The sequence below is a fragment of the Micromonospora sp. NPDC048040 genome (assembly GCF_055587185.1).
The window spans coordinates 1-54,561 of the sequence record NZ_JBVJGT010000014.1 but is presented as its reverse complement, the minus strand read 5'-3'; the positions used below and the strand labels follow the sequence as shown (position 1 = coordinate 54,561).

At 72.7% G+C, this 54,561-nt stretch carries 57 protein-coding genes and 6 pseudogenes; 28 read left to right on the top strand and 35 right to left on the bottom strand.

Annotation, left to right across the window (positions count from 1 at the left end):
• Positions 1-36 precede the first annotated feature (36 nt).
• Together ACZ6O2_RS16480 and ACZ6O2_RS16475 are read right to left on the bottom strand one after the other, a co-directional pair.
• The gene (locus tag ACZ6O2_RS16480) at positions 37-420 is read right to left on the bottom strand and encodes a hypothetical protein (protein ID WP_466023402.1); all 384 of its coding nucleotides are present in this window, start codon (positions 418-420) and stop codon (positions 37-39) included.
• Positions 417-920, bottom strand: a complete 504-nt coding sequence (locus tag ACZ6O2_RS16475; RefSeq protein WP_466023401.1) for a hypothetical protein — start codon at positions 918-920, stop codon at positions 417-419. Before ACZ6O2_RS16475 ends, ACZ6O2_RS16480 begins: the two co-directional genes overlap by 4 nt.
• Positions 921-1,028: 108 nt before the next feature.
• Between ACZ6O2_RS16475 and ACZ6O2_RS16470 the strand changes: the two genes are divergently transcribed.
• A complete protein-coding gene (locus tag ACZ6O2_RS16470) occupies positions 1,029-1,514 on the top strand; it encodes a hypothetical protein (protein WP_466023400.1) in 486 nt (161 codons plus the stop codon).
• Positions 1,515-1,524: 10 nt separating this feature from the next.
• Here the strand turns inward: ACZ6O2_RS16470 and ACZ6O2_RS16465 are convergent.
• The 7 genes and pseudogenes from ACZ6O2_RS16465 to ACZ6O2_RS16435 form a co-directional block, all read right to left on the bottom strand.
• Positions 1,525-1,859, bottom strand: a pseudogene (locus ACZ6O2_RS16465) (helix-turn-helix domain-containing protein).
• Positions 1,856-2,590, bottom strand: coding sequence for a tyrosine-type recombinase/integrase (locus ACZ6O2_RS16460; protein ID WP_466023399.1), 735 nt, complete (start codon positions 2,588-2,590; stop codon positions 1,856-1,858). Before ACZ6O2_RS16460 ends, ACZ6O2_RS16465 begins: the two are co-directional and overlap by 4 nt.
• A gap of 48 nt (positions 2,591-2,638) precedes the next feature.
• Positions 2,639-2,998, bottom strand: a complete 360-nt coding sequence (locus tag ACZ6O2_RS16455; protein ID WP_466023398.1) for a hypothetical protein — start codon at positions 2,996-2,998, stop codon at positions 2,639-2,641.
• A gap of 156 nt (positions 2,999-3,154) precedes the next feature.
• Entirely contained in the window at positions 3,155-3,934 is a 780-nt protein-coding gene (locus ACZ6O2_RS16450) for a transposase family protein (RefSeq protein WP_466023397.1), read from the bottom strand.
• A gap of 146 nt (positions 3,935-4,080) precedes the next feature.
• Positions 4,081-4,539, bottom strand: a complete 459-nt coding sequence (locus tag ACZ6O2_RS16445; RefSeq protein WP_466023396.1) for a hypothetical protein — start codon at positions 4,537-4,539, stop codon at positions 4,081-4,083.
• 1,030 nt (positions 4,540-5,569) lie between these two features.
• Entirely contained in the window at positions 5,570-6,241 is a 672-nt protein-coding gene (locus ACZ6O2_RS16440) for a hypothetical protein (RefSeq protein ID WP_466023395.1), read from the bottom strand.
• Positions 6,242-6,301: 60 nt separating this feature from the next.
• Positions 6,302-6,397, bottom strand: a pseudogene (locus ACZ6O2_RS16435) (hypothetical protein); the annotation flags it as partial.
• Between the two features lie 209 nt (positions 6,398-6,606).
• Here ACZ6O2_RS16435 and ACZ6O2_RS16430 point away from each other — a divergent pair.
• The 4 genes from ACZ6O2_RS16430 (at position 6,607) to ACZ6O2_RS16415 (ending at position 8,839) form a co-directional block, all read left to right on the top strand.
• Positions 6,607-6,753 (top strand): hypothetical protein, encoded by a 147-nt coding sequence (locus ACZ6O2_RS16430; RefSeq protein WP_466023394.1) that lies wholly within the window; start codon positions 6,607-6,609, stop codon positions 6,751-6,753.
• Positions 6,754-6,920: 167 nt separating this feature from the next.
• On the top strand, positions 6,921-7,235 hold the full coding sequence (locus ACZ6O2_RS16425) for a hypothetical protein (RefSeq protein ID WP_466023393.1): 315 nt from the start codon (positions 6,921-6,923) through the stop codon (positions 7,233-7,235).
• 48 nt (positions 7,236-7,283) lie between these two features.
• The gene (locus tag ACZ6O2_RS16420; protein ID WP_466023392.1) at positions 7,284-7,607 is read left to right on the top strand and encodes a YciI family protein; all 324 of its coding nucleotides are present in this window, start codon (positions 7,284-7,286) and stop codon (positions 7,605-7,607) included.
• The gene (locus tag ACZ6O2_RS16415; protein ID WP_466023391.1) at positions 7,604-8,839 is read left to right on the top strand and encodes an RNA polymerase sigma factor; all 1,236 of its coding nucleotides are present in this window, start codon (positions 7,604-7,606) and stop codon (positions 8,837-8,839) included. The genes ACZ6O2_RS16420 and ACZ6O2_RS16415 overlap by 4 nt, the downstream gene beginning before the upstream one ends.
• Before the next feature lie 101 nt (positions 8,840-8,940).
• Here the strand turns inward: ACZ6O2_RS16415 and ACZ6O2_RS16410 are convergent, their stop codons facing one another.
• Positions 8,941-9,696: a TioE family transcriptional regulator gene (locus ACZ6O2_RS16410; RefSeq protein WP_466023390.1), complete on the bottom strand. Its 756-nt coding sequence runs from the start codon at positions 9,694-9,696 to the stop codon at positions 8,941-8,943.
• Between the two features lie 60 nt (positions 9,697-9,756).
• Between ACZ6O2_RS16410 and ACZ6O2_RS16405 the strand changes: the two genes are divergently transcribed.
• Together ACZ6O2_RS16405 and ACZ6O2_RS16400 are read left to right on the top strand one after the other, a co-directional pair.
• Complete coding sequence (locus ACZ6O2_RS16405; RefSeq protein ID WP_466023389.1) at positions 9,757-10,980, top strand: erythromycin esterase family protein; 1,224 nt, start codon at positions 9,757-9,759, stop codon at positions 10,978-10,980.
• Between the two features lie 110 nt (positions 10,981-11,090).
• Complete coding sequence (locus ACZ6O2_RS16400) at positions 11,091-11,570, top strand: hypothetical protein (RefSeq protein WP_466023388.1); 480 nt, start codon at positions 11,091-11,093, stop codon at positions 11,568-11,570.
• A 209-nt stretch (positions 11,571-11,779) separates the two neighbouring features.
• Here ACZ6O2_RS16400 and ACZ6O2_RS16395 read toward each other — a convergent pair whose 3' ends face one another.
• From ACZ6O2_RS16395 to ACZ6O2_RS16385, 3 genes are all read right to left on the bottom strand, one after another.
• Positions 11,780-12,367, bottom strand: coding sequence for a hypothetical protein (locus tag ACZ6O2_RS16395; protein WP_466023387.1), 588 nt, complete (start codon positions 12,365-12,367; stop codon positions 11,780-11,782).
• Positions 12,368-12,644: 277 nt separating this feature from the next.
• Positions 12,645-13,109 carry a DUF6194 family protein gene (locus ACZ6O2_RS16390; RefSeq protein WP_466023386.1) on the bottom strand — a complete coding sequence of 155 codons (465 nt, stop codon included), beginning with the start codon at positions 13,107-13,109 and terminating at the stop codon, positions 12,645-12,647.
• A gap of 164 nt (positions 13,110-13,273) precedes the next feature.
• Positions 13,274-14,140, bottom strand: a complete 867-nt coding sequence (locus ACZ6O2_RS16385) for a nitroreductase/quinone reductase family protein (RefSeq protein WP_466023385.1) — start codon at positions 14,138-14,140, stop codon at positions 13,274-13,276.
• Between the two features lie 301 nt (positions 14,141-14,441).
• On the opposite strand from ACZ6O2_RS16385, the gene ACZ6O2_RS16380 reads away from it, so the two are divergent.
• On the top strand, positions 14,442-15,008 hold the full coding sequence (locus tag ACZ6O2_RS16380) for a maleylpyruvate isomerase N-terminal domain-containing protein (protein WP_350705689.1): 567 nt from the start codon (positions 14,442-14,444) through the stop codon (positions 15,006-15,008).
• A gap of 6 nt (positions 15,009-15,014) precedes the next feature.
• On the opposite strand, the gene ACZ6O2_RS16375 is transcribed toward ACZ6O2_RS16380, so the two are convergent.
• Positions 15,015-15,494 (bottom strand): DnaJ family domain-containing protein, encoded by a 480-nt coding sequence (locus ACZ6O2_RS16375; protein ID WP_350705450.1) that lies wholly within the window; start codon positions 15,492-15,494, stop codon positions 15,015-15,017.
• Between the two features lie 94 nt (positions 15,495-15,588).
• Positions 15,589-16,119, bottom strand: coding sequence for a GNAT family N-acetyltransferase (locus ACZ6O2_RS16370; protein ID WP_466023384.1), 531 nt, complete (start codon positions 16,117-16,119; stop codon positions 15,589-15,591).
• Between the two features lie 219 nt (positions 16,120-16,338).
• Between ACZ6O2_RS16370 and ACZ6O2_RS16365 the strand changes: the two genes are divergently transcribed.
• Both ACZ6O2_RS16365 and ACZ6O2_RS16360 read left to right on the top strand, forming a co-directional pair.
• A complete protein-coding gene (locus tag ACZ6O2_RS16365) occupies positions 16,339-17,328 on the top strand; it encodes an NAD(P)/FAD-dependent oxidoreductase (RefSeq protein ID WP_466023383.1) in 990 nt (329 codons plus the stop codon).
• A 33-nt stretch (positions 17,329-17,361) separates the two neighbouring features.
• A complete protein-coding gene (locus ACZ6O2_RS16360; RefSeq protein WP_350705445.1) occupies positions 17,362-18,012 on the top strand; it encodes a LysE family translocator in 651 nt (216 codons plus the stop codon).
• Positions 18,013-18,081: 69 nt separating this feature from the next.
• On the opposite strand, the gene ACZ6O2_RS16355 is transcribed toward ACZ6O2_RS16360, so the two are convergent.
• The gene (locus ACZ6O2_RS16355) at positions 18,082-18,591 is read right to left on the bottom strand and encodes an NUDIX hydrolase (RefSeq protein WP_466023382.1); all 510 of its coding nucleotides are present in this window, start codon (positions 18,589-18,591) and stop codon (positions 18,082-18,084) included.
• A 105-nt stretch (positions 18,592-18,696) separates the two neighbouring features.
• Here ACZ6O2_RS16355 and ACZ6O2_RS16350 point away from each other — a divergent pair, with 105 nt between their 5' ends.
• Both ACZ6O2_RS16350 and ACZ6O2_RS16345 read left to right on the top strand, forming a co-directional pair.
• Complete coding sequence (locus ACZ6O2_RS16350) at positions 18,697-19,833, top strand: hypothetical protein (protein WP_466023381.1); 1,137 nt, start codon at positions 18,697-18,699, stop codon at positions 19,831-19,833.
• A gap of 197 nt (positions 19,834-20,030) precedes the next feature.
• Positions 20,031-20,621: a pyridoxamine 5'-phosphate oxidase family protein gene (locus ACZ6O2_RS16345; RefSeq protein ID WP_350705439.1), complete on the top strand. Its 591-nt coding sequence runs from the start codon at positions 20,031-20,033 to the stop codon at positions 20,619-20,621.
• A gap of 112 nt (positions 20,622-20,733) precedes the next feature.
• Here ACZ6O2_RS16345 and ACZ6O2_RS16340 read toward each other — a convergent pair whose 3' ends face one another.
• Entirely contained in the window at positions 20,734-22,215 is a 1,482-nt protein-coding gene (locus ACZ6O2_RS16340; protein WP_466023380.1) for a peptide MFS transporter, read from the bottom strand.
• A 222-nt stretch (positions 22,216-22,437) separates the two neighbouring features.
• Between ACZ6O2_RS16340 and ACZ6O2_RS16335 the strand changes: the two genes are divergently transcribed.
• Entirely contained in the window at positions 22,438-22,779 is a 342-nt protein-coding gene (locus tag ACZ6O2_RS16335) for an RNA polymerase-binding protein RbpA (protein WP_046564157.1), read from the top strand.
• 183 nt (positions 22,780-22,962) lie between these two features.
• Here the strand turns inward: ACZ6O2_RS16335 and ACZ6O2_RS16330 are convergent, their stop codons facing one another.
• From ACZ6O2_RS16330 to ACZ6O2_RS16315, 4 genes and pseudogenes are all read right to left on the bottom strand, one after another.
• Complete coding sequence (locus ACZ6O2_RS16330) at positions 22,963-23,490, bottom strand: FxsA family protein (RefSeq protein WP_466023379.1); 528 nt, start codon at positions 23,488-23,490, stop codon at positions 22,963-22,965.
• Positions 23,491-23,560: 70 nt separating this feature from the next.
• Entirely contained in the window at positions 23,561-24,370 is an 810-nt protein-coding gene (locus tag ACZ6O2_RS16325; RefSeq protein WP_350705433.1) for a polyprenol monophosphomannose synthase, read from the bottom strand.
• Positions 24,371-24,378: 8 nt separating this feature from the next.
• A pseudogene (gene lnt / locus ACZ6O2_RS16320) lies at positions 24,379-26,133 on the bottom strand (apolipoprotein N-acyltransferase); the annotation flags it as partial.
• Positions 26,134-26,415: 282 nt separating this feature from the next.
• Positions 26,416-26,661, bottom strand: a pseudogene (locus tag ACZ6O2_RS16315) (winged helix-turn-helix transcriptional regulator); the annotation flags it as partial.
• A 124-nt stretch (positions 26,662-26,785) separates the two neighbouring features.
• On the opposite strand from ACZ6O2_RS16315, the gene ACZ6O2_RS16310 reads away from it, so the two are divergent.
• Both ACZ6O2_RS16310 and ACZ6O2_RS16305 read left to right on the top strand, forming a co-directional pair.
• A complete protein-coding gene (locus ACZ6O2_RS16310) occupies positions 26,786-27,016 on the top strand; it encodes a hypothetical protein (protein WP_466023378.1) in 231 nt (76 codons plus the stop codon).
• Positions 27,013-27,714: an alpha/beta fold hydrolase gene (locus tag ACZ6O2_RS16305; RefSeq protein ID WP_466023377.1), complete on the top strand. Its 702-nt coding sequence runs from the start codon at positions 27,013-27,015 to the stop codon at positions 27,712-27,714. The genes ACZ6O2_RS16310 and ACZ6O2_RS16305 overlap by 4 nt, the downstream gene beginning before the upstream one ends.
• A 525-nt stretch (positions 27,715-28,239) precedes the next feature.
• Here the strand turns inward: ACZ6O2_RS16305 and ACZ6O2_RS16300 are convergent.
• From ACZ6O2_RS16300 to kdd, 6 genes are all read right to left on the bottom strand, one after another.
• Positions 28,240-29,577 (bottom strand): glutamate mutase L, encoded by a 1,338-nt coding sequence (locus ACZ6O2_RS16300; RefSeq protein ID WP_466023376.1) that lies wholly within the window; start codon positions 29,575-29,577, stop codon positions 28,240-28,242.
• Positions 29,574-29,966 carry a 3-aminobutyryl-CoA ammonia lyase gene (kal, locus tag ACZ6O2_RS16295; RefSeq protein WP_350705426.1) on the bottom strand — a complete coding sequence of 131 codons (393 nt, stop codon included), beginning with the start codon at positions 29,964-29,966 and terminating at the stop codon, positions 29,574-29,576. Before kal ends, ACZ6O2_RS16300 begins: the two co-directional genes overlap by 4 nt.
• The gene (gene kamE, locus ACZ6O2_RS16290; RefSeq protein ID WP_466023471.1) at positions 29,963-30,733 is read right to left on the bottom strand and encodes a lysine 5,6-aminomutase subunit beta; all 771 of its coding nucleotides are present in this window, start codon (positions 30,731-30,733) and stop codon (positions 29,963-29,965) included. The genes kal and kamE overlap by 4 nt, the downstream gene beginning before the upstream one ends.
• A gap of 20 nt (positions 30,734-30,753) precedes the next feature.
• Positions 30,754-32,316 carry a lysine 5,6-aminomutase subunit alpha gene (gene kamD, locus ACZ6O2_RS16285; RefSeq protein WP_466023375.1) on the bottom strand — a complete coding sequence of 521 codons (1,563 nt, stop codon included), beginning with the start codon at positions 32,314-32,316 and terminating at the stop codon, positions 30,754-30,756.
• 67 nt (positions 32,317-32,383) lie between these two features.
• Positions 32,384-33,952 carry an amidohydrolase gene (locus tag ACZ6O2_RS16280; protein WP_466023374.1) on the bottom strand — a complete coding sequence of 523 codons (1,569 nt, stop codon included), beginning with the start codon at positions 33,950-33,952 and terminating at the stop codon, positions 32,384-32,386.
• A gap of 5 nt (positions 33,953-33,957) precedes the next feature.
• The gene (gene kdd, locus ACZ6O2_RS16275) at positions 33,958-35,019 is read right to left on the bottom strand and encodes an L-erythro-3,5-diaminohexanoate dehydrogenase (protein WP_466023373.1); all 1,062 of its coding nucleotides are present in this window, start codon (positions 35,017-35,019) and stop codon (positions 33,958-33,960) included.
• A gap of 142 nt (positions 35,020-35,161) precedes the next feature.
• Between kdd and ACZ6O2_RS16270 the strand changes: the two genes are divergently transcribed.
• The 7 genes and pseudogenes from ACZ6O2_RS16270 to ACZ6O2_RS16240 all read left to right on the top strand — a co-directional run bounded on the left by ACZ6O2_RS16270 (position 35,162) and on the right by ACZ6O2_RS16240 (position 40,973).
• Positions 35,162-36,571, top strand: a complete 1,410-nt coding sequence (locus ACZ6O2_RS16270; protein WP_466023372.1) for a KamA family radical SAM protein — start codon at positions 35,162-35,164, stop codon at positions 36,569-36,571.
• A gap of 145 nt (positions 36,572-36,716) precedes the next feature.
• Positions 36,717-37,046, top strand: coding sequence for an ArsR/SmtB family transcription factor (locus ACZ6O2_RS16265; protein WP_350705416.1), 330 nt, complete (start codon positions 36,717-36,719; stop codon positions 37,044-37,046).
• Positions 37,047-37,190: pseudogene (locus tag ACZ6O2_RS16260) on the top strand (cation transporter); the annotation flags it as partial.
• 370 nt (positions 37,191-37,560) lie between these two features.
• Positions 37,561-37,890, top strand: coding sequence for an ArsR/SmtB family transcription factor (locus tag ACZ6O2_RS16255; protein ID WP_350705414.1), 330 nt, complete (start codon positions 37,561-37,563; stop codon positions 37,888-37,890).
• Entirely contained in the window at positions 37,890-38,606 is a 717-nt protein-coding gene (locus ACZ6O2_RS16250; RefSeq protein ID WP_466023371.1) for a cation efflux transmembrane domain-containing protein, read from the top strand. Before ACZ6O2_RS16255 ends, ACZ6O2_RS16250 begins: the two co-directional genes overlap by 1 nt.
• Positions 38,607-38,610: 4 nt before the next feature.
• Positions 38,611-39,249 (top strand): methyltransferase family protein, encoded by a 639-nt coding sequence (locus tag ACZ6O2_RS16245; RefSeq protein ID WP_466023370.1) that lies wholly within the window; start codon positions 38,611-38,613, stop codon positions 39,247-39,249.
• A gap of 323 nt (positions 39,250-39,572) precedes the next feature.
• Entirely contained in the window at positions 39,573-40,973 is a 1,401-nt protein-coding gene (locus ACZ6O2_RS16240) for a phenylacetate--CoA ligase family protein (protein WP_466023369.1), read from the top strand.
• Between the two features lie 152 nt (positions 40,974-41,125).
• Here ACZ6O2_RS16240 and ACZ6O2_RS16235 read toward each other — a convergent pair whose 3' ends face one another.
• Positions 41,126-41,320 (bottom strand): CsbD family protein, encoded by a 195-nt coding sequence (locus ACZ6O2_RS16235; RefSeq protein WP_466023368.1) that lies wholly within the window; start codon positions 41,318-41,320, stop codon positions 41,126-41,128.
• A 172-nt stretch (positions 41,321-41,492) separates the two neighbouring features.
• Between ACZ6O2_RS16235 and ACZ6O2_RS16230 the strand changes: the two genes are divergently transcribed.
• Positions 41,493-42,104 (top strand): histidine phosphatase family protein, encoded by a 612-nt coding sequence (locus ACZ6O2_RS16230; RefSeq protein WP_466023367.1) that lies wholly within the window; start codon positions 41,493-41,495, stop codon positions 42,102-42,104.
• Here the strand turns inward: ACZ6O2_RS16230 and ACZ6O2_RS16225 are convergent.
• The 4 genes from ACZ6O2_RS16225 to ACZ6O2_RS16210 form a co-directional block, all read right to left on the bottom strand.
• Positions 42,034-42,540, bottom strand: a complete 507-nt coding sequence (locus tag ACZ6O2_RS16225; protein ID WP_350705403.1) for an Lrp/AsnC family transcriptional regulator — start codon at positions 42,538-42,540, stop codon at positions 42,034-42,036. The genes ACZ6O2_RS16230 and ACZ6O2_RS16225 overlap by 71 nt on opposite strands.
• A 95-nt stretch (positions 42,541-42,635) precedes the next feature.
• Positions 42,636-43,778 (bottom strand): acyl-CoA dehydrogenase family protein, encoded by a 1,143-nt coding sequence (locus tag ACZ6O2_RS16220; protein WP_357698663.1) that lies wholly within the window; start codon positions 43,776-43,778, stop codon positions 42,636-42,638.
• Positions 43,775-44,890, bottom strand: a complete 1,116-nt coding sequence (locus ACZ6O2_RS16215) for a M24 family metallopeptidase (protein ID WP_357461991.1) — start codon at positions 44,888-44,890, stop codon at positions 43,775-43,777. Before ACZ6O2_RS16215 ends, ACZ6O2_RS16220 begins: the two co-directional genes overlap by 4 nt.
• Positions 44,891-45,011: 121 nt before the next feature.
• A complete protein-coding gene (locus ACZ6O2_RS16210) occupies positions 45,012-45,893 on the bottom strand; it encodes a winged helix-turn-helix transcriptional regulator (RefSeq protein ID WP_466023366.1) in 882 nt (293 codons plus the stop codon).
• An 84-nt stretch (positions 45,894-45,977) separates the two neighbouring features.
• Here ACZ6O2_RS16210 and ACZ6O2_RS16205 point away from each other — a divergent pair, with 84 nt between their 5' ends.
• Positions 45,978-47,246, top strand: a complete 1,269-nt coding sequence (locus tag ACZ6O2_RS16205; RefSeq protein WP_466023470.1) for an MFS transporter — start codon at positions 45,978-45,980, stop codon at positions 47,244-47,246.
• 16 nt (positions 47,247-47,262) lie between these two features.
• Here the strand turns inward: ACZ6O2_RS16205 and ACZ6O2_RS16200 are convergent, their stop codons facing one another.
• Positions 47,263-48,360, bottom strand: a complete 1,098-nt coding sequence (locus tag ACZ6O2_RS16200) for a DUF4037 domain-containing protein (RefSeq protein ID WP_466023365.1) — start codon at positions 48,358-48,360, stop codon at positions 47,263-47,265.
• A 116-nt stretch (positions 48,361-48,476) separates the two neighbouring features.
• Here ACZ6O2_RS16200 and ACZ6O2_RS16195 point away from each other — a divergent pair, with 116 nt between their 5' ends.
• Positions 48,477-48,704: a hypothetical protein gene (locus ACZ6O2_RS16195; RefSeq protein WP_350705396.1), complete on the top strand. Its 228-nt coding sequence runs from the start codon at positions 48,477-48,479 to the stop codon at positions 48,702-48,704.
• Positions 48,705-48,789: 85 nt separating this feature from the next.
• The gene (locus tag ACZ6O2_RS16190; RefSeq protein ID WP_350705683.1) at positions 48,790-49,689 is read left to right on the top strand and encodes a 5'-3' exonuclease; all 900 of its coding nucleotides are present in this window, start codon (positions 48,790-48,792) and stop codon (positions 49,687-49,689) included.
• A 245-nt stretch (positions 49,690-49,934) separates the two neighbouring features.
• Here the strand turns inward: ACZ6O2_RS16190 and ACZ6O2_RS16185 are convergent, their stop codons facing one another.
• Positions 49,935-52,547 carry a proprotein convertase P-domain-containing protein gene (locus tag ACZ6O2_RS16185; RefSeq protein ID WP_466023364.1) on the bottom strand — a complete coding sequence of 871 codons (2,613 nt, stop codon included), beginning with the start codon at positions 52,545-52,547 and terminating at the stop codon, positions 49,935-49,937.
• A 196-nt stretch (positions 52,548-52,743) separates the two neighbouring features.
• Between ACZ6O2_RS16185 and ACZ6O2_RS16180 the strand changes: the two genes are divergently transcribed.
• On the top strand, positions 52,744-53,172 hold the full coding sequence (locus ACZ6O2_RS16180; RefSeq protein WP_350705390.1) for a hypothetical protein: 429 nt from the start codon (positions 52,744-52,746) through the stop codon (positions 53,170-53,172).
• Between the two features lie 494 nt (positions 53,173-53,666).
• On the opposite strand, the gene ACZ6O2_RS16175 is transcribed toward ACZ6O2_RS16180, so the two are convergent.
• On the bottom strand, positions 53,667-54,290 hold the full coding sequence (locus tag ACZ6O2_RS16175; RefSeq protein WP_466023363.1) for a TMEM175 family protein: 624 nt from the start codon (positions 54,288-54,290) through the stop codon (positions 53,667-53,669).
• 34 nt (positions 54,291-54,324) lie between these two features.
• On the opposite strand from ACZ6O2_RS16175, the pseudogene ACZ6O2_RS16170 reads away from it, so the two are divergent.
• Positions 54,325-54,561, top strand: a pseudogene (locus ACZ6O2_RS16170) (hypothetical protein); the annotation flags it as partial.

The following is a 54,561-nucleotide window of genomic DNA, read 5'->3' as shown; positions in this document are numbered from 1 at the left end:
AGCAGCCACTCTGGAATAGAGCCGCCAGGTGGATCGTCATAACGGGCTGTAGCGGTTCCAGGTGCCGCCTGCCGCGGCGTGGTGCCGGTGGGTGGTGTGGTGGTGGAAGTCGAGGGCTTCGGCGACGACCGGTGCCGGGGCTTGGAGTACGAGTTGGCGGAGTGCGGCCAGGCGGCCGGGGACGGTAGGGACGCCGAGGGCGCGGATGTGTGGGGCGATCGCCTCGGTGGTCAGCGGTTGGCCGGCGCGGCGGCCGGGAAACAGCCAGCGAGATTCGCGGTTGGTGGCGGTGCGCATGTTGGTCCGCTGGTCGCGCAGGGCCAGGAGCAGCTCGGCGACGGGTACGGGGACCGGGATCGGCGGGTCGCCGAGGCACAGGAGTACGTCGGGCCCGTCGGTGTGGATGTCGTCGATGGTCAAGCGCAGGATGCGGCCAAGCGGTTGGGCGTAGGGCAGGACGAGGATCGCAGCGACGCGGGTGCGCAGCCCACCGCGTCGTCGGTGATCAGCTTGCGCAGCAGCGTGATGCGCCGGTGCTGGGTGATCGGGGTCTGTTGGCCGGGCCGGTGCGTGGGGACCCTGAGCCGCAGCATGTGTCCGGCGCGGGCAGCCCAGGCCAGGAACGGTTTGAGGCTCTGCCGCTGGTGCGGCCCATGGTCGACGAGCCAGCGATCGAGGTCGGCCCGCTGGAGCCGGGCGGGGGCGAGCTCGTGCGTTTGGATCCAGGCGAGGAAGTCTCCGGCGCATAGGACCTGTTGGCCCAGTTCAGAGCGGGTGCGGCCGCTGACGGGCCCGCGTTCGGCGCGGCGGCGTAGCCAGGGAAGGCTATGCCAGGTGATGTACTGGCGCAGCAGCCGGCGCTGCCCGGCGTCAACGATGCTGTCCAGGTGCTCAAGTAGCCACCGCTCGAACAGCAGCACCTGCTTGTCGCGACCATGGGCAGAGCGCCGCACTGCATGAGCAGTTCCCGCAGGTGGGCGGACGCCCGCCACGGCTGTAGGCGGTGGAACGCCTCGTGGGTGAGTTCGATGTCGCCGCGGGCCGAGCCCTGCAGCATGTCCGCGGCCGGCGCGGTGCGGCCGTGCCGCGGCGAGATCCAGCTCAGTCCGGTGAGCGGGTTGTCCATCCTGGTCAGCAGCTCGGCCAAGGAAACCAGGTCCGGCCGGATCCTGCCCGAGCCATCGTCGAGCAGCTCGGCGATGCGGCTGGCGAACATGCACCGGGTGCAGCGGCGGCCGGCGTGCAGCTTGCCTTCCTGCCCGCACTCCGCGCACGAGTATGAGGTGGAGAACGCGGCGCAGCTGGTGCAGATCGTGGCCCGGTCCGGTGTGCGGATCCCGGCCAGGACGCGGTCGTGGCCGCAGCCGGGGCAGCGGCCGCGGGTGCGTAACGCCCGGTCGTGGCAGGTGCGGCAGACGTGCCCGTCGGGCCAGCGGGCCGCGAAGCTGCCGCGCCGGCCGCAGCGGGCGCAGACCCGGATGAACCAGCGTTCGTACTGCTCCGCGGCGGCGTAGGGGCGATCCATCAGTCCGGTCGCACGCGCGCCCGCCTGGGCCGAACCGTGGCCAGGTCCACCGGTGCCAGGGCGTCGCCGGCGACGGCCTTGCGCGGCGCGAGGTTGGCCGCCGAGGTGACGATCAGCTCGGCGGGGCTGACGTCCAGGATGTCGCACACGCAGCCAGGACCGGCAGCGACAGCCGCTCCGGGGTGCCGGTGACCAGCCGGTGAACCTGGGAGGCGGACAGGTCGATGCCGCGCTCGTGCAGCAGCGGCACCAGCTCGGTGGCGGTGAACACACCGTGGGTGGCCATCATCTCCCGCAGCCTCCATCGGTAGCTGACCTGCCGTTTCATGCTCATCTCGCCCTCCGGGCCGGTCGTAGTGCCGCGTCCATGGTCGCGTCGAGAGCCTGCCGCAGCGTGCGGGTGCGGAAGTCCGACGACACGCAGGTGTAGATCGCCGTGGTGGAGGCGTGTTCGTGGCCGACCTGCTGTTGCACGAACAGCGGATCCCCGCCGGCCTCGATCAGGTGGGTGACATACGAGCGGCGCAACGAGTGGAAGTCCAGCCCGGCATCCGGGCCCAAGGCGTCGCGGTAGGCCGACAGGCGCGCGTTGATCTGCGCCAGGCCGACCCGCGTCGCCCGTTCCGAGGGCCACAACGCCGGGTTGCCCTCGATGGCCAGCATCGGCCGGATGTCGTCGACCCACTCGGCGAGAATCTCGGGCACCCAATCCCAGACGGTCAGCACGCTGCGCCGCTTCGGCACCGAACCCTTCATCGCCTTGCCATGACGCACGTAGAGCACACCGTAGTTGCCGAACTCATCGGCGTGCGGATTGCGGCCGAAGTCGGCCACATCCAGCATCCGGGTCTCGTTGCGCTGCAGCCCGTACGCATAGGCGACCTTGAACAGGGTGGCGTCACGGAAGGCCGGCAGCCAGCCCTTACGCCCCGCCGCCCGGATCCGACTCACCTGCTCGTCGGCGTGGTCCAGCAGCGTCTGCAGCTCATCGAGCGTGAACCCGCGCTTGGCCGGATCGCCCTCGGCGGCGGCGACGTGGACTGCGGCGTTCCACTCGTGGACCACCTGCACCGGATAGGTGCCGAATCGCTTCTCGCACTCGTCGACCCAGCCTTAGGCGGGGTCGGTCAGGTACGCGCAGAAGAGCCGGACCGCCTCCTGGTAGCCGCGCAAGGTGGACCGGCGCAGCCGGCGCACGGCACGCAGGTCGGTGCACCACTCGTCGACCAGCTGCGGGGTCCACCGCCACGGCAACGCTTGGGCATGGTCGGCGAACGCCCGCACGACGCGCTGCCGGTTCTCCACCGTGCCGAACGACAGGTTCCGCGCCAACTGCTGGTTGCGCCAGCCGTCGAGCATCGCGGTGAACACCTGCTCATCGGGGCGCAGCAGCCGGACCCCGTCAACCAGGTGCAGCGCCCGCAGCGCCGGGCGTACCGCGTTCAGAACCCACCGACGGTAACGTCCAACCACTCGCATCAGATGCGAGATCTTCGCATCCAATGCGACTGCCTTGTCAAACCAGCAGGTCAACGCTGGTACGTGGACCCCGATAGACATCGGCAGGTAGACGGGCCTAAAGGACGTCTCGTAACTCGGTGAAGGCGTTGCCCGGCAACGGTGTTGGTGTCACCCCGCGAGGATGATGTTGTGGAGGTGGGCGATGCCGGAGGCGGTGTCGGTCAATGTGTGGGCGGCGCGGCGGTAGTCGCGCAGGATCTTGAAGCACTTCATGCGGGCCAGTGCGTGTTCGACCTGCGCTCGGATGGTGCGGTGTTGCTTGTTCAGGTCGGCCTTCCACTGGGGCAGCTCGCTGCCGTCGGCGGGTTTGCGGTACGGGATGATCACGTCGGGGTTGCCGCGGTAGGCGCCGTCGGCCATGACCGGCCGCCCGGCCAGTTTCTGCTGGATGCCGCTGGTGCGGTAGACGATGGTGTCGTTGCGGTTGCCGGGTTGCGGGTCGCCGAGGGCGACGACGAGGCGGGTGTGGGCGTCGATGGCGACCTGCAGGTTCGTGCTGTAGCGGTAGTTTTTGCTCGGGGCGGCCAGGCGGTGATCCCGGGTCGGGATGAGGGTGCCGTCGACGATGGTGATCTGGTCGACCCGACGTCGGCGCCCCGGCGCCAGAGCGAGCAGGGGGCCGACGGTGTCGATGACCCGGTGGGCGGCGGAGTGCGACACCCCGAACAGCGGGCCGATCTGCCGCATCGTCAGGTTCGTGCGCCAGTACGCGGCCACCAGCAACACCCGGTCGGCGAGGTCGAGAGACCACTGCCGGCCCGGCCGACCGTCAGCGATCGCGTCACCGCCACGCTCGGCGACCAGTCTGACCAGCCTGCGGAACTGGGCGGGCTGCAGCCCGGTGAACGGAAAGATCCACTCCTGACGGGCCGCCGAGATCACCTGCACCCCGCCATGATCCACCATGGACCGACCGCCGAGTTACGAGACGTCCTTTAGCGTGATGTCTCCGGCATGCCCGAACGTCGGTGCCCACGTCGTCCCGCCGGCCTCAACGTGGCTCCACCGCACATGCAAACCGTCGCGTATTCGCATCAAATCGAATACGCGGCGGATGTAGAAATCAGCGAAAAATCAACGGCAACGCTGGTCAGAGCGGTACCACGGGAGCGGCGCTGCGGCTCGTGCCGCCACCGGCTGACCAGCGTTGCCGTTGATTTCGGACCGAAATCTACGACTGGGCCCCAAGCGTCGGCCGTCATCGGGCTCTGCTGGTGACCGAGTCGCAGCCAGCCGGGAGGGCCGGCTGCACTCCCGGCGCGGCGAGCGCGCCAGCGTGCGGCCGGCGCCGGCCGACGGCCGCGGCTGCAGTCAGCGGACGCCTGGAGCGCCTCGATGCCGGCGATCACTGTGACGGTGAGGTCGTTGATCTGGTTCGGCAGTGCGGCGACCTCGGTGGTCTCGATGATGTGGTCAGGGACTTGGCGCTTGGGCGAGAACGACCGCCTGGCCGTGGCACACCACGATGAACAGTCCACCCGCTGCCGATCCATTTTCGTGTTCTGAGTACATCGGACTATCCCGCCATGTATAAATGAGTTGCGTAGCGACCAAACTGCGCGAATAGCGGATAAGTTTGACCGTGGGGCAGATATGGTTGCGCGCGAACCCAATTTACTCGGAGGGGAAGAACGAAGGCCGCCGGAGGCGGGGAGAACTTCAGGCACGTCGCACGTTGGCAACAAACCCACCAGCGCAAGTAGCACATTCTGGGCGAGGAGGGATCGGTGTGGGTAAAATGATAGAGGTTGCGCTGGTGAGGATTCGCCGCGAGGACTTCAACGGCGACGACGAAGCTTATGAAGTGTCCGGCGGCCTGTGGGGCGTCACATACGACGTTGAATCCGCTCCCCTGACGCGCAAGGACCTTTTCACATTCCCTGACGGCCCCATCAGGTTCGCTCCCAACCAAGCGGTGGAAATAGGCACGGACGCCCGATTCGCGATGTCCACTAACGAGCCCGAGGACACCCCGGGGCTCCTCGGGCACTTTGTAAAATTTGGGGGCGAACTGCGGGTTGAGGGTTTCCTTCCGTTTGGAGAGAATTTCCAGCATCTCCACACCTCCGACTTGGTCAGCGGCACGCCTCACAAATATCGTGTCAGATTCGGGGGCCATAACACGGAATGGCGGTGCGACTTTACGGCGGTGTACGTTCACCCTTTATAAGAGGTCCTAGCCCGACAGCAGCAGCTCCACGGCCTCGTCCACGCGGCCCATGCGCTCCAGCAGCTCGGCAACGACGCTTTCACGTCCGTGGGCCGATCGGTGTCGACCGGGGTGTAGTGCGACCACAGCCGCCCCGTAACGCCCGCTGGCTCTTCCCCGGCCGCCGCGCCCTGACCACCCGCACGATCGCCCCGCTCATCCGCGACCTCGGCGTCCCGACCGTCCCCCCAGCCGCCTCGCCGCCCTGCGCCAACTCATACTCCAAGCCCCGGCACCGGTCGTCGCCCAAGCCCTCGGTTCCACCACACCAGCACGCAACGCCACTACGCCTCTGCCGGTGGCACCTGGAACCACTACACCGGCCGGGACGGGTAGCCAATCTCAGCGAGATCCTCGGCAAGATCGGCCACCACGAGATCAGCATTCAAGCGGCGCACCAGTTCGTCGGTCAGCGGGTACGCAGCAAAAATCTCGCCGACTGCCTCCAGATCGACGGCCGTCTCGTAGTAGTCCTCGGCGAAGCGTTGGTACGCCGCCGGGGTGCCCTCTACCAGCACCTTGAACAGACGGTTGGCACCGTCCGGGTCATCACCGTCAGGGAAGTCGATCTCTCCGGCATGCCACTGCTCCTCACCGTGCTGCCGCCACAGACAGACCGTCGCTTCCAGCATGCCCTCGCAGCTGAACGCCGGTTCGTCGACATAGGCGGAGAAGACCTCCGGCACCGCGTCGACCAGTCCGGGCCACAACTCGTCATCGTTGCCTGCCGAGCTCATCGGCGACTCGTGATCGAAGCCACGGATGAACGCACCGGCCGGCGAGAACACGATCGACCACGCGTCGCCGGACCCATTTCGCATGGACGGCATCTGCTCATCCGGCGCCCAGTGCGAATCAAAAGAGTAGTACCGCGACTCCCACTCCGGACTCATGATCGCGTCCAGCATCGCCAACGCGCGACACCGCTCGCGAAGCACCTGGATGTCCGGCAAGGCACGGACTACGTCATGAACGGTCACCGGCACATCTAACCTTGGCGCACCTCCCCTCCGCCCGCACCCCAGCGGTCACCACGAAGCGTCATCTCACCCCACCGACCAGTCCGATCGGTCGAAGAGCCGGACGCCCAGTTCCTCGGCGATCTCCCGGACCGCGCTGGCGGTAGGGGTCTCCCCGAGGTCGACGCGCCCGCACCGGCTACATCCCCGGCGAACTGCTCCGTCGCAGCATCAACGGAAACACCACCGGTGGAGGGCGCCTTCCTACGACGCCGCCACCACCGCTGGCCCGGCTGCTGGAGCAGGACGGTGTCGAGATCGACATCCACCAACTCCGCCACGCCCACGCCACCGAACTCATCAACAACGGCGTCTCCATCGAAGCCGACGCCGTGCTCGGCCTGACCCCCGCATCCTTCGGCGGCTACGCCACCGACGAGGCCGCCCTCGCGCCCGAGCCGTTCGACGCCCCACGACCACTGGTCAGGATCTTCGCGGTCGACCTGGTCCAAGAGCTTGTCGGCACTGGGCGCGCTTGAGGAAGTGGAGCGCGGTCGCCATGTCGTGCTGCCGGATCGCTGACGACCGGCGTCCCGGAAAGTTCCTCAGAAGAAGTCCGGGTGGCGGTGTCGGATCGGGGCAGTGGTGTTCGTAGCAGGGGTGAGGCCGCCCGCAAGGGGCGGCGCCGAGGTGAGGAACCGCGATCATGAAGCTGACGACCATGACCCAGGTCACCCTCGATGGAGTGATGCAGGGAAACGGCGCCGCGTCGGATGACCGCGGGAACGGATTCGAGCGCGGCGGATGGGCCCGGGGGAAGGGTGACGACGAGACCAGGACGTACATCACGCAGACCTACCAGCGCGCCGAGGCGTTCCTGTTCGGCCGGCGCACCTACGAGTTGTTCGCCGGCTCCTGGGGATCAATCGACCAGATGCGCGCACATCCCATCGGCGTGGCCTTGAACGAGGCCCCCAAGTACTACCGGCCGGCCGGGCGCCCGCGGTATGCAACGGCCTGAAGTCCCTGACCACCGAACCACGCGTTGTTGACAGGAGATGATCTTCAGATGCAGTACCTGGTTTCCGTGATCGATGACAAGAGCAATCCCGGCAGCACGGACAGACAGCCTGCCATCAGCGTGTTCAACGAACGACTGATCGCCGAGGGCTACTGGGTCTTCGCGGGCGGACTCGCGGACACCGACGCGGCCACGGTCATCGACAACCGGGGCGAGCAGGCAGTGTTCAGCGACGGGCCTTTCGTGGAGTCGAAGGAGTACCTCGCCGGCGTCTGGGTGTGGGAGGCCCCCGATCTCGATGTGGCGCTCAAGCTCGCCGCCGAGGCGTCGAAAATCTGCGATCGGAAGATCGAGGTGCGGCCGTTCCGGTGAGCGACGTCGAGGAGGCGATCATCCGGGCCCACGACGACGAGTGGGCCCGGGTGGTCGCCGCCCTGACCAGGCGCTTCGGTGACCTCGACATCGCCGAGGAGGCAGCGGCCGAGGCGTTCACGACCGCCGTGGAGCGGTGGCCGGCCGACGGCGTGCCGCCCAACCCCGGCGCCTGGCTGACCACCACCGCCGTTCGCAAGGCCATCGACCGGATCCGACGCGAGAACAAGCGCGACGACAAGCACAAGGAGGCTCAGATGGTGTACGACCACACCCCATCCGAGCCTCTCGGCGCCATCGACGACGACCGGCTGCGACTGATCTTCACCTGCTGTCACCCGGCGTTGGCGATGGAAGCCCGCGTGGCGTTGACGCTGCGCATGGTCGGCGGTCTGACCGTGCCCGAGATCGCCCGCGCCTTCCTGGTGGCCGAGAGCGCCATGGGGCAGCGGATCACCCGCGCGAAAGCAAAGATCAAGGCGGCGCGCATCCCCTATCGGGTGCCGTCCGCCGAGGATCTCCCGGCCCGCGTCTCCGGCGTGCTCGCCGTCCTCTTTCTCGTCTTCAACGAGGGCTACCTGGCGACCGGCTCCGACACCGATCCGGTACGGCACGACCTGACCGCCGAGGCGATCCGGCTCACTCGCCTGATCCGTGCCCTCCTTCCGGACGACGGTGAGGTGGCCGGGCTCCTGGCGCTGATGCTCCTCACCGAGGCCCGCCGCACCGCCCGGGTCTCGGCCAGCGGCGAACTGGTCGCGCTCGACGAGCAGGACCGTGGCGCCTGGGACAAGGCGCTGATCGCCGAGGGCCACCGGCTGGTGCGCGAACGCCTCGCCGCTGCCGCTGCCGGGGTGGCTCCGGGTCGCTACCAGATCCTCGCCGCGGTCAACGCCGTGCACACCTCCGCCCACGACATCCGCGACACCGACTGGTCACAGGTCCTCGCCCTCTACGACCAGCTCGTCCGCCTCGACCCCTCCCCGATCATCACCCTCAACCGTGCCATCGCGGTCGCCGAGCTCGACGGCCCGGACGTGGCACTCGCGGCCGTCGACCGCCTCGAGCACAGGTTGGCCGGATATCACGCCTACCACGCCACCCGCGCCGACCTGCTGCGCCGGCTGGGCCGCGGCCAGGAGTCGCGCGCGGCCTACGACAAAGCCATCGAGCTGGCGGGCAACACCGCCGAGACCGCCTACCTGACCCGCCGCCGCCACCAGTTGGGGTAGCCGGGATCCCCACCGAACCGGCGCGCGAAGCGGCGGCCGGGCCACGAGGTGCCCTGCGGGCGCAGATCCTTCGATCCGGCCGATCTCCACGGCCACCCGCCTCAACGATCCGCAACTGGTCGCAGATCGGCCTGCCCCCGGGCGGGGTCCGGCCGGCAGCCGAGGTAGGCGTCCAGTGCCGCGGCACCGGTGAGCATGGCGCGGCTGCGGGCTGAGAGGCGGGCATGCCAGTCGCGCAGCATCGATTCAAGGGGTGCCACGCCTCCGGCGGAGCGGACCTGGACGATCAGCGGGGCGATCTGCTCCAGCAGGTAGCCGCCCCGTCTGAGCTGGTGGATGAGTAGGGCGTCACGCACGTCGGCCGCACTGTAGACCCGGTAGCCCGTCTGCGGGTCGCGGCGCGGTTGGACCAGGCCGGCGCGTTCCCATTTGCGCAGGGTGGCTGGGCGTATGCCGAGCCTGCTCGCCAGGGGGCCGACGAACGTGTCGCCGCGTTCGTGGGGCACGGGACTGAGGTCGTGAAGCGCGGCTTCGACGGCCTGGAGGGTGTGGCGGTCGTCGAGAAGCTGGGCGTGACTCTCGTCGATGAGCCGCAGCGCGTCCTCGGTCGCGTCCCGGTTGATCGCCTGCATGACCGCCGCGGCCGTCTGGTGGCCGTGCCCGGCCACGAGGGCGAGGAAAGCGCGCAGGGCGTACGCGTGCAGCGGGGTGTAGGTGCGGTAGCCGTGCGGGGTGCGTTCGGCGTCCGGAAGGATGCCGGCCGCCTCGTAGTTCCTGATCGCCTGGGTGGACAGACCGTGCCGGCGCGCCAGGTCGACCGGCCTGAGCTGTCCGCTGTTTTGAAGGTTTCGCCGCACTTCCCTTGCCGATTTCGCGCATAACTTTCAACCGTCGGTTCAACGATACCGTTTAGGGGTATGACCACCGGTATCGAAGACACCGCTCATGTCGTTGACGCTGCCTCTGTCATGGGGCTGCTGTCGGCTCGGCCGCGGCTGCTCGCCTTGGGCGAGCCCACCCACGGCGAGGACGTTCTGCTCGACGTGCGAAACGATCTCTTCCGGCACCTCGTCGAGCAGGAGGGCTACCGGACGATCGCGATCGAGAGCGACTGCCTGACGGGCCTGGTCGTGGACGACTACGTCACGTCGGGCACGGGCACCCTCGACGAGGCCATGGAGCGCGGCTTCAGCCACGGGTTCGGCGCGTCCGCAGCCAACCGCGAGCTGGTGCGCTGGATGCGCGCGTACAACGACGGCCGGCCCGCGTCCGAGCGGCTGCGCTTCGCCGGTTTCGACGGCCCGCTGGAGATCACCGGCGCCGCGAGCCCCCGGCAGGCCCTCACCGCACTCCACGCCTACCTCACCGCCCGGGTGGACGCCGACCTGCTCCCCTGCACCCCCGAAACGCTCGACCGCCTGCTCGGCGCCGACGACCGGTGGACCAATCCCGCCGCGATGATGGACCCGTCCCGGTCCGTGGGGCAGACGCCCGAGGCCAAACAGTTGCGGCTGCTCGCCGACGACCTGGTAGCCCTGCTCGACGCGCAGACGCCACACCTGGTCGCGGTGTCCGCACCGGGAGACTGGGACCGGGCACGCATGTACGGTCGTACCGCCACCGGCCTGCTGCGGTACCACTTCTGGATGGCCGACCCGTCACCGAGCCGCACGGCGCGGTTGCTGGGCGCGCGGGCTTCGATGATGGCCGCCAACCTGCTCGCCATCGCCGAGCGGGGCCCGGCGCTGGCGTACGCCCACAACGGGCATCTGCAGCGGAACAAGAGCGGGATGCAGATGGGCGGCCTGCCGGTGCAATGGTGGAGCGCCGGGGCGATCGTCAGCGCCCGACTGGGCGACGGGTACGCCTTCCTGGCCACGGCCCTCGGCACGATCCGCCACCACGGTGTGGAGACCCCACCCCCGGACACCATCGAAGGGCTCCTGTACGCGCTCCCGGAGGACCGATACGTCGTCGACGCCCGCCGGCTGGCCGTCGCCCTCGGCGACGTGACGCCCGCTCCCCGTGTGTCCCCCTGGTTCGGCTACTCCCCGCTCGACCCGGCCCACCTGGCAAGCAATGACGGGATCGTGTTCGTCAGGGACGTCCCTGCGGGGCGGACGTGGTGGCCGGTGGCGTGACCGTCGACAGGTCGTCGACGGTCCAGGTGGCGACCGGGCGTCCGGGAGCGCCTCGGCGGCCCGACGTGGCAGCCATCGGCGACCAGCCCGACGATTACCATGACCGGTTTGTGGATGTCACGGCGCAGTGGGTGCGGACGTCGTGGACCAAGCGGTCCCGGGGTGGGCCACCGGCGGCGCTCCGGAACGCGGCGCCGGTGGGTTTCGTCCTGCCGACGCTCAGGTGCCCCGCCGTCCACGAGGTGTTGATGGACGAGGCGCGCGGATTCGAGCCGCGGGAGTCGTCACGGGACGGGCAGCCGGACCGGGCCGACGTGCTGTTGAAGGAGATCGACGGCCGGCTGCGCGTGGAGCTGGTGGTGACACCCTGGGGTATGCCTCGCCGGTGGCGCCGGCCACCGGCCGTGTGGTTGAGGCGTGGCGAGTGGGTGCGCTGGCAGGTCAACTACCGCTTCTCATGGCCGATGGCCCGAGGTGGGGCCTGGAGCTATCGACTGGACACCCTGAATCTGGCGTACGGGCGGACGACGGTAGACGTCTTCACGGGGAATCCGACTCGTCTCGTCGATGAGCGCGGGCTGTTGCGCTAGCCGGCGTCATGTCGGCCAGGCGTACCGGCCCCCGTGCCGCCGGCGTCGTGGCCGGGCCGGGTGGCAGCGACGGCGGGGTGGTCGACGCGGACTACCCCGCCGACCGTCTCCACTGGACACCCCACTCGCGGTGCCTCGCCGGGGCATCCCGCAGCGGGCGATCCGGGTTACGCCCCTGGCGCTGCATCGCGAGTCGGGCTCCACACGGCTCAGCGGTACAGAGGTTGTTCTTCTGCCGGGTGGGCCGGGACGACGTCCAACTGTGAATCACCGATGAGCGCGTCGATGGCGGCCTGTTCGGCGCCGATCCCGGCCCAGTGCGGGTCGACGTCGCTGGCGAAACACCAGCGGCGGTCGGCCGGCCAGACGAAGGCCGGCGGAGCGATCGGCCGACCGCCACCGAGGTCGGCTTCCCAGGCGTCGACGTCGTGCAGCGCGCCGCGCAGCAGCGCGTACCGGCGGTGGGGGATCTCGACGAGTGGGCCGTGCCGCACGTCCGGTGGCAGCGGGATATCCGAATACCCCTCCCACACGCAGAAGTAGCAGTCCTGCGGGGTGGAGGTGAACTGCGCGAGCAGGCGCAGCGCCCGACGTGCCTGGGTGATGTCCGACGGATGCCCGGCGGGAACGTCGACGTCCGCCTCGTCCTGACCGGGCGCGACAGGATCAGGGATGAAACGGAGCCGGCCGAACGCCTCGAAGCTCGCCGGGCCGAAGGTCATCAACTGGGTGGCCGGCGTGCCAGACCGGACGAGCCAGTCCGCGGCGGTCGTGTCTGGACAGTATGCGAGTGTCATCGTCACTGCTGCTCACCGTGCCTGCTCGCCGATCGATCGTCGGTTCGGACACTACCCCCGCCGCGTGCTGGCTCACCCCGTCGGCACGAGTCGGTAGACCACGCAGACTCGGCGTCGGCCGCTCCACCCTCTACCGGGCACTACAACCCCCCGACCAGGCAATTACGGCTTAGCGCCGGATCCACTGCCGTTGGCCCTCAAGGGCCGACCCGCCGCGGCTAACCCCGCGGTGCGACACCCGAGGTGGAACGCGCCGACCGGCCCGGAGACCGTCCGCTCAGGACGGGGTGCGGCGGGCCCGGTGGTTGGCGTGCTTGCGGACCGCGAAGTCGTACGCGTCGGCCAGCAGCGCGCGCACCGTGCCCAGGGTCGCCTGGCCGGGGTTCACCACGCACACCCAGTGTTGCGCCGCGTAGACCGGATGCGGCAGCACGACGTCCGTCGCCGCGTGGTCGACGCGCGCGTCCGTCTCGCCGTGCTCGCCCCGCGTCGACGGGGCCCCGAACAGGGCCGCGTACCCGGACCGGGTCAATCCGATGTTGAGCCGCCAGAAGCCCGGCCGGCTCAACGCGGAGGCGGTGTCGTAGTGGTCGCCGGTCACGATCGTCGCGAACGGCAACTGCCGCTCGGCCGGCAGGTCCCGTTGCGGGTCGTAGAGGAAGAAGGTGTCCCCGCCCGCCTCGGGTGCGGTCACTCCGGCGAAGGTCCGGCAGATGTGGCGCTTCATGTCGTCGACGTCCATGCCTCAAGTTTTTCATTGAAATGCGTATTGAGACATGCGTGCCGTTTGTCCATGTTTGCAAGCGCTAACGCTCAACTCGGGGCGCAACCGGCCGCGCGCCGCAACGACCGCGCGCCCCCGGCGGCGGGCGATGCCGCCGGGGGCGCGCGCACCACGGGCGGCCGCTAGCCGGTCGCGTCGAGGACGGGGATGAGCTGCTCCTCCTCGTACGCCAGATGGGCCTCCAGCTCGACGGTGAGCCGCGCGACCTCCCGGCGGACCCCGGCCGGGTCGGCGTCGGGGGCGCCGACGACCTGCTGGAGGCGTGCGACGAGCGCCGCGATCCGTTGGTGTTCCTCGCGCAGCCGCGCCAGGGTCGGGGCGAGGTCGGGGCGTTGCCCGTCGAGGGCGGCGAACATGCCGTCGTCCTCGTTGGTGTGGTGGTGGTGCAGGCCCTGGCAGACGGTCAGGCAGTTCACCCGCAGCTGCGCGCCCAGGCCCGGGCCGGAGCGGTCGACCTCGTCGCGGATCAGCGCGAGTTCCCGCCGGAACGCGTCGTGGACCAGTTTGAGCGCCGCGCCCCAGGACGACGCGTTCGGCGGCCCGCCCGCCACCTGGCGCAACGCCAGCACCGGGATCACCCGCGACGTCTTCGCCTGGTACGCGGCCCAGCCCGGGTCGGCCTCCACGGCCCGGGCGAAGACCGCGTCGCGTTCGTCCCCGGTCAGCACCTCCGCGCGCGCCTGGTAGGTGAAGACGCCGTCCTCCACGGTGGCGAGCGGGTCGGCGCGCAGGTTGTGGTACCAGTCCGGGTGCTTCGGGCCGCCTCCGGCGGAGGCGATGACCAGGATGCGGTCCGAGTCGGGCAGGTAGCCGACCGGGGTGGTGTGCGGGGCTCCGGAGCGGGCCCCGGTGGTGGTGAGCAGGATGAGCCGGGCGCCCTCGAAGGGGCCGCTGACGCGGCCGGCGTTGGCGCGGAACTCGTCGATGATCTGCTGGTTGAAGTCGTTGGGCATGCTCTGCTTTCTGCTGTGCAGGAGGAGTGCGGCCACGGTGGATCGCCCGTCCGGCGACCGGTGGCGGCGAAGGTGGAGTCGCGCCGGCGTACGGCCGGCGTGGACGGTGGGAGGGGCGCGCGAGGCGGTGGACGCGACGTCGACACCGGAAGATGTGGCGCATCGGCGGGCCGCGGGCCCGCCCCCGGCTCACCGGATGGCCGGGTGCCCTGTCCGCTCGTGGCCCATGGCCGACCCGGCAGTCACGGGTCCGACCCTAGCGGCCCGCGGCGGCCGAGGGCAACGATGTTCGGTTGCGCCGGCGGTGGGACGCTGGCACGGTCGGGGAGTGATCGAACTGACCGGCGCCGACGTGGACCGCGCGGTGGCCGAGATGACCGCCGTCCTCGGCCCGCACACCGGACGGGACTGGAGCGTGCCCGCCGGCGGGTTGGAGTGGAGCTGCTGGACCACCGCCGCGCACGTGGCGCACGACCTGTTGGCGTACGCCGGTCAGGTCGCCGGGCGACCCGATGCGGCATACCTGCCGTTCGACCTGGTCGTCTCCCCCGCCGCCGGGCCGGCCGAGGTGCTGCGGGTCGTCGCCGCCTGCGGTGGGCTGCTGCGGGTGGCGGTCGACGCCGCCGCGCCGCAGACACGAGCCTGGCACTTCGGCCCGTGCGACCCGGCGGGCTTCGCCGCGATGGGGGTGGCGGAGACGCTGCTGCACACCGACGACATCGCCCGTGGTCTCGGCGTGCCGTGGCAGCCGCCGGAGCGGCTCAGCGCCGGCGTCGTGCGTCGGCTCTTCCCGGACGCCCCCGCCGGGCCGGCGCCGCAGGTGCTGCGGTGGCTGACCGGCCGCGGTGAGCTGCCCGGCCGGCCGCGGCGCACCTCGTGGTCGTGGCGGGCCGCGGTGGCGTGACGCGGGCTACGCCGCCCGGCGGCGCCAGGGCAGGCGCCAGGCCCGACGGGGTCTGCCGCGCGGCGGGGCGGGTGGCGCGGGCTCCGGTGCCGGCGCGGCGGCGGGATGCCGCTCGGCTCGCCAGCGGCGTACGACGTCGTCGGCGTTGACCGGCCGCACGGTGACCCGCGGACCGGTGGGCATGCGCAGCCAGGAGATGATCGCAGCGTTCAGGTCGGCGACGAAGGCGCGCACCGACTCCTCGGTGGGCAGGTCGCGCACCTCGTCGGGCACCTGCTCGACGCGGCGGCGCAGTTGCAGCGGGGTCGGCAGCAGCAGGTCCGTCGGGAGCTTCTCCCGTTCCAGGAAGCTCTTGATCCACCACGACTCGTCGTACGGCTCGCCACGGCCGGGGATCGGCTTGCCCGCGCCGGGCAGGTTGTCGAACTCGCCCTGCTCCTGGGCCGCGCGGATCCGCGCCTCGACCGTCGCTTCCCAGTTGTCCACCCGCCGACACCTCCCCGGCCCACGGTAACGTGACCCCCGCTGTCGGGGCCGCCGGAAGGGACAGCGCGGTGGCGGTGCCGGGCATTCCCGGCGGTCAGGCCCAGCGGGCGTGCCGGTGGCCGTCGCGGGGAAACGGCGGGCGGGCCGCCAGCACCTCCTGGAAGCGGTAGCCGGCCTTCTCGGCGACCCGGCAGGACGCCGGGTTGTCGATCTGGTGCATCAGGTCCAGCCGCCGCAGGCCGGCGAACCGGGCGAACGCCCAGCCGGTGACCGCGTCCAGGGCGTGCGGGGCGATGCCCCGGCCCCGGGCGGGCGCGGCCGTCCAGTAGCCGACCTCGGCGTCCCCGCGCCCCGCGACGACGTTCTTGAGCACCACCTGGGCGACCAGGCTCTCGCCGGCGGGGTGCGGCTCGATCACGGCGAAGCTGAACCGGCACCCGTCGTCCCAGTCGCGTCGAGCCGCGGCCACGAAGCGGCGCGCCTCGGCGGTCGTGGTCACCGGCGCCCGGGTCCAGCGCAGCAGCACGGGGTCCCGGTACGCCGCCACCAGGGCGTCGGCGTCGTCGTCGCGCCAGGGACGCAACGACAGTTCCGGCAGGGTCGGGGTGGCCGGTGCGCGCAGCATCGGCCCAGTCTCCCCGCTGCCGTCGCCGCCGTGGGGGCGCGGGTCGGGCGCCCCCCGCGCTGCCGGCCCGGTCGCGCCGCCGACGTCGGGCGGCGGGCTCGGCCCGACCGCACCCGAGTTTTGCCGTTCCGGCAACGACGTTTGCCGCTCGCGTCGCTCCCGGCGGACAGTCGGGTCGGCGGCGGGCGTGGGATCCGCCGACGACGGAGGGAGAGTTCCGTGCGTGAGACGTACGACGTGGTGGTCGTGGGCGGCGGCGCGGCCGGGCTGAGCGGGGCGTTGGCCCTGACCCGGGCCCGCCGCTCGGTGCTGGTCGTGGACGCGGGCGAGCCGCGCAACGCGCCGGCCGGGCACGTGCACAACTACCTGGCCCGCGAGGGCACGCCACCGGGCGAGCTGCTGGCGGCCGGCCGGGCCGAGGTGGCCGGCTACGGCGGGCGGTTCGTCCACGGCGCCGTCCGCTCGGCGGTGCCGCGCGACGGCGGCGGGTTCCGTGTGGCCCTCGCCGACGGCCGCACGGTCGACGCCCGGCGGCTGCTGGTGACCACCGGCCTGGTCGACGAGCTGCCCGACGTGCCGGGGCTGGCCGAGCGGTGGGGCCGCGACGTGCTGCACTGCCCGTACTGCCACGGGTGGGAGGCGCGCGACAAGCCGCTGGTGGTGCTGGCCACCGGCCCGCTGGCCGCGCACCAGGCGCTGCTGTGGCGGCACTGGAGCGCCGACGTGACGGTCGTACGGCACGGCGGGTGCGCGTTCACCGCCGAGGAGGACGAGCAGCTCGCGGCCCGCGGCGTGCGGGTGGTCGACGGTCCCGTCGCCGCGCTCGAGGTCGCCGGTGACGCGCTCATCGGCGTGCGGCTGGCCGGCGGCGAGGTGCTGCCGTGCGGGGCGGTGGTGGTGGCTCCCCGCTTCCACGCCCGCGCCGACGTGCTGACGTCGCTCGGCCTCGCGGCGGTGGAGCAGCAGATGGGCGGCCAGGTGATCGGCAGCGCCGTCCCGTCCGACCCGACGGGGGCGACCGCGGTCCCCGGCGTGTGGGTGGCCGGCAACGTCACGGACCCGCGCGCCCAGGTGGTCACCTCCGTGTCCGCCGGTTCGGCGGCCGGCGCGGCGATCAACGCCGACCTGGTCGCCGAGGAGACCCGCGCGGCCGTCGCGGCCCGCCGGGCGCCCGATGCCGGACGCCGGCCGACGGGAGCCCGGGCGTAGTGTCGGCGGCAGCCGAGTGGGACGGGGGTCGACATGGTCGGTACGGGTGCGCTCGTGGGTATCGCGCTGGTGGCGCTGGGGCTGGTGCTGACCCCCGGCCCGAACATGGTCTACCTGGTCTCCCGGTCGGTGACCCAGGGTCGACGGGCCGGGCTGGTCTCGCTGCTCGGCGTCGCCGCCGGGTTCGGCGTCTACCTGGTCGCCGCGGTCGCCGGCATCGCCACGGTGTTCGTGCTGGTGCCCGCCCTCTACACGGCGGTCAAGCTGGCCGGGGCGGCGTACCTGCTGTGGCTGGCCTGGCAGGCGCTGCGCCCCGGCGGGCAGTCGCCGTTCACGCCGGCGCCGCTGCCGCCCGACCCGGCTCGGCGGCTGTTCACGATGGGCCTGGTCACCAACCTGCTCAACCCGAAGATCGCGATCCTGTACGTGTCGCTGCTGCCGCAGTTCATCGACCCGGCCCGGGGCCACGTCGCGGCGCAGAGCCTGGTGCTGGGGCTGACCCAGATCGCGGTGGCGCTCACGGTGAACGCGCTGATCGTGCTCACCGCCGGTGCGCTCGCCGGGTTCTTCGCCCGCCGGCCGCTGTGGCTGAGGGTGCAGCGGCTGCTGACGGGCACGGTCCTGGCGGCGCTGGCAGTGCGGATCGCCGCCGACAGGTCCCGTGCCGCCGTCGCCATGCCCTGACGCCACACCCCGACGTGCCGTGCCCACCGCCGACACGGTGGGCAGGTAGCCGGGGCGCTGACGGTCCGTTCAGAGCGCGTCGGGCTGGTCGAGCGCCGGGTGCCGCTCGCCGGGCGGGGCGTGCCAGGTGGGGACGTCCTCGCGCAGTGTGGTGTCGATGCGCAGCCGCGCCCAGTCGTCGAGCTCGGGCAGGTCGGCCGGGTCGAACCAGCCCACCTCGAGGGACTCGTCGTCGTTGACCCGCGGTTCGCCGCCCACCGCGTGGCACCGGAACCACACGTTCAGGTACTCGCAGGCGTCGCCGTTGGGGTAGACGACCCGGTGCGTGGCGACGCCGCCGACCCGGTCGATGCGTACGTGCACGCCGGTCTCCTCGTACACCTCCCGTAGGACGGCGTCGGCCGGCTGCTCGCCGGGGTCGATGAGGCCGGCGGGCAGGGACCAGCGGCCGTTGTCGGCGCGCCGTGCCAGCAGCAGCCGGCCGGCGTCGTCGCGGACGACCGCGCTGACGCTGGGCAGCAGAAGCAGGTCCGTGCCGACGTGGGCGCGCAGCTTCGCGACGTACGGGGAGACGGCCACACCGGACACGCTAGTCGGCGGCGGCGCGGTGCCGGCGGACCATCCCGCACAGGGGTCGGCCGCTGTGCCGGCGGCGGCCGGGCAGCGCAGTAGAATCCGCCCTCGATGGACGCCCAGCCCGCCGCCGCCGACACCCGCCCCTGCGCCCACTGTGGTCGGGAGGTGCCGCAGCGCGTCGGCGCGGGCCGGCCGTTCCGCTACTGCCGCGACAACGACGGCGCCTGCCAGCGGGCCTCACGCAACAGCCGGATGCGGCACCGCAACGCCCCCGGCCTGCCCGGCCAGGTGGCCCGCACCTGGGAGGCCGTGGACCGGCTGGAGCAGGTCGCGGAGACCCTCGCCGAGGCGCTGCACGCCGAGCTGTCCCCGGTCGGCGTGGAACGCCAGCTGGCGCAGGCCCGCGCCGACGCGGCGACCCAGGTGGCGGCGGTGCAGACCGAGCGGGACGAGGCCCGCCGCGACGCCGAGGACGCCGCCGCGGCGGCCGTCCGGGCCCGCGAGGAGGCCCGGTCGGCCGCCGCCGAGCGGGACACCGCCCGCGAGGAGGCCCGACGCGCCGCCGAGCAGGCCACGACGGCGGCCGAGCGCGCCGACCGGGCCGAGGCGGCCCGCGACGAGGCCCGCCGGCAGGCCAGCGCCGCGGAGGCGTTGCGGACACAGGCCGAACGCGACCGCGACGCGGCCCGCCACGAGCTGCGTGCCCTGCGCGCCGACCTGGACGCGGAGCGCCGCCGGGCCGCCGACCTGACGGGCGAGCGGGACGCCGCCCGCGGCGACGCCGACCGGGCGGCCCGCGACGCCGCCGAGGCGCTCGACCGGGCGCAGCGCCTGCACGCCGACGCCGAGGCGGCCCGCGAACAGGCCGAGCAGGCGCGCGAACAGGCCGAGCAGGCGCGGGCCGAGGCCGCCGCGGCCCGGACGACGGCCGCCGAGGCGGCGCGGGCCCGGCAGGAGGCCGAGGCGGCGCGCGCGCAGGCCGGGGCGGAGGCCGACCGCGCCCGCGCGGACCTGGCGGCGCTCGCCGGCCGCCACGACACGCTGGGCGCGGAGCTGGCCGCCGCGCGGGACGCCGCGACCGCCGCGCAGGGCCGGCTCGACGAGCTGGCGGTACGGCTGCGCGCCGCCGAGACCGACCGCGACGAGGCGCACCGGCGGGTGGCCCAGCTCGCCGAGCAGGTGGGCCACCTCGCCGCCGCCCTGGCCCACCTCGGCCCCCGCGACGCGGGCCCGCCGACCACCTGAACCGTCCCGACGAGCCGACGGTCTGCGCCGGCCCGACTGGCCGACAGTCCGGGCCGGCCCGGCTCCGGCGGGGCCGGCACGCCTCTCCCGGGTGGGGGGCGCGCCCGTCGTCCGGGCGGGGACGGCGGTGTCCGGGGGGTGGGACGCCACCGACCGCAGGGCAACGGCGACAGTCGCGACGGGACGATGATGGCCGGGTGGGAAAGACACACGAACGCATCGAGGGCCGGCTGCGCACCTTCATCGAGGAGCAGCCGCTGTTCTTCACCGCCACCGCGCCGCTGTCCGGCGACGGCACCATCAACCTATCCCCCAAGGGCCTACGCGGCTCCTGGGCGGTGCTCGACGCGCACACCGTGGCGTACCTGGACTTCGCCGGCAGCAACGCCGAGACGATCGCGCACCTGCGGGAGAACGGCCGGATCACGCTGATGTGGTGCGCGTTCCAGGGGCCGCCGAACATCGTCCGGGTGCACGGGCGCGGCGAGCCGGTGTTCCGCGACGACCCCCGCTGGGCCGAGCTGATGGGCCACTTCCCGGACGTCGACGCCAGCGTGCACGGCCTGCGGGCGATCGTCGTGGTGCGCGCCGAACTGATCCGCGACACCTGCGGCTACGCGGTGCCGTTCATGACCTACGACGCCGACCGGGACCTGCACGGCAAGCGGTTCGCCCGGGAGGACGACGCCTCGCTGAGCGACTACTTCGCCGGCAAGGAGCACGTCGCCCGCAGCATCGACGGGCTGCCCGGCCTGCCGCTGCCGCTGCCCCCGACCCCGGCCGCCTGACCCGCCGCCGCACACCCGGTCCCGGCCGCGCCGGGCCCGGGCGTGCGGCGGCGGGTCAGGCGGCGCCCGGCGGGCCTGCCGCGACGGCACGGGCACGGCCCCGCCGCCCGGGTCAGTGGATGCCGGCCATCAGGGCGCGGATGTGCCGGGCGAACATCACCGCGCCGAGCCCGAGGGCCGCCGAGGCCAGGCCGAAGGTGAGAAAGTACGTCGGCTCGGGCCAGGTGTCGGCGAGCCGGGCCACCTGCCCGCCGATCGCGTCGCCGACGGCGGTGGCGAGGAACCACAGCCCCATCATCTGGCTGGCGTACTTGACCGGCGCCAGCTTGGTGGTGGCGGACAGGCCGACGGGGCTCAGCGACAGCTCGCCGGCGACCTGGATGGCGTACACGGCCACGAGCCACCACGGCGAGACCAGGTCGCCGCCGACGGCGGCCTGGGCGGCGGCGGCCATCAGCACGAACGACAGGCCGTTGAGCACCAGGCCCACCGCGAACTTCACCGGGGTGGAGACCCGGTGGCCCAGCCGCAGCCAGAGCAGCGCGAACAGCGGCGCCCCGATGATGATCAGGATCGGGTTGACCGACTGAAGCCACGACGCGGGGAAGGTGAACCCGGCGACGTCGCGGTCGGTGTTGTCGGCGGCGAAGATGTTCAGCACCGACCCGGCCTGGTCGTAGATCAGCCAGAACGCGGCGGCGAAGACGAACAGCCACACGTACGCCTTCATCCGGCTGCGTTCGGTGGCGCTCAGCTCCCGGTCCACCATGATCCGCACGAAGTACCCGACGGTGATCAGTACGGTGGCGGCGGCGAGCAGGTTGACCACGGTGTCGACGGTGAACGCCCCGGCCACGGCGAGGACGACGACCGCGAGCACGACCAGGGCGGCGACCGCGCCGACGCGGGTCAGCGCGCGGCGGCGGTCGGCGCCGAGCAGCGGGTCGGCGGGCCGCGCGCCCGCGTCGCCGAGGTTGCGCCGGCCCAGCACGTACTGCAGCACGCCGAAGGTCATGCCGATCGCGGCGGCCCCGAAGCCCAGATGCCAGTTGACCTTCTCGCCGAGGAAGCCGGTGACCAGTGGGGCGGCGAACCCCCCGATGTTGATGCCCATGTAGAAGATCGAGAAGCCGGCGTCGCGGCGCGGGGAGTCCCGGTCGTAGAGGTCGCCGACCATCGTCGAGATGTTGGGCTTGAGCAGGCCCGTGCCGACGACGATCAGCGTCATGCCCGCGAAGACGCTCCACCGCGTCGGGATCGCCATCACGTAGTGCCCGGCGGCGATGACGACCCCGCCCCACAGGACGCTGCGGCGGGCGCCGATGAGCCGGTCGGCGACCCAGCCGCCCGGCAGCGCCATCAGGTAGACCATCGCGTTGTAGGTGCCGTAGACGGCACTGGCGCTGGCCTCGCCCATCGCCTGCCCGTCGTCGGCCACGGACGCGGTCAGGTACAGCACCAGGATCGCCCGCATGCCGTAGAAGCTGAACCGTTCCCACATCTCGGTGAGGAAGAGGGTGGACAGCGCCCGCGGGTGCCCGAAGAACGTCCGCCCGGAGGGCGGACGGGACTGCACCGGCGCGTCACCCACCATCGCAAACCTCCGCTCCACTCGGGCGGTTAACATCCCCGTTGGCAACGGAAACACTCCACCCAACCGACCCGGCCGGGGACGACCCCGCCGGGCGGCTGGCATGGCCGGCTACCCTGGTTCAGGCTCGCCCGACGGCGCGGCAGCGCCCCGGGCGGGAATGGCCCGGCGGGAACGGACCGTTACACAGAGAAGACCAGCACCACCAACGAGGGGAAGTCGATCATGGGCGAGCGTATGCTGCGCGGAAGCCGTCTGGGCGCGGTGAGCTACGAATCCGACCGCAACACGGAGCTCGCGCCGCGTCAGACCCGCGAGTACCTCTGCGCCAAGGGTCACCAGTTCGAGGTGCCGTTCGCCGTCGACGCCGAGGTCCCCACGACCTGGGAGTGCAAGTTCGACGGCAGCGTCGCCCGGCTGGTCGACGGCAGCGAGCCGGAGCAGAAGAAGGCCAAGCCGCCGCGTACCCACTGGGACATGCTGCTGGAGCGGCGCTCCATCGCCGAGCTGGAGGACATCCTCGCCGAGCGGTTGCAGGAGGTTCGCACCCGCCGCGGCCGCGCCTGACCCGCACCGCACACACCACGGCGCCCCGGGAGCCACACTCCCGGGGCGCCGTGGTGTCCGGGCTCGTTGCGGCCGCCGCGTCCGCCCCCGGCCCGTTGCGGCTCGGAGTCCTTGGAGACGATGCCGCCGGCCGGCCTCGGGCCCGTTACGGCCGTCGTGTCCGGGATGAGTCCGGTGCCCGGATCAGTTCCGGCCGGGCTCGACGATCTCGCCCTCGATGGCCCGGCCCCCGTCGACCACGGTCGGCGGCGGCTCGGCCGTCGGGCGCGGCGTGGGCTGCGGGGCGCCCCGGCGCACCCGCACCCGGCGGGGCCCGAACAGGTCACCGGCGACCATCGACGACACCCGGCGCTCCGCGGCACGCTGCACCCCGCCGCGGGCCAGCCGACGCACCGGCGGCACCAGCAGCAACAACCCCACCAGGCCACTGACCAGGCCGGGGGTCGCCAGCAGCAGCGCGCCGACCAGCCCGACGAGACCGTCGGTGACCTGCCGACCCGGCGGCTGGCCGGCCTCCGCGGCGGTCCGGAAGCCACGCCAGGCGCGCATCCCCTCCCGGCGCAGCAGCACCAGCCCGAGCAGCGACACCGCGAACACCGCCAGCAGCGCCGAGCCGAACCCGATCGCCCGGCCCACCACGACGAACACCGCCAGCTCCAGCAGCACCGCCAGCAACAGGCCCAGCGGCACGTACCTCAGTCCTCGGCGCATCTCACCTCATCCGCCATCCGCGGCGCGGTCGGTCCGCGCAGGCACTGCGTCCAGCATGACACGCCGACGCTCAGGGCCACCGCACCTGACCGTCGGGGGTGCCGTGCAGGCCCCGCCGCACCGCCAGCCGCCGATCCTGCAGACCCCATGCGGTGATCCGCCACAGCGCCTCCGCCACGATCAGCGGGCTCATCTTGCTGCTGCCGCGTTCCCGCTCGGCGAACGTGATCGGCACCTCGACGATGCGCGCCCCGGCCTGGTGCGCCAGCCGCGACAGCTCCACCTGGAACGAGTAGCCCTGCGAACACACCGACCCCAGGTCGATCTCGTCCAGGGCGGACAGCCGGTACACCCGGTAGCCGCCGGTGGCGTCGGACACCGGCATGCCCAGCGCCAGCCGCGCGTACAGGTTGCCGCAGCGCGACAGCAGCAGCCGCCGCAGCGGCCAGTTCACCACCCGCGCGCCGGTGGTCCACCGGGAGCCGATCACCACGTCGGCGTCGCGGGCGGCCGCCAGCAGCGTGGGCAGGTCCTCGGGGGCGTGCGAGCCGTCGGCGTCCATCTCCACCACGGCGTCGAAACCACGCTCGCGGGCCCACGCGAACCCCGCCAGGTACGCCGCGCCGAGGCCCTGCTTGCCCTCGCGGTGCAGCACGTGCACGTGCGGGTCGGCGGCGGCCAGGGCGTCGGCGACCGCGCCGGTGCCGTCGGGGCTGTTGTCGTCGGCGACGAGGATCTCCACGGCCGGGGCGGCGCGGCGCACACGCGCCACGATCGACGCCACGTTGTCGGCCTCGTCGTAGGTCGGGATCACCACGAGCACCCGACCCAGCCCGGGGTGGCCGGCGCGTGGCCCTCGGGTGTCGGTCGTCTCGCCCACCGTCGCTTCCCCTCCGCCGGATTGCCGGCTGGTGTCATCCGGCGCGGTGCCGGCGGCGCAGCACGGCCGCGCCGACCAGGGCCGCCACCGCCAGGGTGGCCAGCGCCGCCTCCGGCCACAGGCCGACCCGGGTGGCCAGGGTGCGCCCGTCGTCCAGGCGCAGCTGCCGCACCACGACCGCGCGGGTGTTGAACCCGGTGGCGTCGCTTACCCGCCCGTCGGGGGCAACGAACCCGGACACTCCGACCGTGGAGGCCATCAACGCCGGCCGGCCGTGCTCGACCGCCCGCAGCCGCACCATGGCCAGCTGCTGCCGCGCCTCCGCCACGTCGAAGGTGGCGTTGTTGGTCTGCACCACCAGCAGCTGCGCCCCGCCGGTGACGGTGTCGCGGACCACCTCGTCGTAGGCGACCTCGAAGCAGATCACGTCGCCGAGCACGGCCGGGCCGGTGCGCAGCACGCCCGGCTCGGTGCCGGGCACGAAGTCGGCCCGCACCCGGTCCACCTGCTTGCTGACCATCCGGGCGAGGTCGCGCATCGGCACGTACTCGGCGAACGGCACCGGGTGCCGCTTGATGTAGACCTGCCCCAGGTCGGGGCCGGTGCCGGGCCGCCAGAGGATGCCGGCGTTGCGGACCTCGCCGTCGCCGGGGCCGCGCAGCACCGCGCCGACCAGGATCGGCGCGCCGATCGCGTCGGCGGCCCGGGAGATCAGGGCGCCGGCGTCGGCGTCGCGCAGCGGGTCGATGTCGCTGGCGTTCTCCGGCCACACCACCAGGTCGGGGCGGCGCTGGCCGCCGGCGGCGACCTGCTCGGCCAGCTCGACGGTGGCGTCGACGTGGTTGCCGAGCACCGCCTTGCGTTGGGCGTTGAAGTCCAGCCCCAGCCGGGGCACGTTGCCCTGCACGATCGCCACGGTGACGGTGTCGCCGCCCCCGGCGGCGGCCACCGGCACCAGCAGCCCGGCGACGGGCACCGCGACCGCGCCGGCGGTCAGCCCGGCGATCGGCGCCCACCGCCGCCGTCCGTCCCACGGCCGCCACAGCGCCGCGACGAGCAGCCCCCCGGTCAGCGCCACCGCGAACGTCACCAGCGGCGCGCCGCCCAGCGCGGCCAGCCGCAGCAGCGGCGAGTCGTCCTGGCTGAACGCCAGCCGCCCCCACGGGAACCCGCCGAACGGGGTGCGGTCGCGCAGCGCCTCCTGCCCCACCCACAGCACGCCCGTCAGCGCCGGCCAGGCCCACCGCAGGCGGTCGGCCAGTGGGGAGGCGTACGCGCTCGCCGCGCCCAGCAGCGCCAGGTAGGCGGCCTGCAGCAGCGACAGCAGCGTCCACGGCAGGTAACCGGTGTGCAGGTTCGTCCAGCTCAGCAGCGGCGCGAACAGCGCCACCCCGGTCAGGAAGCCCAGCCCGGCGCCGGCCCGGACGCGGCGGCGGTGCGTCGCCGCGGCCAGCAGCGCCACGCCGACCGGCGCGAGCGGCCACACCCCGTACGGGGGGAACGCCGCCAGCAGCGCCAGCCCGGCGGCCACCGCCATCGGCGCGGCCACCCGCAGCGGCAGCGCCCGCGGCGCCACGTCGGGCACGCGCGGGGCGTCGGCACGCGGCTGGCTGCTGTCCACGGTCGTCACGGGCACCTCACCTCGATCACAGAGCGGAAGGCTACCCGGCGGCCGGCGCGGCACCGGCGTCGCCGGTGGCGACCGGGCGGGTGAAGCAGCCGAGGAATCGCTCGGCGACCCGCCGCTCGCCGGTGACGCGCAGCGCACCGTGGTGTTCCGCCTCGTCGCGGGGCCGGTAGCCGAACACGACCTCCAGCAGGGTGCGCGGGTCGGTGTCGACGACGGCGGCGCAGCGCTCGCCGCCGTCCCGGCTGATCCGCAGCCCGGCCCGGTCGGCCTCGGCGACGAACCGGTCGGCGCCCAACCGCAGCGCCACCGGCGCCGCCGGCCCGCCGGCGGGGCCCGGGTCGTACGTGGTGCGCAGGGCGAGCATCAGGGCGTCGACGCTCAACCGGCCGGTGGCGGGCAGCGGCTGCCTGCTGCCCCACCGGCCCAGCGCCAGCAGGCTCTCCTCCAACTCCCGGCCGCGCGGGGTGAGTTCGTACACGCGGGCGCTGGCCGGGGGGCCGAGGGTGCGGCGGGTCACCACGCCGGCCCGTTCCAGCTCGCGCAGCCGCGCGGACAGCACGTTCTGGCTCATCGTGGGCAGGCCACGGCTGAGGTCGGAGAAGCGTTTCGGGCCGAGCAGCAGCTCCCGGACGACCAGCAGCGCCCAGCGTTCGCCGACCACGGCCAGCGCGCGGGCCAGCCCGCACAGATCGTCGTAGGAACGCACCCGCCCAGCGTAGCCGTGGTGCTTGCCCGAACGAAGCGAGCACTCCTAATGTAGGAGCGACGATTTTGAGGGAGGCCCCGTGACCGCGACCACCGCCCTGCCGCAGGGCGACGTACGACTGCTCGACCATCCGGTGGCGCGGCGACTGCTGGCCTCCACGGAGCTGGCCCGCGTCGCCCACGTCGCGCCCGACGGCACGCCCCGGGTGCTGCCGATGCTGTTCCACCTCACCGGCGACGAGCTGGCCTTCACCACCCGCTTCCTCGGCGGCGGCACCGCCGGGAACGTCGCCGCCCGGGGCCGGTCGTGACCTACGTGCTGATCCCCGGCGCGGGCGGCAGCGCCGACTACTGGCACCTGCTCGTCGACGAGCTGCGCCGCCGCGGCCGCGAGGCGGTCGCCGTGGACCTGCCCGCCGCCGACGACACCGCCGCGCTGCCCGAGTACGCCGCCACCGTCCGCGCCGCGATCGGCGACCGGCACCGGGTGGTGCTGGTCGCGCAGTCCCTCGGCGCGTTCACCGCCCCACTGGTCGCCGACGACCCGCGGGTGACGACGGTCGTCCTGGTCAACCCGATGATCCCCGCCCCCGGCGAGACGGCCGGGCAGTGGTGGGCGGCCACCGGGCACGCGCAGGCCCGCGCCGACCACGCCGTCGCGCAGGGCCGCACCCCCGGCGACCACGTCGACCTGGCGGTGGACTTCTTCCACGACGTCCCCGAGCCGGTGGTGGCGCGCCTCACCGCCGCCGACGCGCCCGACGAGTCGCCGGCGGTGTTCACCCGCCCCAACCCGCTGCGCCGCTGGCCCGACGTGCCCACCCGGGTGGTCACCGGCCGCGACGACCGGTTCTTCCCCGCCGACTTCCAGCGCCGCCTGGCCCGCGAACGCCTCGGCGTCGACGTGGACGTGCTGCCCGGCGGGCACCTGATCGCGCTGAGCCAGCCGCGACGCCTCGCCGACCAACTCGACGCCTACCGGACCCAGGCCCCACCCGCCGACCGCTGAGACCCAGTGGTCAGATCGAGCCGGGCAACGCCGACCGCCGTTTCGACCTGCATCGCCCACTGCAAGCCCGTCCCGGCCGGCAGGCGACACCGGGCCGGCGGCACAGGATCCGCCCGCTGAACGACGCCTGGCCGCAGCGACGAAAATCGGGGCGCGGCTTGCGCCGCGCCCCGATGCTCCCAGGCCCTTCCCGGCCGGTGGGGCGAGAACGAGCTACGCCGACCTTCGGACCGACCCGACGCGGACTGGCTGCCCCCGCCTGGCCGTTGTCTACTGGCCGTGCACCTCACCCTGCCCGTACACCGGTAACCGCGGCCGGTTCGCGCCGCCCCGCCGACCCCCGCCCGCTGGACCTGGCCGCCGCGACGCACTGCACATGTCGCTCGGCCAGCGGACGAAGGGACGAAGCGAACAACAGCCGCTTCCCGTAGTAGGACTCAAAGACGGTACGGCGTGGACCCCCGCCGCTGTCAACCCACCCGGGCCTGTCGTGTGTTGCAACACGGCGTGTCGCGTCGGCGAGTCTCAATCCGTGGCCAGGTGGCGACGCAGCAGCGCCCCCGCCGCCGCTGGATGCTCGGCGGCGAGCAACCCACCGGCGGCCAGCACGTAGTCGGTGTCCACGACCGGCCGGGCGGCACGCGGCAGCGGCCACCCGCCCGCGTGGTCGGTCAACACCGCGGAGAGCACACCCGCCGCGTCGGCCGGCGCGGCGTGCCGCAGCACCCCACCGGAACCGACGAGCAGCCGCACGTCCCGCAGGTCCCGGCCGGCCCGCTCACCCGTCGCCGCGCCCCGGGCGTGCCGCCGCAACGCCACCGTCGCCGCCAGGGCCGCGATCCGGGCGTCCACGGCCCGGTCGACGTCCCCCGCGGGCAGGAACCCCGGGTCGTCGGCGCGCACCACCGCCGCGGCCGCCAGGTCGTCGCCCTCGGCGTCGCTCAGCAGCCGCTCCTCGACGGCGGCCCGCACCACCCCCGGCGCGCTCCACCGCATGCCCAGGTCCCCCTCCACGGTCCGGGCCCGCCACAGCGAACCCGCCACCTCCCGGCCCGGCCCGCTGGCCCGCTCGTCGGGCGTCAACACCGAGTACACGTCGGTGGTGGCGCCACCGACGTCCACCACCACCAGGTCACCGCCGAGGGCGTCGGCGAGCACCTCCACGCCGGTCAGGACCGCGTCGGGCGTGGCCGCCCGCACCAGCCGCGCGAACCGGGGCCCCCGCGACAGCCGCTTCCCGCCGATGACGTGCCGCAGGAACACCTCCCGGATCGCCGCCCGCGCCGACGCCGGCGCCAGGACCCCGATGCGGGGCAGCACGTTGTCGGCCACCGTCACCGGCACCCCCGCGCCGGCCAGCAGGGCGTGCAGGTCGTCGCGGACGTCGACGTTGCCCGCGAGGACCACCGGCACCCGCCAGCGGGCCTTCGCCAGCCGGGTCGCGTTGTGCGTCAACGTCTCGGCGTCACCGCCGTCGGTGCCGCCGACCAGCAGCACCACGTCCGGGCGGGCCGCCCGCAGCCCCGCCAGCTCCGCCGCGCCGAGCCGCCCCGCCGCCACGTGCACCACGTTCGCGCCCGCCGACAGACCCACCCGCCGGCCCGCCTGCGCGGTCACCAGATGCTCGTAGCCCACCACGGCCAGCCGCAGCCCACCACCGGCCGACGAGCACACGTACCACGGCACGTCACCCACCGGCAGGCCGGCCGTGGCCGCCCCGACCGCGGCGTCCAGGCCGTGCAGCACGTCCGTGCCCACCGTCGTGGGCGCCGTCGCCGCCGCGACCAGCGCGCCGCCGTCGAGGTCCACCACCGCCACCTTCGTGTACGTGGACCCGACGTCGGCGCAGACCGCGTGCCTCACGCCGCCGGCGGGACGACCACCGTGCCGGTCGCGGTGACCGCCACGATCGGTTCGTCGAGGACCTCCGCCGCCGACTCGCCCCGGTCCGGGCGGCCCCGGCACACCACCCGCGCCTCGAAGTCGATCGTGCGGCTGCGGGTGCCCACCCGGGTCACCGTCGCCGTCACCTCCAACACGTCCCCGGCCCGCATGGCGCCGCGGAACTGCACGTCCGAGTACGACGCGAACAACCCCTCGTCGCCGTCGGTGCGGATGCACACCTCCGTCGCCACGTCCCCGAACAACCCCAACGCGTACGCCCCGTCGACCAGGTTGCCCGCGTAGTGGGCGTGCGAGTAGGGCACATACCGCCGGTGGGTGACGGTCAGACCGACCCGGGAATCACTCATGCCTTCGCCTTCTTCTCCGTGATCAACGCGTGCACCAGATAGCTCGCCACCTCGCCCGGCGTGGTGCCCCGGCCGAAGATCCGGTCCACGCCCAACTCGCCGGCCATCGTCTCGTCGAACCGCGGCCCACCCACGATCAGCAGCGGCCGGCGTCCCGCCGGCATCGCCTCCCGGAACGCCGCCGACATCTCCCGCGTGTTGTGCAGGTGCGCGTCGCGCTGCGTCACCACCTGCGACACCAGCACCGCGTCGGCCTTCTCCGCCCGGGCCGCCTCCACCAGCTCCGGCACGCTCACCTGCGCACCCAGGTTGGTGACCTTCAACTCCCGGTAGTACTCCAGGCCCTTCTCTCCCGCGATGCCCTTCACGTTGAGGATCGCGTCGATGCCCACGGTGTGTGCGTCCGTGCCGATGCACGCCCCCACCACGGACAACTTGCGCCGCAACCGCTGCTTCACCACCGCGTTGACCTCCTTGGCCGACAGCAGCGGGAAGTCACGCTCCACCACCTGCACCGCCGACAGGTCCACCAGGTGGTTCACCCGCCCGTACACCACGAAGAAGGTGAAACCTTCACTCATCGGCTTGGCGTGCACCAGCATCGCCGGGTCGATGCCCATCTTGTTCGCCAACTGCACCGCCGCGCCCTCGGCCCGCTTGTCGTGCGGCACCGGCAACGTGAACGACACCTGCACCATGCCGTCGCCGGTGGTGTCCCCGTACGGCCGCACGATCTTCTTCTCGGCGGCCCCGCCGCCCGGCGCCACCGCGCCGACCTCGACGGCGCTCACGCCGCATCCCCTTCCAGGATCTCCGTGGCCGGGTTGAAGTAGTCGGCCTCGTGCGCGGCCACCCCCGCCAGACCCTTGCCCCGGTCAGCCGGACGCTTCATGATCCCGAACGTGCCCTCGGCGATCGCCGTCAACAGCGACTGGTCCCCGATGCGCTCCAGCAGATCCACCGCCTCACCGAGCACCTGGTTGGCCCGCTGCTGGATGAACCCGCCCGGCGCCGGCACGAAATCCTCGTGCAGCCCACCGGCCGCGCCCAGCACGTACCGCACGTTCTGCAGCGCGATGTCCCGGTCCGACAACCACGGCGTCACCACCGCCTCGGTCATCATCCCCACCAGCAGGATCCCCTGACCCGTCATCGTGCCCACCAGGTTGAAGAACCCGTCCAGCAGGTTCCCCCGGAACACGTCCCCCGTCATGTGCTTCGTCGGCGGCATCCACTTCAGCGGCGCGTCCGGGAACAACTCCCGCGCCAGCAGCGCGTGCGCCAACTCCAACCGGAACGACCCCGGCACATCCGGGTTGATCTCGAACGCGTGCCCCAGGCCCAACTGCCAGTCCTGCAGCCCCGCCTCGTGCGCGAAGAACTCGTTCAGCAGCTGCGACACCGTCACCGTGTGCGCCTCGTCCACCGCGTCGGCGGTGGTCAGGTAGTTGTCCTCACCGGTGTTGATGATGATCCCCGCCCGCGCGTGTACCTGCCGCGAGAACCGCTGGTCCACGAACGTGCGGATCGGGTTGATGTCGCGGAACAGGATCCCGTACATCGAGTCGTTCAACATCATGTCGAGCCGTTCCAGGCCCGCCAGAGTCGCCATCTCCGGCATGCACAGCCCCGACGCGTAGTTCGTCAGCCGCACGTACCGGCCCAGTTCCTTCGACGACTCGTCCAACGCCGCCCGCATCAGCCGGAAGTTCTCCTGCGTCGCGTACGTGCCGGCGAACCCCTCCCGGGTCGCGCCCTCCGGCACGTAGTCCAGCAGCGACTGCCCTGTCGACCGGATCACCGCGATGATGTCCGCACCCGCCCGCGCCGCCGCCTGCGCCTGCGGAATGTCCTCGTAGATGTCGCCCGTCGCCACGATCAGGTAGATCCACGGCCGCTGCTTCGGATCCCCGTACCGCTTGACCAGACGGTCCCGCTCGACGCGGCGCCGGTCGACCAGCCGGATTCCGGCCGCCACGGCCTTGCGCGCCGCCTTGCGCGCCGCCGTGGCCGCCTTCCCCGACGGCACCTCGAACCGCACCGACCCCGCCGCCGCCTTCTGCGCCAGCAACGTCACGTCGGCGATCTGCTCCCGCGCCATGGCGTCGAACACCGGCACCGCCACCCCGTGCCCCAACCCGACGTCCGCGACCACCGCGTCGACGAGCCGGTTCACCCACGGAATGCCGTCCGGGTCGGCGCCGGTCACCCCCGCCAACCGCAGCACCGCCCGCTCCACCGACACCGTCGTGTGGCTGCGCGCCAGATCCACCACCGGCTGCCCGGCGCGGCGCGCCAACTCCCGCGCCCGCGTCACCAACCGCGGATCCAGGTCAAGCTTGCCCGTCACACCGTCACCTCACTCCGGCCGGCGACGACGCGACCCGCGCCCCCACCGAACCACCCGCCACGCTCGCTCACGCCGACCCTTCCTCGTAGATCACGTCACCACGCAGCACCGTGCGCCGACACACCGGCAACGGCGTCGGATCCTCCGGACCCCGCGCCTCGAGGTCCTCGGCCAACAACACCGGCAGACCCCGCTCCACCCCCGCCGGCGTCGACCACACCGCGAACGTCGCCGGCGCCCCCAACGCCAACACACCCTCGTTGTCCAGGTGCACCGCCCGCCACCCGCCACGCGTGTGCGCCGCGAACGCCGCCCGCACACTCATCCGCTGCGTCGGATTGTGGTGCCACACCGCCGCCCGCACCGAACCCCACGGATCCAACGGCGTCACCGGCGAATCCGACCCGAACGCCAACGCCACCCCGACCCCGTGCATCGCCCCCATCGGGTTCGACTCCAACGACCGGTCCAGACCCAACCGCGACTCGTACATCCGGCCCGCACCGCCCCACAACCGGTCGAACGCCGGCTGCATGCTCGCCACGATGCCGTACTCCACGAACCCGGCGATCAGCCGCTTGTTCATGATCTCCGCGTGCTCCACCCGGTGCCGCGCCGCCCGCACCCGATCCGTGCCCAGCTTCTCCGCCGCGCCCGCGAAACCCTCCAGCACCGTCGAGATCGCCGCGTCACCGATCGCGTGGAACCCGCCCTGCATCCCGTGCGCCGCGCAGTCCAACAGATGATCCCGCACCTGCTCCGCCGAGACGTACCCGTGCCCGCAGCCCCCGTCGCCGTCCAGGTAGTCCCGCGACACATGCGCCGTACGCGAGCCCAACGCCCCGTCGGCGAACAGGTCACCGCCCGCCCCGACCGCGCCCAACTCCCGGGCCCGTGCCGCACCCAGCAGCTCGCCCCAGTACCCGTACACCTCCGCCACGCCGTCGCCCGACAACGCCAGCAGGCCCGTGAAGTCCTCCTCGTCGGAGATCTCCGGCCCACCGCACTCGTGCACCGCCGCGATGCCCAGCGACGCCGCGTGCGCCAACGCCGCCCGCTGCGCCGCCACCCGCTGCGCGCGCGTCACCGACGCGAACGCCGCCGCCCGCACCACGTGGTGCGCGTCACGCCGCAACCAACCCGACGGGTCGAACCCCGCCGACGCCGCCGCCTGCGGACACGCCGCCAGCAGCGCCGCCGACACCAACGCCGAATGGATCGACGCCTGCGACAGGTACACCCGCCGGCCCCCGGCCGCCCGATCCAGCGTCGCCGCGTCCGGCAGCTCCGGCACCGGCCAACTCGACTCGTCCCACCCGTGCCCCAGCACCACCGCGTCCGACGGCAACCCCGCCGCGAACGCCGCCACCGCGTCCAGCAACTCCCCCGCCGACCGCACCGCCGACAGGTCCAGCCCCGACAACGCCAACCCCGTGTCGGTCGCGTGGACGTGCGAATCCACGAACGCCGGCGTCACCAACGCCCCGTCCAGGTCCACCACCCGGTCGGCCGCCGGCGCGTCCGCGTCCGCCCCCAACCACGAGATCCTGCCGTCGGTCACCAACAGGGCCGTCGCACTCGGATCGGCCGGACAGTGCAGCACGCCGCCGCGGTACAGAGTCGAGGGGTTCGTCATGACACTCAGTCTGCCGCCAACCGCGACTCGAACAGCGCCCGGACCCCCGGCTCCGACCGCAACAACCCCAACGCCAGCTCCGCGTGCCCCGGCACGTAGCCGTTGCCCACCAGCATCGTCACGTCCGCCGCCAGACCCTCCGCGCCCAACGCCGCCGCCGCGAAACTCGTCGCCATCGAGAAGAAGATCACCGTGCCGCCGTCCGCGGTCGCCAGCACCGCCCCGTGCTCACAACCCGGCACGTCCACGCAGACCACCGTCACGTCGGCCGGCGCACCCAGCGCCGTGGTCACCGCCGACGACAACGCCACCGGATCCCGCGCGTCGGCCAACGCCACCGCGTCCGCCAGACCCGCCGCCGTCAGCGCGTCCCGCTCCGCCGCCACCGGCACCACCCCGACCGTACGGCCGGCGCCCGCCCGCCGCGCCGCCGCGAGGGACAACGACCCGCTCTTGCCCGCGCCGCCGATCACCGCCACCCGCACCGGCGACGTGTCCCCAGCCCGCTCCCGGTCCGCCACGTGCCGCGCCACCACCCGCGAGGTCAACGCCGGCGCCCCGCACACGTCCAGCACCGCCAGGGACAACTGCGGGTCCAGGTCCGCCGGCAGCACCGCCGCGATCGACCGGGCGAACAGGATCGCGTACCCGTCGCACGGCACCTGCTCGCTGCGCCCGTCCCACCGCGCCAGACCGTCGAGGATCGTCAGCGGCGTCAGCGTCAGCGACACCAGCGTCGCCACCCGCTCCCCCGCCTTCAACCCCAGCGGGGAACGCCGCCCCGCCTCCTCCACCGTGCCGATCAGCATCCCGCCGGAACCGGTCACCGGGTTCTGCATCTTCCCCCGGGTCGACACGATCTCCAGCACCTCGGCGCGGACCGCGTCGCCGTCACCGCCGTGCTTCTCCCACAACTGCCGGAAGCTCGCCGCGTCGAGGTTCAACCGCTCCACCCGGATGCGGACCTCGTTCGCCGCGATCTCCGGGCTCGCGTCGAGCCGCCACGCCGCCTGCGGCAGCACCCCCGCCGGTTCGACAACGCGGTGCAGACCCACCGGTGACGTCACGCAGACCACCCCCTGTCAAGCCGCCCGAAGCCCCGGCCAGGGCTCGCGTAGCGGGAAAACTTCCGGCAGACTAATTTCTTCACCGGATATTTTCCAGTAGCCTTCGGAATCGCTGATCAACCGCACCACCCGAGGAGGGGCCGTGACCCAGACACAACCGGTGGAGACCATCCCAGCGTCCCGCCCCGCGCCGGTCGCGGTCCCCACCGCCGGACAGCCCTACGAATACCGCCGCGCACCCCTCGTCGAACCCGACTGGACCCGCTTCCCCGGCTGGCGCCACGTCACCCGCGACCAGTGGGAGAACGCGCAGTGGCAGCGCGTCAACTGCGTCAAGAACATCAAGCAGCTACGCACCGTGCTCGGCGACCTCGTCGACGAGACCTTCTACGCCGACCTCGAGGCCGACCAGAAGGCCCTGGCCACCATGTCCATGCTGGTGCCGCCGCAGATGCTCAACACCATGGTCCCGTTCGCCCCGATGACCACCGAGGCGCTGCTCGCCGACCCCATCCGGCGCTACATGATCCCCGTCGCCTCCGACCGGCGCACCGACTGGCCCTCCCACCCGTACGCCAGCCGCGACTCCCTGCACGAACACGACATGTGGGTCGCCGAGGGCCTCACCCACCGCTACCCCACCAAGGTCCTCGCCGAACTGCTCTCCACCTGCCCGCAGTACTGCGGCCACTGCACCCGCATGGACCTCGTCGGCAACTCCACCCCCACCGTCGACAAGCTCAAGCTCACCCTCAAGCCCGTCGACCGCTACGACGCCCACATCAGCTACCTCAAGGCCCACCCCGGCGTCCGCGACGTCGTCGTCTCCGGCGGCGACGTGGCCAACGTGCCCTGGAAGAACCTCGAGTCCTACCTGATGCGGCTGCTCGAGATCGAGACCATCCGCGACATCCGGCTCGCCACCAAGGCGCTCATGGGCCTGCCCCAGCACTGGCTCCAGCCCGACGTCGTCGAGGGCCTCGAACGCGTCGCCCGCACCGCCGCCCGCCGCGGCGTCAACCTGGCCATCCACACCCACGTCAACCACGCCCAGTCGCTCACCCCGCTGGTCGCCAGGGCCGCCCAGACCGCCCTCGACGTCGGCGTCCGCGACGTCCGCAACCAGGGCGTGCTCATGCGCGGCGTCAACGCCACCGCCCCCGACCTGCTCGACCTCTGCTTCGCCCTCCAGGGCGAGGCGGGCATCCTGCCGTACTACTTCTACATGTGCGACATGATCCCCAACGCCGAGCACTGGCGGGTCCCGGTCTGGCACGCCCAGCAGCTCCAGCACGACATCATGGGCTACCTGCCCGGCTACGCCACCCCGCGCATCGTCTGCGACGTCCCCTTCGTCGGCAAGCGCTGGGTGCACATGCTCACCGAGTACGACCGCGAGCGCGGCATCTCCTACTGGACCAAGAACTACCGCACCTCGATCGAGTCCGCCGACACCGAGGCGCTCAACAAGCGCTACGCCTACTACGACCCGATCGACACCCTGCCCGAGACCGGGCAGAAGTGGTGGGCCGACCACCGCGCCGACGACTGACCCACCCGCACCCCGCCACCCCCGGCGCCGACACCGGCTCCGGGGGTGGCGCGTCTCCAAGCCACGACGGTTCACCCCGCTGTGCCGTACGCGTCGAGACGGCCGCCACCTCGATCAGTACACCATCAGATGTACTATCCACGGTGTGGAGACGTTGACGCACGGACAGGTGTTGGCCCGCTTCGGTCATGCCCTCTCGGACCCGACCCGGGCGCGGCTGCTGCTGGCGCTGCGCGACGGGCCGGGATACCCAGCGGAACTGGCCGAACTGCTGGGCACGACCCGGCAGAACCTGTCGAACCACCTCTCGTGTCTGCGCGGCTGCGGTCTCGTGGTCGCGGTGCCGCAGGGCCGCCGCACCCGGTACGAACTGGCCGACGCCCGGCTGGCGCACGCCCTCGCGGACCTGCTCGGTCTCGTACTGACGGTAGACCCGGCCGCCTGCCCGAACTCCGACGAGCAGGGCTGCTGCTAGTGGCCCTGGGCCGCCCCGATCGCCGCGCTGGTCATCGCCGCCGCGGCGGTCAGGGAAGGCCGCGAAGCGTGGCGCGGTGACACCTGCTGCGCGCCCGCGCTCACCCCGGCCGGACCGGCGGCCGGCGGCCACACGGACGACTGCCACGCCGGCTCGCCGGTGGCAGCCGGCCTGACACTCGCCTCGGTGGCGTCGCGGCGACGCTCGCGCGCAACCGCCGATGGGCGCCTCCTGGCGGGCCGTCGGCGACCCGCACGAGCGCACCCGCGCTGATCACCACCGGCGCCGCACCGCCCAGACATCGACCGTCAGCGAACGGATGGCACGCTACGGGCCGGACACCACGTAGATCAGGCCGCAGCTTCTCAACCTTGCTCCGGGCCGGAAGCTGCGCCCCACCGGGGCCGGCCGTAGCTTCCGGCGAAAACCAACGATTACGTGTTCGCCGCCTGATGATCCACCCTCATCGCGGTACAGCCTTTGCTGAATACAGTGGCTGCTGTATGGTTCGGGTGTGGAGACGTTGACGCACGGACAGGTGCTGGCGCGCTTCGGCCATGCCTTGTCTGATCCGGTGCGGACCCGGCTTCTGCTGGCGCTTCGCGAGGGGCCGGGGCATCCGGCGGAGTTGGCCGAGGTGCTGGGCACCAGCCGACAGAACCTGTCCAACCATCTGGCGTGTCTGCGCGGCTGCGGGCTGGTCGTTGCCGTTCCAGAGGGGCGGCACACCCGCTACGAGCTGACCGACGCCCGGCTGGCCCATGCCCTGGGCGACCTGCTCGGGTTGGTGTTGGCGGTGGATCCGGCGGCGTGTCCCGTCGCAGCCGAGCAGGGATGCTGCTGATGGCCACCCCGATCCGGTTGGCGTCCGCCGGGCCGCCGGCGACCCGGCGGGCGGTGCTTGCCCGGCGGGTGCGGCTGCTGGTCGCCGCGACCATCACCTACAACGTCGTCGAGGCGGTGGTGGCGACCACCGCGGGGACTCTCGCGTCGTCGACCGCACTGATCGGCTTCGGGCTGGACTCGGTCATCGAGGTCGTCTCGGCGACCGCCGTGGCGTGGCAGTTCTCCGCCGCCGACCACGAACGCCGCGAACGCACCACGCTGCGGATCATCGCAGTGTCGTTCTTCGCCCTCGCGGCCTACGTGACGGTGGAGTCGGCGCGGGCTCTGACCGGCGCCGACCGAGCTGAGCACTCCACCGTCGGCCTGATCCTGGCCGCGCTGTCCTTGGTCGTGATGCCGGTGCTGTCGGCCGTGCAGCGCCGCGCCGGCCGTGAACTCGGCTCCGCCTCGGCGGTGGCCGACTCCAAACAGACCCTGCTGTGTACCTACCTGTCCGCGGTGCTGCTGGTCGGCCTCGCCGTCAACTCGTTGTTCGGCTGGTGGTGGGCCGACCCGGTCGCCGCCCTCGTCATCGCCGCCGTCGCGGTGAAGGAAGGCCGCGAGGTGTGGCGCGGGAACGACTGCTGCGCACCGGCCACCACAGTATCCGCCGTAACCGCCCCCTCCGCGCCCGTGCATGGCTGCGGTGACGACTGCTGCGCCGGCAGGGAGTGAGCCGATGGCCGCCATCGCCCTACCGATCTACCTGTGCGCCCTCGGACTGGCGTTCGGGTGGCGCAGTCTCGCGCAGTGGCGCCGCACCGGCGACACGGGACTGCGGCTGGACGCCGGACCGGCCGGCACGCTGCGCTGGTGGGCCAAACTGCTCTTCGTCGCCGCGCTGCTGCTCGGCACAGCCGGCCCGGTCGCCGCGCTCGCCGGCATGAACCCGGTCGACACTCTCGACCGGCCCACGACGCGGACCATCGGACTGCTGCTCGCCGTCGCCGGAGTGATCGCCACCCTGGCCGCGCAGACAGGCATGGGCACCTCGTGGCGGGTCGGGGTCGACCCTGGCGAACGTACCGACCTGGTCACCGGAGGCGCGTTCGCGCTGGCCCGCAACCCGATCTTCACCGCGATGATCGTGACGAGCCTTGGACTGGCCCTGATGGTGCCGAATCCGATTTCCCTCGCCGCCACCGTGGTCCTGGTCGTGTCGATCCAGCTACAGGTCCGCGCGGTGGAGGAGCCATACCTCGCCCGCATGCACGGCGCCGCCTACGCCGCCTATGCCTCGCGGGTGGGCCGGTTCCTGCCCGGCATCGGCCGCCTCGCCAAACCCGCCAAACCCGCCAAGGTCGCCGGCCGCCGGTAGGAGCCGTCCCCGACCTGACAGGTACGGAGACGGTGGCCGGTCAGGCCCGGCCACACCCGAGCCGACCGACTGCACGGTGGCCACAACAGATGGCCGACCGGGGAGCCACGGTGGTGCCGGCCCGGCCCGCCTACCGCGCCCCGGTTCGATCACGCGATCGGTCCACCGCCAAAGAGTTCCTGACCGAGCTGCCTCGGCACGGCCTGCACCCCGGCAAGCGGCAAGCCACCCCGGAGCAGCGGCGACTACCTGCCTGCCGTCGCCCACCGCACCACGTCCAGCGCCACCACCAACGGTGCCAACGAGGAAGGACACCACAGCACATGAAGGTCTCAAAGTTGCGGCTGCTGGCCGACGCCCGCTCCGCGAAGGCCGGCGGCGAGCAGGCGATGGCCGCCCGGCAGCGAGCCCGCCTGACCGAGCTCGTAGCCTGGGCGCGCACCCACTCGCCCTACTACCGGCACCTGTACCGGGGCCTACCGGCCGGGGCGAACGACGTGGCCCTGTTGCCGGCCACAACCAAGAGCGAGCTGATGGCCGCCTTCGACGACTGGGTCACCGACCCGGCCATCACCCTGGCGCAGGCGCGAGCGTTCGCCGACGACCCCGCGCGCGTCGGGGAGCCGTTCGCCGGCCGCTACACGCTCACCACCACCTCCGGCACCACCGGCACGCACGGCATCTTCCTGCAGGACGCCCGCGCGGGCGCGGTGACCTCCGCGATGATGGCGCGGATGCTGGCCAGCTGGCTGAGCATCCGGGACGTGGCCCACATCATGCGCGGCGGCGCCCGGATGGCGCTGGTGGCGCCGGTCGGCGAACACTTCGCCTCCACCGTGGCCGCTGCCCGCCTGCGCGGCCGCTCCCGCGTCGCCGCCTTCAGCGTGCACCAGCCGCTGGACGACCTCGTGGCCGAGCTCAACGCGTTCCGCCCGACGGTGCTGGCCCCGTACGCCAGCATCGGCGCGCTGCTGGCCAGCGAGGCCGAGGCAGGCCGGCTGCACATCAACCCCGCCCTCGTGACGCTCAGCGCCGAAGGCCTGCCCACCCCGGAGTACGCGCGCATCGCGACCGCGCTCAGGGCGAAGGTGCGCACCAGCTACGCCTGCAACGAGTGCCCGTTCCTCAGCTACGGCTGCTCCGAAGGCTGGATGCACCTCAACGCCGACTGGGCCATCCTCGAGCCCGTCGACGAACAGCATCAGCCGGTGACGCCCGGCGAGCCGTCGCATACCGTGCTGCTGACCAACCTGGCCAACCACGTGCAGCCGATCCTGCGCTACGACCTCGGCGACGCCGTCCTCGCGCGCCCCGACGCCTGCCCGTGCGGCAACCCCGGCCCGGCCGTCCGCGTCCAGGGCCGCGCCGCCGACCTGCTCACCTTCCCTCGCCGGGCCGGGGCGGGGGAAGAGGCGCCGGTCGTCCTCGCCCCACTCCCGCTGGCCACGCTGCTGGAAGCGGTACCCGGCCTGGAACTGTTCCAGATCGTCCAGACCGCGCCGACCACACTGCGTATCCGGCTGCTCCCCGCATCCGGCGCCGATTCCGACGCCCTCTGGCGCCAGGTCGAGACCCGCATGCGCGACCTGCTGGCCCGCCACGGCCTCGGCCACGTCGCCATCGAGCGCGCCAGCGAGCCGCCGCAACAGAACGCCGGCGGCAAATACCGCGCCGTCATCCCTGCCGTCGCACCCACCTCCAGGTCCGCGGTCGACACCCCATGACAATTGCCACGACAGCCTCGCCCACGACGCCCGCGACCTTCCAACCAAGGTCAATTGCCTAGTCGTTGCATCTTCGCTGGAAGCTACGACCGGTCCCCCGGACGAGGTGACGGCCCCCGGCATGTGCGCCGGGGGCCGTCATCGCACACGGGTCACCGGGTGAAGGCGTCCTTCGCGTCGCGGCCGGCTTCCTTCATGCGCTCGCCGGCCTGCCGGGCACGCGCGTCGCTCTGCTGCGTGGCGCCCTCGCCCCGCAGCCGCTCGTTGTCGGTGACGTCGCCGATTCGCTCCTTGGCCGCGCCGGTCAGCTGCTCGACTTTGTTCTTCGCCTTGTCGGTGAAGCTCATGTGGCCTCCCCTGCTCCTGCGCCGGGCCGGGCCTTCCGCGCCCTCGTCCGACTGCGTGCCCGGACCCGGCGGGTGGAAACCTGGGCTGTGCCGTGTGGTGGGGTGCACACCCCGTAAGGCATCCTAGGACACTAGGTGAACGGGAGCGACGGGCTTCTGGTTGACTGGACGAATGGGAGAGATCCTGCTGATCCGGCACGGCGAAACCACCTGGAGCGCCAGCCGCCGGCACACCTCGTACACCGACCTGCCGCTCACCCCCGACGGCGAACGGCAGGCCCGCGCCCTCGGCGAGTTCCTCGCCGGCCGGCACGTCGCCGCCGTCTTCACCAGCCCCCGGGCCCGGGCGCTGCGCACCGCGCAACTCGCCGGCCTCCCCGTCACCGGCACCGACGACGACCTCGCCGAGTGGCACTACGGCGACTACGAGGGCCGCACCACCGCCGACATCCACGACGACCACCCGAGCTGGAACCTCTGGACGGACGGCTGCCCCGGCGGGGAGTCCCCCAGCGAGGTCGGCGAGCGCGTCGACCGGGTGCTCGCCCAGGTCCACCCGCTGCTCGACCGGGGCACCGTGGCTCTCGTCGGGCACGGCCACAGCCTGCGGGTGCTCGGCGCCCGCTGGGTCGGCCTGCCGCCGTCGGCCGGCGGGCTGCTGCGGCTGGACACCGCCACCGTCAGCGTGCTCGGCCACGAGCACGGCCGGCGGGTCATCCAGCGGTGGAACCAGCCGGTTCCCCCGCCGAACGGGAACGCGCCCGAGCCTGGAGCTCGGCACTGATCTTCGGCGGCCGGTTCTCGTACGGCGTCGACAGCACCACCGTCGTGCGGGTGGTCACGTTCGCCGCCGTCCGGATCTCCTGGAGCACCCGCTCCAGGTCGGTCGGGCTGGCCACCCGCACCAGCAGCAGGTAGAAGTCCTCCCCCGCCACGGAGTAGCACGAGTCGATCTCCGGCAGGTGGGCCAGCCGCTCCGGCGCGTCGTCCGGCTGGGACGGGTCGAACGGCCGGATCGCCACGAACGCGGTCAGCGGCAGGTCCAGGGCCTCGAAGGAGACCCGGGCGGCGTACCCCTTGATCACGCCGCGCTGCTCCAGCCGGCGCACCCGCTGGTGCACCGCGGACACCGACAGGCCCACCCTCTCCGCCAGATCCGTGTACGACAGCCGACCGTCAGCGGTCAGTGCGGCGACGATGGCGCGGTCGATCTCCTCCACGGCGTGCAACCTACCGGGAAAACCGCCCGGCTGCGACGACGCACCCCCGCCGGCACGACGCGGCGTACGTGTCGTGCCGGCCCGTCGGGGCACCGTCAGCCCTTCGCGAGCGCCCGGGAGATGACCAGCCGCTGGATCTGGTTGGTGCCCTCGACGATCTGCAGCACCTTGGCCTCGCGCATGTAGCGCTCCACCGGGTGGTCGGTCACGTAGCCGGCGCCGCCGAGCACCTGCACCGCGTCGGTGGTGACCCGCATGGCCACGTCGGTGGCGAACAGCTTCGCCTTCGCCGCCTCGATCGAGTACGGCCGGCCGGCGTCGCGCAGCCGGGCCGCGGAGAGCATCAGCGCCCGGGCGGCGGAGATCTGGGTGGCCAGGTCGGCGAGGGTGAAGCCCAGCCCCTGGAAGTCGATGATCGCCCGGCCGAACTGCTGCCGTTCCTTCGCGTAGCCCACCGCGTAGTCCAGCGCCGCCTGGGCCAGCCCCACCGCGCAGGCGGCGATGCCGAGGCGCCCCGAGTCCAGGGCGGACATGGCGATGGTGAAGCCCATCCCCTCCCCGCCGATCAGCCGCTCGGCCGGCACCCGGGCGTCGTCGAAGGCGACCTGTGCCACCGGCGAGGCGTGCAGGCCCATCGTCCGCTCGGCGGCCTGCGGGGCGATGCCCGGCGTGCCCCGGTCGGCCAGCAGGCAGGAGATGCCCTTCGGGCCGGGCCCGCCGGTGCGGCAGAAGATGTTGTAGAAGTCCGCGACCCGGGCGTGGGTGATCCACGCCTTGGTGCCGGTGACGACGTAGGAGTCGCCGTCGCGTACGGCCTTCGTGGTCAGGCTGGCCGCGTCCGACCCGCCCTGCGGCTCCGAGAGGCAGTACGCCCCGAGCAGTTCCCCGCCGACCATGTCCGGCAGCAGCTTGCGCTGCTCGTCGGTGCCGAACTGGGCGAGCGGGTAGCAGGACAGGGTGTGCACGCTGACCGCCTCGGCGACCGCGAGCCAGCGGCTGGCCAGGATCTCCAGCACCTGCAGGTAGACCTCGTACGGCTGGGCGGCGCCGCCGTGCTCCTCGGCGTACGGCAGGCCGAGCAGGCCCGCCCGGCCGAGGGTGCGCAGCACCTCGCGGGGGAACTCGGCGCGCTCCTCGAACCCGGCCGCCTTCGGGGCGAGCTCCCGGTCGGCGAGTTCGGTGGCGAGGTCGAGCAGGTCGTGGGCCTCGTCGGTGGGGAGGATCCGGTCGACAGTCATAGCGCGATGAGCTCCGTGGGGGTGGTGTTGAGCCGTTGCACGCCGTCCGTGGTGCAGACGACGATGTCCTCGATGCGGGCGCCGTGCCGGCCCGCCAGGTAGATGCCCGGTTCGACGGAGAACGCCATCCCCGCCTCCAGCGGGCGGGCGTTGCCGGCCACCACGTACGGCTCCTCGTGGCCGTCCAGGCCGATCCCGTGGCCGGTGCGGTGCAGGAACGCCGCGCCGTGGCCGGCGGCGGCGATCGGCTCCCGCGCGGCGGCGTCGACGGCCTCGGCGGTCACCCCGGGGCGGACCGCGGCCACCGCCGCCGCCTGTGCGGCGCGCAGCACCTCGTAGTAGTCGGCGAACTCGGCCGGCGGCGGACCACCGGCGACGTAGGTGCGGGTGCAGTCGGAGCGGTAGCCCGAGGGCATCGTGCCGCCGATGTCCACCACCACCGGCTCGCCGGCGCCGATCGGCCGGTCGGAGGTGCCGTGGTGCGGGCTGGCGCCGTTCGGGCCGGCGGCGACGATCACGAAGTCGACGGTGACGTGCCCGGCGGCCCGGATCGCCGCGGCGATGTCGGCGGCGACCTCCGTCTCGGTGCGCCCCGGCCGCAGCCACTCCCCCATCCGGTCGTGCACCGCGTCGATCGCCTCGCCCGCCTCGGCCAGCGCCGCCACCTCCGCCGGGGACTTGCGGATGCGCAGCTCGCGCAGCACCTCGGAGGCCAGCCGCTGGGTGGCGCCGGGCAACGTGGCGCGCAGGGCGAGGACCTGCTCGGCCCACATCCGGTCGGCCAGCCCGACCGCCGCCACCGGCCCGCCGAGGGCGGCGGTGACGAGGGGGTACGGGTCCGTACCGTCGGCGTGGTCGACGATCCGCACGCCGGTGGCCGGGGCCGGGGACGCCTCGGCGGCCGGCCGCTCCAGGGTGGGCACGACCAGCGTCGGCTCGCCCTCGGCGGGCAGCACCAGGCAGGTCAGGCGCTCGCCGGCGTGCGCGTCGTAGCCGGTCAGGTAGCGCAGGTCTGAGCCGGGGGTGAGCAGCAGCGCGTCCAGCCCGGCGGCGGCGGTGGCGCGCTGCGCGGCGGCCAGCCGCTGCGGCGGGTACAGCTTCTCGGATCCCACACCGGCCAGCTTAACGGTCGTTCGGGCACCGACCCAGCCCACCCGGCGCTCCGGCGGGCGCTCCCCGGACGAGGCGCGGGCGGCGGCCCGACGCGCCGACGGGCGTTTCCCGGCCGGACGCTCAGGAGGCGGCCCGGTGCCGGACGAGGGCGAGCATCTCGTCGACGGAGCCGGCGGGATCGGTCACCGGGAACTGCACCGCGCGGACGACGGCGTCGGAGCCGACCAGCAGGGTCAGGCGCTTGAACCGCTCGACGCCGCCGGCGCGGAAGGTGGGTAGCGACAGGCCCGCCGCGAGCCGGCCGTCCTGGTCGGACAGCAGCGGGAAGGGCAGCTCGGCGTGCGCCACGAAGTCGGCGAGCTGGTCGGGCCGCTGGGTGCTCACTCCGAGGACGCGCGCGCCGGCGGCCCGGAAGTCCGCGTGTCGGGCGGCGTAGCTGGTGGACTCCAACGTGCAGCCGGCCGCGCCGGGAATCTCCCCCCAGCCCGGCGGAAGGGCCCGCGCCCCGGGTGCGAACGCCCCCGGGAAGAAGTAGAGCACGCTCCAGCCCGGCGCGTCGGCCGGCGCGACCGGCCGGCCGTCGTGCCCGGGCAGGACGACGTCGGGCAGCCGCCGGCCGACGAGGTCGTGCACGCGGCGCGCCTCGGCGGAGGCGGCGTCGGCGGTCGCGGTGAGGTCGCCGTCGCCCATCACGTACCGGGTGCCCCAGTCCTGCAGGGCGATGAGCACCGGCAACAGGCCCTCGCCCTTGGCGGTGAGCAGGTAGTCGAAGCGGGGCGGGTGCGCCGAGTAGGGCCGTCGCTCCAGCACGCCGTGCGTGACGAGCCCGGCCAGGCGTTCGGTCAGCGCCCGCCGGCTGACGCCCAGCTCGCGGTGGAGCGCGTCGAAGCGGGTGGTCCCGCCGGCGACCTCGCGCACGATGAGGAACGTCCACCAGTCGCCGAGGACGCCGAGCGCCTGCGCGATGCCGCAGTCCGCGTCCGCCAGGTCGGCCCGCCGCACATCCCACCCCCGTCCGCTCCGTCGCCCTCGACTATAGTCCGTTTCAGATTGGAACTCACTGGCTCGCGGACGGGGGCGGACGACATGGGCGTCGGGCATGCAGCCGGGGTGTTCTGGCGGTGGTGGGCCGCCGGCACGACCAGCGCGGTCGGGTCGGCGGTCGGCGCCGTGGCGCTGCCGCTGACCGCGCTGACGGTGCTCGACGCCACCGCGTTCGAGATGGGCCTCATCGCGGCGGCCAGCTACGTCGCCTGGCTCGTGATCGGGTTGCCGGCCGGCGTCCTCACGCAGCGGCTGCCGCTGCGCGGGACGCAGGTGGGCGCCGACCTGGCCCGCGCGCTGGCCGTCGCGTCGGTGCCGGTCGCATGGTGGTCCGACCGGTTGACCGTCGCCCACCTGGTGGTCACCGCGCTGGTGGTCAGCTTCGCCACGGTGCTCTTCGACGTGGCGAACTCGACCTTCCTGCCGAGCATCGTCGACCGGGACCAGCTCCAGTCCCGCAACAGCCTGACCTCCGCCACGCACGCCACCACCCAGCTCGGCGGGCCGCCGCTCGGCGGCCTCGCGGTGCAGGCGCTCGGCGCGGTGCCGACCCTGCTCGTCGACGCCGCCGGCTACCTCGTCTCGGCGGCCCTGCTCCGTTCCCTGCCCGCCCGCCGCGTCGACGCGCCGGACCGCTGGCCGCCGGTCGGGGAGATGATCCGCGAGGGCTGGCGCTACGTGGCGCACCACCCGGTGATGGGCCCCGGCATGTGGGCCGCGACGGCGGTGAACTTCGTCTGCGGGGCGCAGCTCGCGCTCTACCCGCTGCACCTGGTACGCGAGCTGCACGCCCCGGCGGGCCTGGTCGGCCTGCTGCTCGCCGTCGAGGGGATCGGCTCGCTCGTGGGGGCCGCGCTGACGTCCCGGATCACCGCCCGGATCGGGACCGCCCGGGCCCTGGTCGTCGCCGGCTTCGTGTCGGTCGGCGGCGCGTTCGTCGTCCCCTGGGGCACCGGCTGGCCGGCGTACGTCGCCTTCGCGGTCGGCAACGTCGTCTTCGCGGCCGGCGTCGTGGTGCTCAGCGTGACCACCCGGACCTACCGCCAGATCGCCAGCCCGCCCGAGCTGCTCTCCCGGGTGATGGCGACCGTCCGGTTCGTCTCCTGGGGAGCCATCCCGGTCGGTGGCCTGCTCGCGGGCGCACTCGCCGGCGTCGCCGGGACCCGCGCCACCCTGCTGGTCTTCGCGTTCGCGGCGGTCTGCGCGCCCCTGGCGCTGCTGCTGTCCCCCGTCCGGCGCCTGCGCGACCTCACCGACCACGACCGGGCGGCCGGCGACCGCCGGGCGAGCCCCGCGCCGGCGGGCCGCTGACGGCCCGACCCCGCGCTCAGCCCGGCCCGTCCGGCCCGTCGGGCACGTCGGGCAGCGCGCCGGCCAGCCGGCGGGCCCGGTCGGCGTGGGTCAGCAGGTCCACGCTGTCGACGAACTGGTCGACCGCGCCGACCGGCGGCCGACCGCGCAGGGCCGGGTCGGTGACGGCGGCGTGCAGTGCGGCGGCGACCCGGCCGGCGTCCAGGACCAGGAAGGGCCGGCGGTGGAAGGGGCGCGGCCGGGCGCGCACCGGCGCCGCCAGCCCGGTGTCGTCGGTCCAGGCGGCGACGGTCTCCAGCGCCCGGACCAGCCCGTCCTCCCGGCGTGGCCAGTCGCCCGGGCCCAGCGCGTCGGCCAGGGCCGCGACCACGGGTCCCGCGCCGGGCAGCCGGCCGAACACGGTGCCCAGCCACTTGTCGTACGGCGGCCAGCGGCGACGCAGCAGCAGGCCGATCCGCATCACGTCCCGGGCCAGCCCGGCGGTGACCACCCGGCTGCCGACGTCGTCGCCGACCTCGGCGCAGCGGCCGGGCAGGTGTTCCGCCTGGGCGACGCGGGTCCACCCGGCGGCGAGCACGTACCGCCACACGTCGTCCGGGTACCACCGCAGCGCGCCCCGTGCCCCGGTCAGCGCCCCGTCGAGGCCGTCGTGGAAGACCTCGCCGCCGGTCACCTCGGCCAACCGCTGCGTCGGGGTGGCCAGCCAGTCGGCCGTGGTGACCCCGGCGGCCGGGTCGAAGCCGAGCCGGTCGCGCCACCAGCCGACCAGCTCGTCGATCTTCACCCCGTGCCGGACCCCCGCCGGGTCGACCACGCCGAGGCGGCCGTGGCCGGCGAACCGGGTCGGCCAGCCGAGGAAGTCGGCCGGCAGGTCGGCGTCCAGCACGGCGTGCAGTCGCGGGATCCGCCACGCGTCGGCCGCCGCCACGAAGAGCTGCGCCCGCGGCCCCCAGTCGTGGTCGGTGGAGCGCGCGGTGTCCAGCCCGAGCAGCTCCGAGCCGCCGTCGAGCAGGCCGGCCGCGTAGCGCAGGCCGGGAAAGCGCCGGCGCAGGATCGGCGCGAGCACCTCGGCGTGGAACCGTCGGCCGAGCGTCAGGCCGGGAAGGAACGTCACACCGGCCAGTCTGCGCCCCTCGTCGGGGCGCTCGCAGCACGGATCCGGCGCGGCCGGCCGGTCGTGCCGATAGCCTGGAGCCGCGAGCGCCTCGCCGGCGGAGAGGAGCGACAGCCGTGGCACCGAACGACCCGGACCGCGCCGCGGCGCGCCGCCGCCGGCTGCTCTGGTCCGGGATCCTCGCGGTCGCCGGCCTGGTGCTGCTGATCGTCGGCCTGACGATCGCCAACGGCACGGCGGCCTGGATCGAGGTGGCGCTCGCGGTCGCGCTGCTGGTCGCGAGCTACGCGGTGCAGTACCTGGCCCGCCGCGAGACGCTCTACTCCAGCGACGAGCGCCCCTGACCGTCGGGCTGTCCCGCCGTGCCGTACCCCCCGAACGTCGGTGCGGTGTGCCAGGCTGTCGGGCGTGGCACAGCGATCCCCGATCATGCTCATCGACGCGCCCAGCCTCTACTTCCGGGCCTTCTTCGGCATCCCCGAGTCCGCGGCCCGCGCCGCCGACGGCAGCCCGGTCAACGCGGTGCGCGGCTTCCTCGACATGCTGGCGGCCCTGATCCGCACCCGCCGGCCCGACCGGATGGTCTGCGCCATGGACCACGACTGGCGACCCGAGTGGCGCGTCGCGCTGCTGCCGTCGTACAAGGCGCACCGGCTGGCGCCCGAGGGCGGCGAGGTGGTGCCCGACACGCTCAGCCCACAGGTGCCGCTGATCCTGGAGGTGCTCGACGCCGTCGGCATCACCCACGTCGGCGCGGCCGGCTACGAGGCCGACGACGTGCTCGGCACGCTGTCGGTGACCCAGCCGGCGCCGGTCGAGGTCGTCTCCGGCGACCGGGACCTGTTCCAGCTCGTCGACGACGACCGCCCGGTGCGGCTGCTCTACGTCGGGCGGGGCGTGGCCAAGCTGGAGGACTGCGACGACGACGCTGTGCGGTCCCGCTACGGGGTGCCGGCCGCCCGGTACGCCGACTTCGCCGCCCTGCGCGGGGACCCGAGCGACGGGCTGCCCGGGGTGCCGGGCGTGGGCGAGAAGACGGCCGCCCGGCTCGTGGAGCGCTACGGCGACATCGCGGGCATCCTGGCCGCCCTGGACGACCCGAGTTCCGGCTTCGCCCCCGGGCTGCGCACCAAGCTCGCCGCCGCGCGCGACTACCTGGCCGTGGCGCCGAAGGTGGTCCGGGTCGCCCTCGACGTGCCGCTGCCCGAGCTGACCACCGCGCTGCCCAGCGCCCCGGCCGACCCCGACCGGCTGCTGGAGCTGGCCGGCGAGTGGAACCTGGCCGGCTCGGCGCGCCGTCTGGTCGACGCACTCGCCCAGCGCGCCTGACCCACGTCCGCGCGGTCACCAGGGCTGACCCGCGCGTCCCGGTGTGGGATTCGAGGCCAACCTCGAATCCCACACCGTCGAGCACTCGGCAGGTGCGGCCAACCGGGAGCTGGTGCGCTGGATGCGCGTACAACGACGGCCAGCCCGCGTCGGAGCAACTGCGCTTCGCCGGTTTTGACGGCCTGGGACATCACTGGCGCCGCGAAGCCTTGGCAGGCCCTCACCGCACTCCACAGCGGTGGCGTTTACAGGGTCAGCGTCCAGGAGTTGATGTAGCCGGTGTCGCGGCGGCCGGTGTCCTGCACCCGCAACTTCCAGGCCCCGTTGCGCGCCTCGCTCGACAGGTCAACGGTGTACGTCTCATCGAGGTTGTCGGCACTGCCACCACCGCCGTTACGCAACAGGTACGTCGAGCCGTCCGGAGCGACCAGGTGCACAACCAGATCACCCCGGAACGTGTGCACGATGTGCACCTCGACAGTGCTGGCCGCGGAGGCATTACCCGTACAACCCGACACCGTCACGTTGCTCTCCACCGTGGAGAGATCGGGAATAGCCACGTCCGTGCCGTTCGTTGCTCCGCAGTCCGGAGGCACGGTGCCACCACCCAGGTCCAACGCCCAGGAGTTGATGTGGCCACTGTCAACGCTGGCAGCATCCTGCACCCGCAGCTTCCAGGCCCCGTTGGCAGCCTCACCAGCGACGTTCACGGTGTACGTCTGGTCAATGTTGTCGGTGCCACTACCGGTCCGGTTGTGCAGCAGATAGGTGGTGCCATCCGGCGCAACCAGGTTGACCACAAGGTCACCGATATAGGTGTGGACGATGTGCACCTCGACCGTGCTCGTGGCCGAAGCGTTGCCCGCACAACCGGAGATCACGATCGTGCTCTCCACCGTGGAGTTGTCCGGGATCGCCACGTCGGTGTTGTTGCTGCCGGAGCAGCCGGGCAGGCCGTTGACGGTCAGCGTGAACGAGGTGGTGCGGGTGGCTTCGGTGCCGGTACCGGTGACGGTCACGGTGTAGACGCCACTGGGGGTCGACGCCGAGGTGCTGATCGTCATCGTCGAGGAGCCACCGTCCGAGGCGATCGAGGACGGGCTGAACGCGGCGGTGGCACCGGACGGCAGGCCGGCGGCGGACAGGTTCACCGTCTGGGCCGAGCCCCGGATCAGAGTGGTCGACACGGTCGTCGCGGTCGAGTTGCCCGGGTCCACCGACGCCGCCGCCGGCGAGACCGCCACGGTGAAGTCGTTGGCCGCACAGCTCGGGTCGTTGCCGGCCACGTTGACGGCGGTCCAGGCGGCCTGGACGGTCTTGTACTCGGTGGAGCACAGGCCGTACAGGTCGGTCGTCGCGCTCAGGGTGTAGGCGCGGGCGGTGTTGGCCGGGTTGGTGGTGTTGACGTACGAGGTGTTGGAGGTGAAGTAGGTGTCCAGAGCGCGGAACCAGATCTTCTCCGCCTTGGCCCGGCCGATGCCGGTGACCGCCGGCGCGGTGCCGCAGACCGGGGAGGTGCCGTACGGCGTGGCGCCGCTCCCTTCGGCCAGCATGAAGTAGAAGTGGTTGGCCACACCGGACGAGTAGTGGACGTCGACGTTCTTGGTGGTTGTCGACCAGCAGGAGTGTGAGGCTCCGTCCAGCGACGGGTTGTACATGTACCGCAACGGGGTCCCGTCGCCGTTGATGTCGATCTCTTCACCGACGTCGTAGTCGCCGGGGTCGCTGCTGTTGCCCGCGGAGAACTCGACCATGTTGCCGAAGATGTCGCTGGTGGCCTCGTTCAGGCCGCCCGACTCGCCCGAGTAGGTGAGGTCGCCGGGAACGACGTTCTCCGTGACGCCGTGGCTCATCTCGTGCCCGGCCACGTCGATCGAGACCAGCGGGTTGGCGTTACCGTCACCGTCGCCGTACGTCATCTGGGAGCCGTCCCAGAACGCGTTGACGTAGTTGCTGCCGTAGTGCACCCGCGACGGGACGCCCTGACCGTTACCGAAGATGCCGTTGCGCCCGTGCACGTTCTTGAAGTAGTCGAAGGTCAACGCCGCGCCGTAGTGCGCATCCACCGCAGCGGACTGGTCGTTCGACGGGGACCCGTTGCCCCACACGTTGTCCGCGTCGGTGAAGGTCGTGCACGACGACGTGCCGTTGTTCATGTCGCACGTGTTGCCGTTGCCGTGCGTCGGGTCGACCATCTGGTACGAGCTGCCCGACTGGGTCGTCGAGACCGTCACGGTGCCCGCGTAGACCGAGTTGCCCGTGCCGTCCACCATCTCGATCTCGTCATAGGAGCCGATGAACGCCCCGGTCACCGCGTCACTGATCACGTGCAGCCGGGACGGGGTCTGCCCGTCCGGCGCCCAACCGGCGAGCACCGTCTCCCACGCCAGCCGGCCGTAGCCGCTGGAGGCCTCCACAAACAGCTCGGCCGCGCCGACCGCGGTCAGGGATCCGCGGAACTGGGCCTTGGCCGCCTTGGCCGCCGCCGCTGCCGACACCTTGGGCGTGGTGCCGAGCGTCAACGGGGCGACCAGTCCGACCGAACTGCCCGCGTAGCCGCCGTCGGGCGCGGTGTGGATGACGATGTCGCCGCCACGGACGCGCAGACCCTGATAGGTACGGGTGTACCGCACGTGCGCGGCGCCGTCGGCGTCGACCTTCGAACTGTAGACGGCAAACCGGTCCGCGCCCGAAGCCCGGACGACTCCCAGGTGCTGGCCAAGCGCCTGATCGGCCCGGGCCACCGCCCCGGCCGGACCCGGCTCCGCGGGCGGTGCCGCCGACGCTGACGTGGCGGCGTTGGTCAGCAGGGCACCCACGAGTAGGGCGACGCTGGCCACTGCGATGGGTCTTCTCACGAGTCCTCCAACACAGAGGTGGCATGTGACGGTAGTCACGTGCATCCACGTATATAGAAAGATCGATAAAGATGAAAGACCTTCGGCAGAAGCGACTTAACGTTTATTAAGGTCACCTCGACTCGCCGCCGAGGCGTGGAACCATCCCACCTGCGGTAGCGTCATTAGCACCATGAGGCGATATCGGTATCCACTGATGGCAGCCATCGCCGCCCTCGTCGTGACGGCCGGCTGCGGGCAGGGATCCGACTCCCCCACACCTGCGGCCACCCCGACCGGCATGAACGCCCCGAAGGTCACCGTGGAGCGCACCGGCGGCTTCGCCGGCGTACACGACACCACGATCGTCGAGCCCGACGGTGGCTGGACCCGCACCAGCCAGCACGGCGAACAACGCTCGGGCCGGCTGACCGCCGAGCAGCAACGCGAACTGGGCCGCCTCGTCAACGACCCCCGACTGCCCCGGGAGGCCAGGCCCACGCCCGGCGACAGCCGGTGCCGGGACGGGTTCAACTACCGGGTCACGATCGGCGCCATCGTGATCAGTTACGTCGACTGCGGCGGCCATGAGCCGACGGCCACGAAGGCGGTGGTCGCGTTCGCGGCGACCACCACCGGCGGCTGAACCATTCCCGCAACACGTCCGCCGGGCAACCGCGACGACGACCACGTGACACCAGGACCAATCCATCCGAACCGGGACACGGCCGGCCCGATCCGGGCCTGAGGGCGATGCGTGCGGAGGCGCGGGCGGCGAGGGTGGTGGCGAGTAGCGCGCCGACAGTTGGGCGTTGCGGAGATTCAGGCCGCTGGGCAGGAGACAGTCGCGCAGCTCCGGCGCCAGGTCACTGGTGATGTTCTCCAGATCGATCTGACCGGCGATCCGGGCTCCGCGTAGCCGCAGGCCGTGTGGGTCGGGCTCGCTGACCAGACGGCCGCGGACGAGCTCGCGGATGACCGAAGCCGAGACCGTCCGCTCATCGCCCCAGGACCGCATCGCTGCCTCGTCGACCGGCCCGTCACCGGCCAGATCGAGCACCTCGCCGCAGGCGACGGACCCGATCAGTCGCTGCTCGCCCGGATCGAACGGCCTACCGCCGACTGCTGCCGGGATACCGTCTACCGACCGCAGGTGGAAGCGCGTCGGACGTCACCGGGACCGGGTACCAGGTACAGGCCCACAAGCAGCAGGTACAGACACAGGCTGAGCACCGCGTTGACGAACACGAAGCTGAACGCCACCAGATACAGCACGGGCCCGATCAGGAACCTGCGGGCGACGGCTCGATAGAGGCCGGGGTCGACGTCATCGCGCAGCAGCCCACGGCGGCGGGCCCACCACCAGCTGAGGTTGAAGAACAGCGCCTCGCCGAGGACGGCACCGACGTAGAGGGCGGCGGACACGCGCTGATCTGCGGTGCTACCGCGCAGGTGCGTGGCCAGCTGACTGGCGGTGAACGGGATCGTCGCGACGAACAGCAACAACAGCAGGTTGAACAGCAGAAGTGGTTGGTCGACCCGTGCGACGTAGCGCCACATGTTGTGGTGGGTGAGCCAGACCTGCCCGACGATCGCGAAGGTGATCGCGTAGGCAAGGTAGGCGGGCCATCCACGCAACAGCGACGTGCCGAGCTCCTCGCCACCTTCTGACTGTAGGCGGAGCAGCTCGACAGCCATCAGAGTCAGGACGATCGCGATGACCGCATCACTGAACGCCTCGGCGCGTCCGCCACCGCGTTCCAACTCCTGCCCTTTCTAGTGCCGCATCAGGCAACGTTTGCCCCGTGACGACGCGCCGCGCGGGGTGCTGGTCCGGGCGGCGTGGTGTCGTCAGGCTGTCCGGGTGGTGGAGCGTGTACGGGTCCGTGAGATCGATGACGACGAAGGTCGACGTCTGTTGCGGATCATCCGTCGGGGTGCCGGATCGGTGGTGACCTGGCGGCGGGCGCAGATGGTGCTGCTGTCCGCGCAGGGTATGCCCGTGGCGAAGGTCGCGGAGGTGACGTTCACCAGC

Excerpts from the sequence above, each read along its gene's own strand:
- ACZ6O2_RS16470 (WP_466023400.1), top strand. The coding sequence starts at position 1,029 with ATGTCGCCGCGGGCCGAGCCCTGCAGCATGTCCGCGGCCGGCGCGGTG.
- ACZ6O2_RS16445 (WP_466023396.1), bottom strand. The coding sequence starts at position 4,539 with ATGGATCGGCAGCGGGTGGACTGTTCATCGTGGTGTGCCACGGCCAGG.
- ACZ6O2_RS16425 (WP_466023393.1), top strand. The coding sequence starts at position 6,921 with ATGAAGCTGACGACCATGACCCAGGTCACCCTCGATGGAGTGATGCAG.
- ACZ6O2_RS16420 (WP_466023392.1), top strand. The coding sequence starts at position 7,284 with ATGCAGTACCTGGTTTCCGTGATCGATGACAAGAGCAATCCCGGCAGC.
- ACZ6O2_RS16405 (WP_466023389.1), top strand. The coding sequence starts at position 9,757 with ATGACCACCGGTATCGAAGACACCGCTCATGTCGTTGACGCTGCCTCT.
- ACZ6O2_RS16395 (WP_466023387.1), bottom strand. The coding sequence starts at position 12,367 with ATGACACTCGCATACTGTCCAGACACGACCGCCGCGGACTGGCTCGTC.
- ACZ6O2_RS16390 (WP_466023386.1), bottom strand. The coding sequence starts at position 13,109 with ATGGACGTCGACGACATGAAGCGCCACATCTGCCGGACCTTCGCCGGA.
- ACZ6O2_RS16370 (WP_466023384.1), bottom strand. The coding sequence starts at position 16,119 with ATGCTGCGCGCACCGGCCACCCCGACCCTGCCGGAACTGTCGTTGCGT.
- ACZ6O2_RS16360 (WP_350705445.1), top strand. The coding sequence starts at position 17,362 with ATGGTCGGTACGGGTGCGCTCGTGGGTATCGCGCTGGTGGCGCTGGGG.
- ACZ6O2_RS16350 (WP_466023381.1), top strand. The coding sequence starts at position 18,697 with ATGGACGCCCAGCCCGCCGCCGCCGACACCCGCCCCTGCGCCCACTGT.
- ACZ6O2_RS16340 (WP_466023380.1), bottom strand. The coding sequence starts at position 22,215 with ATGGTGGGTGACGCGCCGGTGCAGTCCCGTCCGCCCTCCGGGCGGACG.
- ACZ6O2_RS16335 (WP_046564157.1), top strand. The coding sequence starts at position 22,438 with ATGGGCGAGCGTATGCTGCGCGGAAGCCGTCTGGGCGCGGTGAGCTAC.
- ACZ6O2_RS16330 (WP_466023379.1), bottom strand. The coding sequence starts at position 23,490 with ATGCGCCGAGGACTGAGGTACGTGCCGCTGGGCCTGTTGCTGGCGGTG.
- kal (WP_350705426.1), bottom strand. The coding sequence starts at position 29,966 with ATGAGTGATTCCCGGGTCGGTCTGACCGTCACCCACCGGCGGTATGTG.
- ACZ6O2_RS16280 (WP_466023374.1), bottom strand. The coding sequence starts at position 33,952 with ATGACGAACCCCTCGACTCTGTACCGCGGCGGCGTGCTGCACTGTCCG.
- ACZ6O2_RS16250 (WP_466023371.1), top strand. The coding sequence starts at position 37,890 with ATGGCCACCCCGATCCGGTTGGCGTCCGCCGGGCCGCCGGCGACCCGG.
- ACZ6O2_RS16245 (WP_466023370.1), top strand. The coding sequence starts at position 38,611 with ATGGCCGCCATCGCCCTACCGATCTACCTGTGCGCCCTCGGACTGGCG.
- ACZ6O2_RS16240 (WP_466023369.1), top strand. The coding sequence starts at position 39,573 with ATGAAGGTCTCAAAGTTGCGGCTGCTGGCCGACGCCCGCTCCGCGAAG.
- ACZ6O2_RS16235 (WP_466023368.1), bottom strand. The coding sequence starts at position 41,320 with ATGAGCTTCACCGACAAGGCGAAGAACAAAGTCGAGCAGCTGACCGGC.
- ACZ6O2_RS16230 (WP_466023367.1), top strand. The coding sequence starts at position 41,493 with ATGGGAGAGATCCTGCTGATCCGGCACGGCGAAACCACCTGGAGCGCC.
- ACZ6O2_RS16220 (WP_357698663.1), bottom strand. The coding sequence starts at position 43,778 with ATGACTGTCGACCGGATCCTCCCCACCGACGAGGCCCACGACCTGCTC.
- ACZ6O2_RS16205 (WP_466023470.1), top strand. The coding sequence starts at position 45,978 with ATGGGCGTCGGGCATGCAGCCGGGGTGTTCTGGCGGTGGTGGGCCGCC.
- ACZ6O2_RS16190 (WP_350705683.1), top strand. The coding sequence starts at position 48,790 with ATGCTCATCGACGCGCCCAGCCTCTACTTCCGGGCCTTCTTCGGCATC.
- ACZ6O2_RS16180 (WP_350705390.1), top strand. The coding sequence starts at position 52,744 with ATGGCAGCCATCGCCGCCCTCGTCGTGACGGCCGGCTGCGGGCAGGGA.